The organism is Pararhizobium antarcticum, from assembly GCF_001885585.1.
GTDB classification, from domain to species: domain Bacteria; phylum Pseudomonadota; class Alphaproteobacteria; order Rhizobiales; family Rhizobiaceae; genus Pararhizobium; species Pararhizobium antarcticum.
This window is the reverse complement of record NZ_LSRP01000074.1, coordinates 168654-225160: the sequence shown is the minus strand read 5'-3', so window position 1 is coordinate 225160 and position 56507 is coordinate 168654. Positions and strand designations below refer to the sequence as shown.

Annotated in this window: 58 protein-coding genes (1 of these 58 only partly in view); 23 read left to right on the top strand and 35 right to left on the bottom strand. The window is 61.8% G+C overall.

Features of this window, described 5'->3' with window-relative positions; all coding sequences use genetic code 11:
• Positions 1-4 precede the first annotated feature (4 nt).
• Entirely contained in the window at positions 5-901 is an 897-nt protein-coding gene (locus AX760_RS08470) for a LysR substrate-binding domain-containing protein (protein ID WP_071832366.1), read from the top strand.
• Between the two features lie 69 nt (positions 902-970).
• On the opposite strand, the gene AX760_RS08465 is transcribed toward AX760_RS08470, so the two are convergent.
• Complete coding sequence (locus AX760_RS08465; protein ID WP_071832367.1) at positions 971-1879, bottom strand: DUF1499 domain-containing protein; 909 nt, start codon at positions 1877-1879, stop codon at positions 971-973.
• A 249-nt stretch (positions 1880-2128) separates the two neighbouring features.
• On the opposite strand from AX760_RS08465, the gene AX760_RS08460 reads away from it, so the two are divergent.
• Positions 2129-2554: a hypothetical protein gene (locus tag AX760_RS08460; protein WP_071832451.1), complete on the top strand. Its 426-nt coding sequence runs from the start codon at positions 2129-2131 to the stop codon at positions 2552-2554.
• Between the two features lie 83 nt (positions 2555-2637).
• Here the strand turns inward: AX760_RS08460 and AX760_RS08455 are convergent, their stop codons facing one another.
• The 7 genes from AX760_RS08455 to AX760_RS08425 form a co-directional block, all read right to left on the bottom strand.
• Positions 2638-2832, bottom strand: coding sequence for a type II toxin-antitoxin system HicA family toxin (locus AX760_RS08455; protein ID WP_071832368.1), 195 nt, complete (start codon positions 2830-2832; stop codon positions 2638-2640).
• Between the two features lie 6 nt (positions 2833-2838).
• On the bottom strand, positions 2839-3081 hold the full coding sequence (locus AX760_RS08450) for a DUF1902 domain-containing protein (protein WP_071832369.1): 243 nt from the start codon (positions 3079-3081) through the stop codon (positions 2839-2841).
• A gap of 71 nt (positions 3082-3152) precedes the next feature.
• Positions 3153-5819: a pyruvate, phosphate dikinase gene (ppdK, locus tag AX760_RS08445; protein WP_071832370.1), complete on the bottom strand. Its 2667-nt coding sequence runs from the start codon at positions 5817-5819 to the stop codon at positions 3153-3155.
• A gap of 212 nt (positions 5820-6031) precedes the next feature.
• Positions 6032-7660 (bottom strand): diguanylate cyclase domain-containing protein, encoded by a 1629-nt coding sequence (locus AX760_RS08440; RefSeq protein ID WP_087149187.1) that lies wholly within the window; start codon positions 7658-7660, stop codon positions 6032-6034.
• 223 nt (positions 7661-7883) lie between these two features.
• Positions 7884-11345, bottom strand: a complete 3462-nt coding sequence (gene smc, locus AX760_RS08435; protein WP_071832372.1) for a chromosome segregation protein SMC — start codon at positions 11343-11345, stop codon at positions 7884-7886.
• Positions 11346-11534: 189 nt separating this feature from the next.
• Positions 11535-12401 carry a DsbA family protein gene (locus AX760_RS08430; protein ID WP_083531123.1) on the bottom strand — a complete coding sequence of 289 codons (867 nt, stop codon included), beginning with the start codon at positions 12399-12401 and terminating at the stop codon, positions 11535-11537.
• Positions 12402-12527: 126 nt separating this feature from the next.
• A complete protein-coding gene (locus AX760_RS08425) occupies positions 12528-13034 on the bottom strand; it encodes a DUF721 domain-containing protein (protein WP_071832373.1) in 507 nt (168 codons plus the stop codon).
• Between the two features lie 126 nt (positions 13035-13160).
• Here AX760_RS08425 and mutY point away from each other — a divergent pair, with 126 nt between their 5' ends.
• The 4 genes from mutY (at position 13161) to AX760_RS08405 (ending at position 16426) form a co-directional block, all read left to right on the top strand.
• Positions 13161-14294 carry an A/G-specific adenine glycosylase gene (gene mutY, locus AX760_RS08420; protein ID WP_087149195.1) on the top strand — a complete coding sequence of 378 codons (1134 nt, stop codon included), beginning with the start codon at positions 13161-13163 and terminating at the stop codon, positions 14292-14294.
• Positions 14291-14908 (top strand): HAD family hydrolase, encoded by a 618-nt coding sequence (locus AX760_RS08415; protein ID WP_071832375.1) that lies wholly within the window; start codon positions 14291-14293, stop codon positions 14906-14908. Before mutY ends, AX760_RS08415 begins: the two co-directional genes overlap by 4 nt.
• A gap of 21 nt (positions 14909-14929) precedes the next feature.
• Complete coding sequence (locus AX760_RS08410) at positions 14930-15295, top strand: nuclear transport factor 2 family protein (RefSeq protein ID WP_071832453.1); 366 nt, start codon at positions 14930-14932, stop codon at positions 15293-15295.
• 99 nt (positions 15296-15394) lie between these two features.
• On the top strand, positions 15395-16426 hold the full coding sequence (locus AX760_RS08405) for a calcium-binding protein (protein ID WP_071832376.1): 1032 nt from the start codon (positions 15395-15397) through the stop codon (positions 16424-16426).
• Between the two features lie 537 nt (positions 16427-16963).
• Here the strand turns inward: AX760_RS08405 and AX760_RS08400 are convergent.
• Positions 16964-17152 carry a hypothetical protein gene (locus AX760_RS08400; RefSeq protein WP_071832377.1) on the bottom strand — a complete coding sequence of 63 codons (189 nt, stop codon included), beginning with the start codon at positions 17150-17152 and terminating at the stop codon, positions 16964-16966.
• A 238-nt stretch (positions 17153-17390) separates the two neighbouring features.
• Positions 17391-18521, bottom strand: coding sequence for a site-specific DNA-methyltransferase (locus AX760_RS08395; RefSeq protein WP_071832378.1), 1131 nt, complete (start codon positions 18519-18521; stop codon positions 17391-17393).
• A gap of 234 nt (positions 18522-18755) precedes the next feature.
• Between AX760_RS08395 and AX760_RS08390 the strand changes: the two genes are divergently transcribed.
• Positions 18756-20420 carry a vWA domain-containing protein gene (locus AX760_RS08390; RefSeq protein WP_071832379.1) on the top strand — a complete coding sequence of 555 codons (1665 nt, stop codon included), beginning with the start codon at positions 18756-18758 and terminating at the stop codon, positions 20418-20420.
• Between the two features lie 84 nt (positions 20421-20504).
• On the opposite strand, the gene AX760_RS08385 is transcribed toward AX760_RS08390, so the two are convergent.
• Both AX760_RS08385 and AX760_RS08380 read right to left on the bottom strand, forming a co-directional pair.
• Positions 20505-20870, bottom strand: coding sequence for an antibiotic biosynthesis monooxygenase family protein (locus tag AX760_RS08385; protein WP_071832380.1), 366 nt, complete (start codon positions 20868-20870; stop codon positions 20505-20507).
• Positions 20867-21196: an NIPSNAP family protein gene (locus AX760_RS08380; RefSeq protein WP_071832454.1), complete on the bottom strand. Its 330-nt coding sequence runs from the start codon at positions 21194-21196 to the stop codon at positions 20867-20869. Before AX760_RS08380 ends, AX760_RS08385 begins: the two co-directional genes overlap by 4 nt.
• 72 nt (positions 21197-21268) lie before the next feature.
• On the opposite strand from AX760_RS08380, the gene AX760_RS08375 reads away from it, so the two are divergent.
• Positions 21269-21955 carry an ArsR/SmtB family transcription factor gene (locus AX760_RS08375; RefSeq protein WP_071832381.1) on the top strand — a complete coding sequence of 229 codons (687 nt, stop codon included), beginning with the start codon at positions 21269-21271 and terminating at the stop codon, positions 21953-21955.
• On the opposite strand, the gene AX760_RS08370 is transcribed toward AX760_RS08375, so the two are convergent.
• Both AX760_RS08370 and AX760_RS27135 read right to left on the bottom strand, forming a co-directional pair.
• Positions 21929-22372, bottom strand: coding sequence for a DUF1284 domain-containing protein (locus tag AX760_RS08370; RefSeq protein WP_071832455.1), 444 nt, complete (start codon positions 22370-22372; stop codon positions 21929-21931). The two genes, AX760_RS08375 and AX760_RS08370, sit on opposite strands and share 27 nt — an antisense overlap.
• Positions 22369-22533, bottom strand: a complete 165-nt coding sequence (locus AX760_RS27135) for a hypothetical protein (RefSeq protein WP_175552033.1) — start codon at positions 22531-22533, stop codon at positions 22369-22371. The genes AX760_RS08370 and AX760_RS27135 overlap by 4 nt, the downstream gene beginning before the upstream one ends.
• 45 nt (positions 22534-22578) lie before the next feature.
• Here AX760_RS27135 and AX760_RS08365 point away from each other — a divergent pair, with 45 nt between their 5' ends.
• Positions 22579-23274, top strand: coding sequence for an HAD family hydrolase (locus tag AX760_RS08365; protein WP_071832382.1), 696 nt, complete (start codon positions 22579-22581; stop codon positions 23272-23274).
• Positions 23275-23379: 105 nt separating this feature from the next.
• Here AX760_RS08365 and AX760_RS08360 read toward each other — a convergent pair whose 3' ends face one another.
• Both AX760_RS08360 and AX760_RS08355 read right to left on the bottom strand, forming a co-directional pair.
• Positions 23380-23841, bottom strand: a complete 462-nt coding sequence (locus AX760_RS08360; protein ID WP_071832383.1) for a DUF4304 domain-containing protein — start codon at positions 23839-23841, stop codon at positions 23380-23382.
• Between the two features lie 50 nt (positions 23842-23891).
• Complete coding sequence (locus tag AX760_RS08355; protein ID WP_071832384.1) at positions 23892-24434, bottom strand: hypothetical protein; 543 nt, start codon at positions 24432-24434, stop codon at positions 23892-23894.
• 356 nt (positions 24435-24790) lie between these two features.
• Between AX760_RS08355 and thrC the strand changes: the two genes are divergently transcribed.
• From thrC to AX760_RS08335, 4 genes are all read left to right on the top strand, one after another.
• Positions 24791-26197, top strand: coding sequence for a threonine synthase (thrC, locus tag AX760_RS08350; RefSeq protein WP_071832385.1), 1407 nt, complete (start codon positions 24791-24793; stop codon positions 26195-26197).
• 16 nt (positions 26198-26213) lie between these two features.
• Complete coding sequence (locus tag AX760_RS08345; RefSeq protein ID WP_087149188.1) at positions 26214-27515, top strand: M16 family metallopeptidase; 1302 nt, start codon at positions 26214-26216, stop codon at positions 27513-27515.
• Positions 27516-27636: 121 nt separating this feature from the next.
• Positions 27637-28248: a GNAT family N-acetyltransferase gene (locus AX760_RS08340; protein WP_071832386.1), complete on the top strand. Its 612-nt coding sequence runs from the start codon at positions 27637-27639 to the stop codon at positions 28246-28248.
• Complete coding sequence (locus AX760_RS08335; protein WP_071832387.1) at positions 28248-31160, top strand: sensor domain-containing phosphodiesterase; 2913 nt, start codon at positions 28248-28250, stop codon at positions 31158-31160. The genes AX760_RS08340 and AX760_RS08335 overlap by 1 nt, the downstream gene beginning before the upstream one ends.
• 233 nt (positions 31161-31393) lie before the next feature.
• On the opposite strand, the gene AX760_RS08330 is transcribed toward AX760_RS08335, so the two are convergent.
• The 4 genes from AX760_RS08330 to AX760_RS08315 form a co-directional block, all read right to left on the bottom strand.
• Positions 31394-31993 (bottom strand): DUF922 domain-containing Zn-dependent protease, encoded by a 600-nt coding sequence (locus AX760_RS08330; protein WP_071832388.1) that lies wholly within the window; start codon positions 31991-31993, stop codon positions 31394-31396.
• Positions 31994-32077: 84 nt separating this feature from the next.
• A complete protein-coding gene (locus tag AX760_RS08325; protein WP_071832389.1) occupies positions 32078-33145 on the bottom strand; it encodes a zinc-binding metallopeptidase family protein in 1068 nt (355 codons plus the stop codon).
• Positions 33146-33373: 228 nt separating this feature from the next.
• The gene (locus AX760_RS08320; protein ID WP_071832390.1) at positions 33374-33565 is read right to left on the bottom strand and encodes a CsbD family protein; all 192 of its coding nucleotides are present in this window, start codon (positions 33563-33565) and stop codon (positions 33374-33376) included.
• Positions 33566-33694: 129 nt separating this feature from the next.
• Positions 33695-34294 carry a YqgE/AlgH family protein gene (locus AX760_RS08315; protein WP_071832457.1) on the bottom strand — a complete coding sequence of 200 codons (600 nt, stop codon included), beginning with the start codon at positions 34292-34294 and terminating at the stop codon, positions 33695-33697.
• 177 nt (positions 34295-34471) lie between these two features.
• On the opposite strand from AX760_RS08315, the gene AX760_RS08310 reads away from it, so the two are divergent.
• The 4 genes from AX760_RS08310 (at position 34472) to AX760_RS27410 (ending at position 37412) form a co-directional block, all read left to right on the top strand.
• On the top strand, positions 34472-35323 hold the full coding sequence (locus tag AX760_RS08310) for a protein-disulfide reductase DsbD domain-containing protein (protein WP_071832458.1): 852 nt from the start codon (positions 34472-34474) through the stop codon (positions 35321-35323).
• A 113-nt stretch (positions 35324-35436) separates the two neighbouring features.
• Entirely contained in the window at positions 35437-35922 is a 486-nt protein-coding gene (locus tag AX760_RS08305; protein ID WP_071832391.1) for a peroxiredoxin, read from the top strand.
• A gap of 75 nt (positions 35923-35997) precedes the next feature.
• The gene (locus AX760_RS08300) at positions 35998-37059 is read left to right on the top strand and encodes a hypothetical protein (protein WP_071832392.1); all 1062 of its coding nucleotides are present in this window, start codon (positions 35998-36000) and stop codon (positions 37057-37059) included.
• Between the two features lie 101 nt (positions 37060-37160).
• Positions 37161-37412: a hypothetical protein gene (locus AX760_RS27410; protein WP_071832393.1), complete on the top strand. Its 252-nt coding sequence runs from the start codon at positions 37161-37163 to the stop codon at positions 37410-37412.
• Positions 37413-37632: 220 nt separating this feature from the next.
• Here the strand turns inward: AX760_RS27410 and AX760_RS08290 are convergent, their stop codons facing one another.
• A complete protein-coding gene (locus AX760_RS08290; protein WP_071832394.1) occupies positions 37633-38601 on the bottom strand; it encodes an endonuclease/exonuclease/phosphatase family protein in 969 nt (322 codons plus the stop codon).
• Positions 38602-38865: 264 nt separating this feature from the next.
• On the opposite strand from AX760_RS08290, the gene AX760_RS08285 reads away from it, so the two are divergent.
• Positions 38866-39108 (top strand): hypothetical protein, encoded by a 243-nt coding sequence (locus AX760_RS08285; protein ID WP_071832395.1) that lies wholly within the window; start codon positions 38866-38868, stop codon positions 39106-39108.
• A 147-nt stretch (positions 39109-39255) separates the two neighbouring features.
• Here the strand turns inward: AX760_RS08285 and AX760_RS08280 are convergent, their stop codons facing one another.
• From AX760_RS08280 to coxB, 14 genes are all read right to left on the bottom strand, one after another.
• Positions 39256-40143, bottom strand: a complete 888-nt coding sequence (locus tag AX760_RS08280) for a DUF4238 domain-containing protein (RefSeq protein ID WP_071832396.1) — start codon at positions 40141-40143, stop codon at positions 39256-39258.
• A gap of 197 nt (positions 40144-40340) precedes the next feature.
• Positions 40341-40784, bottom strand: coding sequence for a ribonuclease HI (gene rnhA, locus AX760_RS08275; RefSeq protein WP_071832397.1), 444 nt, complete (start codon positions 40782-40784; stop codon positions 40341-40343).
• Positions 40781-41761, bottom strand: a complete 981-nt coding sequence (locus tag AX760_RS08270) for a homoserine kinase (RefSeq protein ID WP_071832398.1) — start codon at positions 41759-41761, stop codon at positions 40781-40783. Before AX760_RS08270 ends, rnhA begins: the two co-directional genes overlap by 4 nt.
• Positions 41762-41985: 224 nt before the next feature.
• A complete protein-coding gene (ispH, locus tag AX760_RS08265; protein WP_071832399.1) occupies positions 41986-42996 on the bottom strand; it encodes a 4-hydroxy-3-methylbut-2-enyl diphosphate reductase in 1011 nt (336 codons plus the stop codon).
• Positions 42997-42999: 3 nt separating this feature from the next.
• Positions 43000-43365 carry a DUF1304 domain-containing protein gene (locus AX760_RS08260; RefSeq protein ID WP_071832400.1) on the bottom strand — a complete coding sequence of 122 codons (366 nt, stop codon included), beginning with the start codon at positions 43363-43365 and terminating at the stop codon, positions 43000-43002.
• Between the two features lie 85 nt (positions 43366-43450).
• Entirely contained in the window at positions 43451-44227 is a 777-nt protein-coding gene (locus AX760_RS08255; protein ID WP_071832401.1) for an SURF1 family protein, read from the bottom strand.
• A complete protein-coding gene (locus AX760_RS08250) occupies positions 44196-44579 on the bottom strand; it encodes a DUF983 domain-containing protein (RefSeq protein ID WP_071832402.1) in 384 nt (127 codons plus the stop codon). Before AX760_RS08250 ends, AX760_RS08255 begins: the two co-directional genes overlap by 32 nt.
• Positions 44576-45082 carry a L,D-transpeptidase family protein gene (locus AX760_RS08245; protein WP_071832403.1) on the bottom strand — a complete coding sequence of 169 codons (507 nt, stop codon included), beginning with the start codon at positions 45080-45082 and terminating at the stop codon, positions 44576-44578. Before AX760_RS08245 ends, AX760_RS08250 begins: the two co-directional genes overlap by 4 nt.
• A gap of 104 nt (positions 45083-45186) precedes the next feature.
• Positions 45187-46065 carry a cytochrome c oxidase subunit 3 gene (locus AX760_RS08240; RefSeq protein WP_071832459.1) on the bottom strand — a complete coding sequence of 293 codons (879 nt, stop codon included), beginning with the start codon at positions 46063-46065 and terminating at the stop codon, positions 45187-45189.
• A gap of 66 nt (positions 46066-46131) precedes the next feature.
• Entirely contained in the window at positions 46132-46734 is a 603-nt protein-coding gene (locus AX760_RS08235; protein WP_071832404.1) for a cytochrome c oxidase assembly protein, read from the bottom strand.
• Positions 46735-46751: 17 nt separating this feature from the next.
• Positions 46752-46892, bottom strand: a complete 141-nt coding sequence (locus AX760_RS26450; protein ID WP_087149189.1) for a hypothetical protein — start codon at positions 46890-46892, stop codon at positions 46752-46754.
• Positions 46892-47848 carry a heme o synthase gene (locus tag AX760_RS08230; RefSeq protein ID WP_071832460.1) on the bottom strand — a complete coding sequence of 319 codons (957 nt, stop codon included), beginning with the start codon at positions 47846-47848 and terminating at the stop codon, positions 46892-46894. The genes AX760_RS26450 and AX760_RS08230 overlap by 1 nt, the downstream gene beginning before the upstream one ends.
• 173 nt (positions 47849-48021) lie before the next feature.
• Positions 48022-49719: a cytochrome c oxidase subunit I gene (gene ctaD / locus AX760_RS08225; protein WP_071832405.1), complete on the bottom strand. Its 1698-nt coding sequence runs from the start codon at positions 49717-49719 to the stop codon at positions 48022-48024.
• A 33-nt stretch (positions 49720-49752) separates the two neighbouring features.
• Positions 49753-50637 carry a cytochrome c oxidase subunit II gene (coxB, locus tag AX760_RS08220; RefSeq protein WP_087149190.1) on the bottom strand — a complete coding sequence of 295 codons (885 nt, stop codon included), beginning with the start codon at positions 50635-50637 and terminating at the stop codon, positions 49753-49755.
• Between the two features lie 528 nt (positions 50638-51165).
• On the opposite strand from coxB, the gene AX760_RS08215 reads away from it, so the two are divergent.
• The 5 genes from AX760_RS08215 to AX760_RS08195 form a co-directional block, all read left to right on the top strand.
• The gene (locus tag AX760_RS08215) at positions 51166-51711 is read left to right on the top strand and encodes an invasion associated locus B family protein (RefSeq protein WP_071832406.1); all 546 of its coding nucleotides are present in this window, start codon (positions 51166-51168) and stop codon (positions 51709-51711) included.
• A gap of 508 nt (positions 51712-52219) precedes the next feature.
• Positions 52220-53125: a hypothetical protein gene (locus tag AX760_RS08210; protein ID WP_071832407.1), complete on the top strand. Its 906-nt coding sequence runs from the start codon at positions 52220-52222 to the stop codon at positions 53123-53125.
• A gap of 263 nt (positions 53126-53388) precedes the next feature.
• Entirely contained in the window at positions 53389-54804 is a 1416-nt protein-coding gene (tldD, locus tag AX760_RS08205; protein ID WP_071832408.1) for a metalloprotease TldD, read from the top strand.
• 394 nt (positions 54805-55198) lie between these two features.
• Complete coding sequence (locus tag AX760_RS08200; RefSeq protein ID WP_071832447.1) at positions 55199-56107, top strand: hypothetical protein; 909 nt, start codon at positions 55199-55201, stop codon at positions 56105-56107.
• Positions 56108-56255: 148 nt separating this feature from the next.
• Positions 56256-56507: the start of a polysaccharide deacetylase family protein gene (locus AX760_RS08195; protein ID WP_071832410.1), read on the top strand. 780 nt of this gene lie beyond the right edge of the window; only the first 252 of its 1032 coding nucleotides appear in the window; it begins with the start codon at positions 56256-56258; the stop codon falls past the right edge of the window.

The following is a 56507-nucleotide window of genomic DNA, read 5'->3' as shown; positions in this document are numbered from 1 at the left end:
ATCCATGAAACGCGGACGTTTGCCTTTGACGGCGCTGCGCAGCTTCGAGTCCGCCGGTCGCCTGTTGAGCTTCACCCTGGCCGCAGAAGAACTGTTCGTGTCGCAAGCGGCAATCAGCCGACAGGTGCGCGACCTCGAAAGGCTGCTCGGAAAACCGCTCTTCAACCGCCACGCCCGCCGCGTCACCCTCACAGCCCATGGTATTGACCTGCTGGAGACGCTGACGCAGGCCTTCGACCGGATCGACACCCGTCTGGACGAAATCCGTGGCAGGGAGATTGAACCCCTGCTGACCGTCAACGCCGAACCCGGCTTTGCCGCCTGTTGGCTCGTTCCGCATCTGGCCGAGTTCAGAAAGCTGCACGCGGGTATCGACGTCTCTGTCGAATCCGACGCCCGGTTGATCGAGTTCCGGACGCAGGACGCGGAATTGGCAATACGCTACAGCCTCAACGCCACATCCTGGCCGCGCACCCAGGCGAAATGCCTCCTTGCGACCAAGATCGCGCCGGTTCTGGCGCCCATGCTCGAAACGGCAGCGGCGATTACCTCGCCGCGCGATCTTGTATCGCAAACGCTGTTGCATGAAGACGATCGTGATTGCTGGGAACGCTGGTTTGGAGCAGCAGGCCTGGCGGTCGAGGCCGGCATGGGACGCGGGCCAATATTCGCAGATGGTGGCCTTGTCCTGCAGGCGGCGCTGCGGGGACATGGCGTCATGCTTGCCGATCCGCTCCTTGCGCATGAAGAAATCCAAGCGGGACGCTTGAAACAGGCGCCCGGTCCGGCGATCGACAATGGCGCCTATTGGCTCGTTGCCCGCGATTTTGACCAGCTTTCAGCCGCCGCACGTGCCTTTGTCGTCTGGATCCAGGCGCGTCTCGCGCAACCGCATGCGTAACTTGGCGGGTCTCAAAAGGCAGACGCACGGGGGCGAGAGACTGTCTGCGTCCTGACGAGCGATTGCGCCCTATCCTCCGGCAATGCCCAGAAGTTCGGCGTCCAGGCTTTTCAGAAAACTGTCGGCGTAGGCGGCACCCTGGCCGAGATCATGGGGGCCGTAGCGGGAGGCGACGCGCAGGTCGACAAGCGTGGTTTCCGCCTCTTCCCGCAGCCGGATCAGCACATCGAAGCGCAGGCCGATGATCAGCGTGCGCCACTCACCCTGCAGCAGAACATCGCTTTGACGCCGGCCCGGCGGCCTGTCGCCCGGCACGATCATATCCGGTCGCGACAGGGGAATGGGGACGCTGTCCGGTTCGCTGTCGACGGGTCCGGTTTCCGGCTTGACGACCATGTCCTCGAGGTCCGCTCTGGTGTTTTCGACCCCTTCTTCGGCGGCGATCGCCACACCGGTCTTATCGATGACATTGCGCACGCCCTGATAGACGCGGTCGAGCGCGCCGTCATAGCGCCGCCCCGTGAGGCCCGGATAGGCGGCCCGCTGCGCGGCGCGATCTTCGACTGTCACCTCTGCTGCACGCCGCAGCCAGCCCTGCGCGGCATCCGGCGGGATGATCCAGGAGGGGGGCGCCTGCGTGTCGGTGGTGACGTCATAGATGGCGGGACGGGAAAAATAGGCGGCGAGTTCGACGCCGGCAAAACCGAGCGGCCCGGCCGCATAGACCAGCGCCATGAAGGCGGCGATGCCGCCGACGGCCGCAACCTGCCAGAGCCGGACGAAACCGATAATGGCAAGCGCGACGGCCAAGAGCGCCAGACCGGCGGATACCGCGCACAGCGCCAGAAAATGCGGCGTCGTCAACGGACCGAAGCGGTGGGCGAGCAGGGCCACGGCCAAAAAGCCGAAGGAGAAACGGGCAAGGTGCCTTGCCCAGACGGCCGTCTGCGAGATCGGGCGCTCGTACTTGATCATCATGAACCGGAATCAGTCCCTTCTCACGCGCTGGCTGTCTTGTGTTTAAAGCGGAAAACAGAGCGAGGGAACAGGCAAACGCATGCGACGCCCGATCCTCGGACGCTGCGCGACGCCGCAAATTCGCCATTCTCGTTCAGCAAGTGTGACAAACGGGGGTTATCACCCATGCTGTCGGCCAACCGGCGCATGTCTTGTCAGGATCGCGGAGCGCATGTCGGAGACGACGTGCAGCGCGCAAGGAGTTCGATCATGCTGTCATTCGACGCGACCACCCCCTCTGGCACCCCTTCAGCCACTCAGGCAGGCACTCAGGCAGGCACCGCGCAGCCCGCCATCACGACGGCCGAACCCGGCCTGCCGATGGAACTCATCGAACTCGAACTGTCGCTGGACGGCTTCACGGCCGGCGCTGCGGGCTTTTCGGCGCATATGCGCGCTGCCGTTGCGGGCATTGGCGGGGCATTCCTGTTCGAACTGCCGGCATCCGGCCTGATCGCCAATTGCGACCGGATCGCCGTGTTGCGCCTGCGCGAGGGCGGCGGCAGCGCGATGACGACGATCTTTGCCTGCCTCGAACGCGATGGCGCAACCATCCGCATCGAACGGCCCAGTGAGGCCACGGCCGGCCTTGCAAATTTCGCCGATGCCTTCGTGGATGTGCTGGAACGGATCTGACGGGCTGGGATGGTCGTGGGTCGGTACCCGGTTTATCTGACCTGCCATCCAACATTCATAGGTCGCTGAAACGGCTCGAACATTTAAAATGCTTTCGGGAGACCGGCCTGTTTGAGTGTTTCATTGGCGGTGTGCCGCGACTTCATGCCGTGATCGACAGTGAAGTGACGCTTTGCGATCGGGCTGAACCAGATCTCGTGATCGCCTTTTCCGGATCTGACATAGTAGCAGCCCGCCTTCGTCAACAACTCCTTGAGTTCCCTCAGATAGCTTGCCATCGATGATCAGAAATGCGGATTGGGGACACGGGCGAGATGTTCCGACATGATGTGAACCGGAATCTCCTTCAGGTCGGATGAAATCTCGTTCAGTTCGAGCAGATCGGCGATGGCAGCCAAGATCTTCGGCTCAAGTTGCTCCATCGTAGCCGCTTCAAGCGCCAATCCGCCGATATCCGAACTTGATGCGACCCAGACATTGGCCTCGTCATCCCAGGCGGCGCGAACTGTTATGGATCCGTGTTTCATAGGACCTTCCCAATGATTGTCGAAAAAACGTAAAATATGGCGTTGTTCGAGTCAATTTTCAGTATCACCCCTCATCCCCCACCATTGATCGCCGCCTGTGCGGCCGCCAGCCGTGCGATCGGGACGCGGAAGGGCGAGCAGGAGACATAGTCGAGCCCGGTCTGCTCGCAAAAGCGGATCGAGGCGGGATCGCCGCCATGTTCGCCGCAGATCCCGAGCTTCAGGCCGTTCTTGGTGCGACGGCCGCGTTCTGCAGCAATCTGGATCAACTCTCCGACACCATCGAAATCGAGCGAGACGAAGGGGTCCTGCTCGACGATGCCCTTCTGGATATAGGTATTGAGGAACTGCGCCGCGTCATCGCGCGAGATGCCGAAAGTCGTCTGTGTCAGGTCATTGGTGCCGAAGGAGAAAAAATCGGCGCTTTCGGCAATCACATGGGCGCGAAGGGCTGCGCGCGGCAGTTCGATCATCGTGCCTACCAGATATTCGATCTCGATGCCGGCTTCGCCGATCACCTCTTTCGCAACGGCGTCGATGCAGGCCTTGACGTAATCCAGTTCGGATTTCAGCCCGACCAGCGGCACCATGATCTCGGGCACGACCGGCGCACCGGTTTCGCGCGCCGCCTCGACGGCCGCTTCGAAGATGGCGCGGGCCTGCATCTCGCAGATTTCCGGGTAGGAAATCGCCAGCCGGCAGCCGCGATGGCCCAGCATCGGATTGAACTCGTGCAGCGCATCGACACGCTGGCGCAAGTCCGCCGGGTTCATGCCGAGAACGCCGGCGACATCGGCAATCTCCTCGTCGGTCTTCGGCAGGAATTCATGCAGCGGCGGATCGAGCAGCCGGATGGTCACGGGAAGCCCGTGCATGATCGAGAACAACTCGGCGAAATCGGACCGCTGCATCGGCAGGAGCTTGTCGAGCGCAATGCGGCGACCGGCTTCGTCCGCGGCCAGGATCATTTCGCGCATGACGTTGATGCGCTCGCCCTCGAAGAACATGTGCTCGGTGCGGCAAAGCCCGATGCCTTCGGCGCCGAAGGAACGGGCAGCGCGCGCGTCGGCCGGGGTTTCGGCATTGGTGCGCACCGTCATGCGCCGGCTCTTGTCGGCCCATTCCATGATCCTGCCGAAATCGCCGGACAGTTCCGGCTGCAGCATCGGGATCTCGCCCTTCAGCACCTGGCCGGAGGAGCCATCGATGGTGATCACGTCGCCCTTCTTCAGGGTCATGCCGGCGGCGATCAGCAGTTCGTTGCGCAGGTCGACGCGGATATTGCCGGCACCGGAAACGCAGGGGATGCCCATGCCGCGGGCCACGACCGCCGCATGGCTGGTCATGCCACCACGCGAGGTCAAAATGCCTTCGGCCGCATGCATGCCGTGAATGTCCTCCGGGCTGGTCTCGACCCGCACCAGGATGACCTTGCGGCCTTCCTTCTCGGCCAGGACGGCCTCCTCCGAGGTGAAGACGATCTCGCCGGTGGCAGCGCCCGGCGACGCCGGCAGGCCGGAGCCGATGATGTCGCGCCGGGCCCGCGGGTCGATCGTTGGATGCAGCAACTGGTCGAGCGAGGCCGGATCGATGCGGGTGACGGCCTGGTGGCGGGTGATCAGCCCGGCTTCGGCCATGTCGACGGCGATCTTCAGCGCCGCCTTTGCGGTGCGCTTGCCGGACCGCGTCTGCAGCATCCAGAGCGTACCGCGCTCGATGGTGAATTCGAGATCCTGCATGTCCTTGTAGTGCCGCTCCAGCGTCTCGCAGATCGTGCAGAACTGCTCGAAGGCCTCCGGCATCAGCTTTTCCAGCGACGGCTTGTCGGAGCCGGAGGCAAGCCTCGATGCCTCGGTGATGTTCTGCGGCGTGCGGATGCCGGCCACGACATCTTCGCCTTGCGCGTTGACGAGGAATTCGCCGTAGAGTTCGTTTTCACCGGTCGAGGGATTGCGGGTGAAGGCGACGCCGGTGGCCGATGAATTGCCGAGATTGCCGAAGACCATGGCCTGGACGTTGACCGCAGTGCCCCATTCGGCCGGAATATTGTGCAGGTGGCGATAGGTGATGGCACGGGCATTCATCCAGCTGGCAAAAACGGCGCCGATCGCCCCCCAGAGCTGGACTTCCGGATCCTGCGGAAAGCTCTCGCCGAGTTCCTCTTCGATGGCGCGCTTGTAGAGCGAAATGACGTGCTGCCATTCGACGGCGGAGAGTTCGGTATCCTGCCCGTGCCCCAGACGGCCCTTCTCGTCCTCGAGGATTTCCTCGAAAATCTCATGGTCCAGCCCCATGACGACATCGCCATACATCTGGATGAAGCGGCGATAGCTGTCCCAGGCAAAACGTGCGTCGCCGGCATCATGGCCGAGCGCCTGCACGGAGTGGTCGTTGAGACCGAGATTGAGCACTGTGTCCATCATGCCGGGCATCGAGGCGCGCGCGCCGGAGCGGACAGAGAGCAGAAGCGGACGCTGGTTGTCGCCGAAAACGCGGCCGGTGATTTCCTCGATGCGGGTGATGCCAGCGCGGACCTGCGCCTTCAGGTCGTCGGGGATGCTGCGGCCATGGCTGTAATAACCGGCGCAGGCTTCCGTGATGATTGTCAGGCCGGGCGGCACCGGCAGGCCGAGATTGCACATCTCCGCAAGGTTCGCGCCCTTGCCTCCCAGAAGATCGCGATCAACCGCTGCACCCTCGGCTTTTCCGCCGCCGAAGGTATAAACCCACTTGGTCATGCCTCGTCTCCACCCCTTCAGTTCATCGTCGACGCTACAGTATACCGTGCCGGTTGAAAATGCACCGGGTTTATGCTGCATCGCACCAGAATGAGCTGTTATTGCTGCGCTGCGCAATAAATCCCGGTGTCGGCGTGCGCAACAGGTCTGGCCCGCTCTCGCCGGGGGGGGATGGTGAGATGCGGTCTGCAAACGGGCGGTAAAATGTTCCCTCAGACTTGGGAACGGCTGTGGCGCCAGGTGTTCTTGCCTTCGGCCTTGGCCTGATACAGAGCCGTATCGGCTGCGCTCATCAGCCCGTCAGGGTCAGAGCCGTTCGCCGGCGAGACGGCAATGCCGATGCTGGCACTGATATCGATCCTGTCATCGGCGATGCTGAAGGGCTGGCTGAGCGCCTGGATGCAGCGCTTCGCCACCGCCTCCGCATTGGCTGCAGACGCATGCTGGAGGATGGCGAATTCGTCTCCGCCCAAGCGGGCCACCAGATCCCCCTCACCTAGAACACCGGTCAGCCGCTCTGCAACCTGCTTCAGCACGCTGTCGCCGGTGGCATGGCCAAATGTATCGTTGACGGGCTTGAAACCATCGAGATCAAGGTAGTGCACCGCCACCTCCTCGCCGCTCAGCATGGCCGCAACGAGCGCAGCTTCCAGCGCCTGGCGAAACCGCATGCGGTTGGGAAGTCCGGTCAGCGCATCGTGATGGGCCAGATGCGTCGCATGGGCTTCCGCCTGAACCCGATCGCTGACATCGGCGATCGTCAGCAGCAGGTGCCGATTGGCGCCCTCGTTGAGGAAGCGGACATAGATGAGCACGTGGCGCTCCTCGCCAGCGGCCGTGCGATGTCGCCAGACTGTGCGCGATTCACTGTCGCCATCGATATCGACAATCGCCTTGCCAAAACGCGCGCCCTCGTCGGCGACATGCAGGTCGGTCACGGCTTTGCCCAGAAGTTCGTCACGACTGAAGCCATAAAGCGCGATGGCCGCCTGGTTGAGGTCAATGATATCCAGCGTGTCCAGGGCGCAGAGCATCATCGGCATGGGATTGGCATCGAAAAGCTGGCGCATGGAGTCTTCGCGACGCTTCAGGTCGGTGATATCGATGCGCATACCGATCGCGCCGCCATCAGGGGTGCGGCGGTCGTCATGGCGCAGCCAGCGCCCATCGCGCAACATCTGCTCCTCTTGCGACACCGGCAATGCATGCTTGGCCATGCGTTGCTCGAGCCAATGATCGCCATCCTCAACCTTTTCCGGCATTTCACCACTGTCGAGACTGATGCGCAGAATGTCCCGGAAGGATATTCCAGGGCGCAGATGCGCGGCGATTTCCGGATAGAGATCGGCATACCTGGCATTCCAGAGCACGTATTTGTCTTCGGCGTCGAAGACGCAGACCGCCAGCGGCAGCATGTCGATGATGAAGCCGAGGCGCCGATGGGCGGCTTCGGCTTCGGCCAGAACCTGCTCTCTCTGGCGCTCGAGTTCCAGTCGCATATGGTCGAGCGCCTGTTCGTCGATCAGGTCTCGGATCACGACACCGGTCAGGCTTGCCCCCTCACGGTCCCAGCGCACAATGGACAGTTCGACCGGGATGGCGCTGCCGTCGTGGCGCAACAGCACCGTCTCGCGCCGGTACGATTGGGCCTGCGTCGCAGACAGGGCATGCCATTGCGGCAGCAGTCGCGACACCGGCGTGCGCGTCAGCGGCCCCGGACCGGCAATGGCCAGCACGGCCTCATTGGCAAAAAGGATGACACCACCGGCATTGACGCACAGCGACGCGGACGGAACCGCTCCGAGAAACACCTGTGCATCTGCGCTTGTGAAATCCGTCAATTCGCATCTCCGGCACCGCACGCCCACGACGTGATCGGCGCAGACTGCAACAAGAACAACAAGATTGCGTTACCGGTGTGGCGCGCACCGTATGCCGCTGACCGCCGGCCAGGGGGCGTGTCCAGCGCGTGGGAGGACCCTGCGCCATCGACCGGCCGCGACGCCGCCGCCAGAAATTATAGAGGCATGTAAATCAGGGGTGCCAGATAGCGACCGTCAAGCCTCAAACCGCCTCTCGCAGCCGCTCTGCGGTCTGCAGGTCGACAGAGACCAGCTGGCTGACACCCTGTTCGCCCATGGTGACGCCGAACAGGCGGTTCATGCGGGCCATGGTGATCGGGTTATGGGTGATGATCACGAAACGGGTTTCGGTCGAAGCCGCCATCTCGTCCATCAGGTTGCAATAGCGCTCGACATTGTGGTCGTCGAGCGGTGCATCGACTTCGTCGAGCACGCAGATCGGCGCCGGATTGGTGAGGAAGACCGCAAAGATCAGCGCCATCGCCGTCAACGCCTGTTCGCCCCCGGACAGAAGCGTCATCGTCTGCGGCTTCTTGCCGGGCGGGCGGGCGAGGATTTCGAGGCCGGCATCGAGCGGGTCCTCGCTTTCGATCAGCTGCAGTTCGGCCGTGCCACCGCCGAACAGATGGGTGAACAGCCGCTGGAACTGGACATTGACGATGTCGAAGGCGGCCAGCAGCCGTTCGCGACCCTCGCGGTTGAGGCTCTGGATCGCGGCGCGCAGCTTGCGGATGGCGTCGATCACGTCCTCGCGCTCCTTGATCAGCGCCGCAAGCTTGTCCGACAGTTCCTTCTGCTCCTCCTCGGCGCGCAGGTTGACGGCGCCCAGCCGCTCGCGCTCGATCTTCAACCGCTCAAGCTCGCGTTCGATGGCGCGTATGTCAGGAAGGTCCTGATCGACGGCAAGGCCGGTCAGCCGCATCACCTCGTGCGGGGCGCAGTTCAGCGTCTGGCGGATCGCCGCCTCGATCTCGACGCGTTTTTCGCGCGCTGACACAAGACGTTCTTCAGCGCGACCACGCTTTTCACGGACCTCTGCCAGTTGCGACAGGGCCGTTGCGGCGTTCCTGTCAGCATCGCGCTGGCGATTTTCCGCCTCGGCCAGCCGGTCGGCGGCGGCACGGCGGGCAGTTTCCATCAGGGTCAGCTCCGTCATCAGAGCGCGGCGCTTTTCGTCGAATTCGTCCGGCGCATCCATCAGCGCCTCCACCTCGTCGCGCGCCTCGGCTTCGCGGTCGCGCAGCGTGGCGATGTGCTCGCCGGCGCTTTCGGCGCGGGTATTCCAGGTCTGGCGCTCTGCGGCAATTGCCGTCAGCCGGCGTTGCCGCGCCTCGTTTTCGCGGGCAAGGCCGTCATGGGCGGCGCGCGCTTCGGCGACGGCGGCGCGGTCCTGCGCCACCTCCAGCAGGACATGCCGGAGGCGCGTTTCGAGATCGGCGAGATCGGGCGCGTCATCGAGCGCTTCGCGGGCGCCCTCCATCTGCTCGGCAAGCTCTTCAAGCTGCAGTTCGAGCTGGCTGCGGGTTTCGGCCAGCACCGCGCGGCGGCGCACCAGATCACCGGAGGCGCGCTCTGCGGCCGCCAGCGCATCGCGGGCGTCCGTGACCTTGCGTACCATCATCCGCTGCGCGTCGCGCGCCTGGCGCAGACGCTCATCCTCGACCCGGATACCGGCTGCAGCCTTGGCAAGGGCGGTCTCGCACTGTTCCAGCTGGCGTTGCGCATCCTCGGCCTGCAGATCGAGCTCGGCCAGCCGGTTTCTCTGCGCAAGACGAAGCGCCGCCGCACTCGGGGCATCCGCACCGGTGACATGGCCGTCCCAGCGCCAGATGGCGCCGTCGCGCGTTACCAGGCGCTGGCCGGCCTGCAGCTGCGGCATCAAGGCCTCGGCTTCGGCATTGTCGGCAACGATGCCGACCTGATTGAGGGCACGCGCGAGTTCAGCCGGCGCGCGGACATGAGCGGCAAGCGCCGTTGTGCCGGCCGGCAGGGCAGCGTCCTTTGTCGGGCCCGGCATGCGCCAATAGGCGGGCGCTGTTGGATCGAGCGGCGAATCGAGATCGTCGCCCAGCGCCGCCCCCAGCGCCGTCTCAAAACCGCGATCGACCTTGATGTCGTCGACCACCGGTGGCGAGACGCCGGCCACCGTGGCTGCGTCCAGCATGCGCCGGATGGTGCGGGCTTCGGTTTCTATCCCGTTCAGCTCAGCCCGGGCGGCCTCAACCGGCGGGCGGGCGGACGCTTCCATCCGGCGTGCCGCAGCAAGCGCCTCCTCGACCAAAACGATAGCGGTATCCGCATCCTCCTGCGCAGCCTCGGCAGCCTCGACCTGTTCGCGCTTTTCCTCCGGATCCGGCAGCACGGCGATCTGGCGATCGAGGTTTTCGAGGTCGCGGCTCTGGTCTCCCAGCTGGCGGGCAAGACGCCCCTGCCGTTCGAGGAGATCGCGGATGGTCTTTTCCAGCTGGTTGCGACCGGCCTGCGCCTCGGCGCGTTCTGCCGTCAAAAGGCTCGACTGGCGCTCGCTTTCGACGAGTTTCTCGCTGACGTCGCCGAGCCGCTCCTGCGCTTCGACAGCCCGGTCGTCTGCCTCGGCCAGGGTCTCCAGAAGCGCTGCCTCCTCCTCTTCGAGGCGGGCGAGAATCCCGGCATTGTCGGCGATCATGCGTTCTTCGCGCAGGATGTCCTCGCCCAGCTGCGACAGGCGGCGCTGCAGCTCGTCGCGACGGCGCAGCGTGCGCCCGGCATCCTCTTCCAGCTGTGCCTTGGCGATCTGCATGCGCTGCAGGGCGGCGGCGACCCTTGCCTCCTCTTCGCGCAATTCCGGCAGCTTGAGGCTGGCAATGGCCTGCGCCTTCGCCGCTTCCATCTGATCCTGCGCTTTTTCGGCGACCAGCGAGGTGATCTGGTTCAGCTGGCTGTCGGCCTCGCCTTCGGCCTCTTTGGCCTGGACCCAGCGGATGTGCAGCAGCATTGCCTCGTGGCGGCGGATATCGGCCGAGAGCATCTTGAAACGGTTGGCCTGGCGGGCCTGGCGCTTCAGGCTCTCGATCTGACTCTCGAGCTGCGAGGTAACGTCGTCCAGCCGTTCGAGATTGGTCTCGGCGCCCTTCAAACGCAACTCGGCCTCGTGACGACGCGAATGCAGCCCGGATATTCCGGCGGCCTCTTCCAGCAATTGCCGCCTGGCTTGCGGTTTGGCCGCGATCAGCTCGCCGATCCGCCCCTGCCCGACCATGGAAGGCGAACGGGCGCCGGTCGAGGCATCGGCAAACAAGAGCTGCACATCCTTGGCGCGGGCTTCCTTGCCGTTGATGCGGTAGACCGAGCCGTTTTCCCGCTCGATCCGCCGCGTCACCTGGATCTCGTCGCTATCGTTGAAGGCGGCCGGTGCGGTGCGATCGCTGTTGTCGAGATAGAGCCCGACTTCGGCTGTGTTGCGCGCCGGACGGTTTCCGGATCCGGAAAAGATCACATCGTCCATGCCGGACGCGCGCATGTTCTTGTAGGAATTCTCGCCCATCACCCAGCGCAGCGCTTCGACGAGGTTCGACTTTCCGCAGCCGTTCGGCCCGACGACGCCTGTCAGTCCGCGCTCGATGACGAATTCGGTGGGCTCAACGAAGGACTTGAAGCCGAGCAGGCGAAGGCGGTTGAATTTCATGTTGGCCGGTCCCTCTTCTCTCCAACCGGGAGGAAGTGGTCCGCTGGGTCGGATGAGGAGGTGGTTCCGCGCACCTTGCTCGCCCTCATCGCCGCGCTCCGCCCCGTCCGCCTCCCCGTCGGGGTGAAGACGGAAAAACAAACGGGCGCACAGAGGCGCCCGTCGATTGTCCGGAAGGGACGCGAAGGATCAGAGCATTGTGTCGATAAGGGCCGACATGGTGTCAACCGACATGTCTCCAGAATATTTCTTGCCATTGACGAAGAAGGTCGGGGTCGAGGCGACACCGTAATCCTTGGCGCCCTTCTGCATCGTGGCATTCACATCATCCAGAAGCTTCTGGTTCGTCAAGCAGGTCTCGAAGCTCTCCTGTGTAAAACCGGCGAGTTTGGACATCTGCAGCAGCGCTTCGCGGCCGTTCGGCGCCGCGGCCCACTGTTCCTGCTGCTTCATCATCATCGAGACCATCGGGAAATACTGGCCTTCCGGGGCGCAGCGCGCCAGCATGAAGGCGGCGGCGGCACGCGGATCGAAGGGGAATTCGCGGACGACGAAGCGAACCTTGCCGCTATCGACATATTTCGTCTTGATCGCATCGAAGGTGTTGTTGTGGAAGGCCGCGCAATGCGGGCAGGTCATCGACATGTATTCGACGATCGTTACGGGCGCATTGGCCTCGCCGATGGCCATTTCCGGCAGCGGTCCCGGCGCCATCAGCTTTTCGACATCGACATCGCCTTCGGAGACCGGAAGCTCGACCTTGGCTGCCGGTGCGGCGGCCTGCGCCATCTGCGTCTCGCCGGTCTGTGCCGTTGCCGGTGTTGTCGTTGTTGTTGCGGCGGACGACACGGTCGACGACGTGGTGATGCCGTCAACCGGCTTCATCTCGGTCTTGGTCGCGGTGTCGATTGTCTGCGTGGCAGGCGTCGTGGAGGCTGCGTCCTTGTTGTCGTCGCTACAGGCGGCCAGCGTCACGGCGAGCGCGGCCAGCGCAACACCGCCCAGAAGGCGCTTGCCCGAAAAATTCTTGAAGAGGTTTGATGGGGAAGAGGACATGGTATCACCTGGGTCAAGGGCTGAAATGAGTATTGCTTTGCAGTTTCGATAACTTGCCTTACCGGCTGTCACAAGCGTTAGTCGGGTCAAACAGGTCAAACAATTGTGACCGCTTGATGATCGCGGTCATTTTTTGCGCCTCGACATCACCGCCGTGCCAAGCCGCGTCAGGGCCGCTTTCAACGCCTCGCTCTCGATATCGCCGATCATGGCATCGAGGCGACGGGCCGGTTCCCCGGTCAGGGGCCTTGGCTTGCGGTTGGCCTTGGGCGGGGCGGAGACAGGCTTCTGCACGATGCGGATCTGGTTGATCGCCGCAAAACCGAAAAAGCCGTTGATCCGCTGGATCAGTTCGCCCTGCGCATGGGTCAGGAAAAGCGCCCGCGCGCCCTCGCAGGCGATCGTCAGGACGCCCGGCAGGTAGCCGCCGTCCTGCCCGCTTTCGGACGCCCGCCGCTGCCAGGCGATCTTTTCGGGGCGGGTGCAGTCGGCAAATTCCTCGCCGGCGATTTCATCCCACGCGCCGAGCAACAAAGTGTTGATGCCGGCACGCTTGGCGAGAACCGGATCGATCAGGCGGTTGGCGACTTCGCTGATCTGGACGACGCCCCTGCGCGTATAGGGTTGCTTCAAGTGAAAGACTTCCGGTTCCGGTTTCGGCGCTGACGGCCGGCTCCGCGCCCCAAAGACTGGTTTTTGCCTTGAAGGGAAGCGAACACTTCGCCAAGTATAGGATAAAAACCAACCCTCCGGCAAATGATGACCATGACTTCGACAGCGGCGGATGCCGCCGCCCTGCTGATTGCCTGGTACGATCGCCATCATCGCGATCTGCCGTGGCGAATATCGCCCGCCATGGCGGCGCGTGGCGTTCGGCCCGACCCCTATCATATATGGCTGTCTGAAGTGATGCTGCAGCAGACCACCGTGCAGGCGGTGAAGGCCTATTTCGAGAAGTTCCGCGGGCTCTGGCCGACGGTCGGCGCGCTGGCCACAGCCGACACCGAAGAGGTGATGAAGGCCTGGGCCGGGCTTGGCTACTACGCCCGGGCGCGCAACCTGAAAAAATGCGCGGAAGCCGTTGCCCGCGATCATCAAGGGGTGTTTCCCGATACGGAAGACGGCTTGAAGGCGCTGCCCGGCATCGGCGACTATACGGCGGCGGCTGTCGCTGCCATCGCATTCAACCGCCAGAGCGCCGTACTCGACGGCAATGTCGAGCGGGTGATCTCGCGGTTGAATGCGATCGAAACGCCCCTGCCCGGCGCCAAGCCGCAGATGCGGGCGCTGGTTGCCGCCATGACGCCGAAGGATCGGCCCGGCGATTTCGCCCAGGGCATGATGGATCTTGGCGCGACGATCTGCACGCCGAAACGGCCGGCCTGTTCGCTCTGTCCGCTGAACGGCCAATGCCTCGCGCTGAACACCGCCGATCCCGAAACCTTCCCGCGCAAGGCCGCAAAAAAGGACAAGCCCTTGCGTCTCGGGGCGGCCTTCGTGGCCGTGGATACGGACGGCGCCGTGTACCTGCGCAAGCGCGCCGAAACCGGGCTTCTCGGCGGCATGACGGAGGTGCCGGGCACAGTGTGGACGTCACGGATCGACGGCGACACGTCGATCGAGGCAAGTCCGTTTGCTGCGGATTGGCAACCCTGCGGGGCAATCACCCATGTGTTCACGCATTTTGAGTTGCGCCTGTCCGTCTATAGCGCGATTATCGCGCGTGCGTCGCCCATTCGCAATACGGGCGAAAACGGCTGGTGGGAGCCCGCTGAAACCCTGGCCGGACAGGCGCTGCCGACGGTCATGAAAAAGGCAATCGCACAGGCGATCCCGCAGGCTTTCGGGCTGCCGGAAGCGCCAAAAAAACAGATGAGGAAGACCAGGGCATGAACAGCAGCAACATTCGGCATATCGTCTTCGACATCGGCAGGGTGCTGATTCATTACGATCCCAACCTGCCCTTCACCCGGCTGATTCCTGATGATGCGGAGCGCGACTGGTTTTTCGCGAATGTATGCACCCATGACTGGAACATCGAGCAGGACCGCGGCCGCAGCTGGAACGATGCGGAGGCGCTTCTGATTGCCGAGCACCCGGAACGCGAAGAGCAGATCCGCGGCTTCCGGAAATACTGGCACGAAATGGTGCCACATGCCTATGTCGAGAGCGTCTCGATCATGGAGGGCCTGATCGCCAAGGGCCGCGACGTGACCATGCTGACCAATTTCGCCGCCGACACGTTTCGCCACGCAAAGACGCTGTTTCCGTTTCTGACCCTGCCGCGCGGCGTTACGGTTTCCGGCGAAGTCGGCCTGATCAAGCCAGACCCGCAGATCTACAAGCTCCACACACAGACCTTCGATCTCGAGCCCGGTGCGACGCTGTTCATCGACGACAGCATGGCCAATGTCGAGGGCGCCCGCGCCGCCGGATGGCAGGCGGTGCATTTCACCGATGCGCAGACCCTGCAGGCGGACCTTGCCCGCCATGGCATCGCGAACTGAACCATGCCGGAGACTGACTTGATACAATACGACCCTGGGGAGCGGCTGATCCGCTTTCACGCAGCCATCAACGCACTCGACTTCGAGACGATCGACGCCTTCTTTGCGGATGAGGCCAGCTATTCCTCCGGAAAGATCGGCGCGATCGAGGGAAAGACGGCCATCATGGCCGGTTTCCGGCGCTATTTCGAGGAATATCCCGACCAGGTGGCCCGCAACAGCCTTGTGGAAACGGTTTCGCCCAATGTGGCCCGCTCGGTCTGGCACCTGAAGGCGACCAGCGCCACCACCGGCGAACCACTGGTGCGCGACGGCGAGGAAACCGTCACCTTCGATGCCGAAGGCCGGATCCTGAAGGTCGATGTTACCGACTATGAAAGCGCCTGAAACATATCACGAAAACGCCGCAATTGGTTCAGCCATCATTCACCTTGATGTAGGCATTCTCGGCCTGACAGTTCAACACCACATCGAAAGGCCGCGTCCATGGCAATCCTCCGGGGCACCAACTACAGCGACAAGATCTACCAGGACGGTTATACGGCCGTGGACATCTACGCTTATGCCGGCAACGACAAGATTTACCTGAACAATATCGGCGTCAACGGCGGCAACAACTATGTCAGCGCCGGCTCTGGCAACGACACGGTCTACAATTATTTCGAAGGTGGCAACGAGATCCGGCTCGGCACCGGCAACGACCTCTATTTCGCGGCGATCAAGGCCGGCGATTCCAGCGACTATGACGAAGTCTTCGGTGGCGACGGATCGGACGTTTTCGATGTCGACAGCTTTGCCAGCGACTATTTCGGCGAGGCCGGCAACGACACCTTCTATTCCGTCGGCTACAAGAACTACTTCAATGGCGGCTCCGGCATCGACACGATCAGCTACGAAAACCGCGATGATTCCTCGCTTGAGGGTCGCGGCGTAACGATCGATCTGGGCGGCAAGTTTGCCAGCACCGGCAGCGGCCGGTCGGAAGTCCTGGTCAGCATCGAGAACGCCATCGGCACGGATTCGGCCAGCGACAAGATCACCGGTTCGAGCACAAACAACGTGCTGAAGGGCCTGGGCGGCAATGACGACCTCTACGGTCTCGGCGGCAACGACCTGCTCGACGGCGGCAGGGGTGCGGACGACCTGTTCGGCGGCTCGGGCAATGACGTTCTGCGGGGCGGCACCGGCTTTGACTACCTGACCGGTGGCAGCGGCGCCGACACATTCGATTTCAACAGCTACAAGGAATCGGTGCCCGGCAGCAGCCGCGACGTGATCACCGACTTCAGCCGCGCCGCCTTCGATCTCATCGACATCTCCGGCGTCGATGCCGACTGGACCGCGAGCGGCAACCAGCGCTTCGACTATATCGGCAATCGTGGCTTCAGCGGCGAAGCAGGTGAACTCAACTTCCGCAACGGCATCGTCTCCGGTGACATGGATGGCGACGGATTTGCCGACTTCCAGATCAAGGTCAACAACGTCTCCAGCCTGCGCGCCGACGATTTCATTCTCTAAGATCTCGCGAACAGCGGAACCAACCCGAAGCCCGGCGCCCCTAGCGTCGGGCTTTTGTCGATTGTGGCCCGTTGAGTGTCCGCCAGCCGAGGTGGCAGTGCCGCACGGCGCTTGAAACCGGCGCCGAAACGTAGACGCCCGGGGCTTTTGCAAACCCCGGGCGCTCATGTCCCTGTCCGGACTGAAGGTACGAAAACGGACAAGGATTATTTCCTGGCCGAGAGACGGTCTGCAGCAGCGCTTGCGTGGTTGATCACGGCTGCCCGACCTGTACTGATCTTAGGATGAGGATGGTTAAGAGGGTCTAAAAGACCACAGCGCCCATGGCGATTTCAGCGGTGGCGCAGAGCAAAATTTTTGAGCGACTATCGCCTGGCGGTTTCACCTAAAATGGCAAGCGGCGCGCATCGACACCGCCCCGCGATGATGCCCCCGCGCAGCCGGAAAGTGCCGTGCAGCGCCATCGACGCGCACAGCGATGCTTTCGGGATCCTGACCGTTGCGTCTGATCCCCGCCGCAACGGGCAGACCTGTCGATTATTTCGGCATCGTCGCGGATGCCTCGATCAGCGAAGCGGCAATCGCCCGCGCCAGCAGCATGCCGTTTTCCCGGATCGCCTTGTGGTCGAAACTGCGGGCGGATTTGGCGAGGTCCATGCCCTCGCGGCCGAGAATTTCCTGTGCCCGGTAGATCGCCCAGGTGTTGATGTCGTCGCGCTGGTTCATGGCGCCGTCCCCTTTTGCTAAATCATTTAGCGGTTGTGCTTCAGCTCCGGACGAAACTTCGGCTTACTCGGGACCATCGCGCGAATCGAAAGAGCAGGCCTCAACATCGCGCATCTGCGGCAATTATAAAGTCTAATTTATCAACCACGAATAGTTGTTGTTTTTTGCTGGAAGTATGACGAAACCACCCGCGCGGCGATCGCGCGGGTGGTTTCAGAGCAGGAAACAGATCGTGCTGTCAGTTGAGCTTGGCCATGCCACTGCGGATGACGGCGCGCAGATCGTCGATCGGGCGCAGCATCTTGCCGTCGTCATAGTGCCAGAATGTCCAGCCGTTGCAGGCATCGAGGCCCTGCACCTTGGCGCCGAGACGATGGATCGAGCCGGCCTCGCCACCGCTTGCGACCGTGCCGTCGGCACGGACGATGGCGCTGTATCGGCGCTTTGCATCGGTCAGAACCGCACCGGGCTTGATCATGCCGCTTTCGACCAGCGTGTTGAAGGCAACGCGCGGTTCGGCCCTCTTGCCGCTCAGAACCGAGAGCGTCGCCTTGCCAAGCGGCTCGACGGCGGCAATGCGCTCGTGGGCGGCATCGATATAGACCTGCTCGCGCTCGATCCCGACGAAATTGCGACCGAGACGCTTGGCGACGGCGCCGGTCGTGCCGGAGCCGAAGAACGGATCGAGGATGACGTCGCCCGGCTTGCTGGAGGCCATCATGATGCGGGCGAGAAGTGCTTCCGGCTTTTGCGTCGGATGCACCTTCTTGCCGTCGTCGCCCTTCAGGCGCTCGCCGCCCGAGCAGATCGGGAACAGCCAGTCGGAGCGCATCTGGACGTCGTCGTTCGACGCTTTCAGCGCATCATAGTTGAAGGTGTAACCCTTGCCCTTGGCGCTCGGCGAGGCCCAGATCAGTGTTTCGTGGGCGTTCTGGAAGCGGCGGCCCTTGAAATTCGGCATCGGGTTGGTCTTGCGCCAGATGATGTCGTTGAGGATCCAGAAATTCAGGTCCTGCAGCGTCGCGCCGACGCGGAAGATGTTGTGGTAGGAGCCGATGACCCAGAGCGTGCCCGTCGGCTTCAGCACCCGGCGCACGGCCAGGAGCCAGGCGCGGGTGAAGGCATCATAGGCCTCGAAGGAGACGAACTGGTCCCACTCGTCATCGACCGCATCGACCAGCGACTGGTCGGGACGGGTCAGCGCGCCGCCGAGCTGCAGGTTGTAGGGCGGGTCGGCAAAGACGACATCGACGGAATTATCGGGAAGGGCTTCGAGGGCTGCGACGCAATCGCCCTTGATGATGGTGTTGAGCCAGCCGGAAGGACGGGCGGCACGAGAGATTTCGACCGTTGAGAGAACTGATGACATGGGCAACTCGCAATCACGCTTACTCGGAACTGATTTCAGCGCTTATGGTTACCGAACTTGGTTACCAAACCCTGAAAGCACCGCCGAAAAATCGAAATATTCTCGTGTCTGCGTGGTTTGCGGCGAATAGAACGGACTTTTGCGCCGTTAACCCGACTGTGTTTGCCGTAGCAATTGCGGCGCCCCCCGGCGTGTGCAAAATTGTCGTCGCTGCGGTTTGATCGGGAGACTCTCATGCGACTATCAAGCATTGTTGCCCTTTGCCTTGCCATCCTTGTTCCAACCACCCTCCAGGCTGCGGAGCGCACCATCGTCGTGCTCGACGCCTCCGGCTCGATGTGGGGCCAGATCGACGGGCGCTCGAAGATCGAGATTGCCCGCGAGACACTGGGGACAGTGCTGCAATCCGTGCCGAAGGAAACCGAGCTCGGACTGATGGTCTACGGCCATCGCGACAAGGGCTCCTGCTCGGATATCGAGCTTGTCGTGCCGGCTGCAGCCGGCAGCGAAAAAGAGATCGCCGATTTCGTCAACACGATCACGCCGCGGGGCAAGACGCCGCTGACGCAGGCCGTGCGCGAGGCGGCGGAGGCGCTGAAATATACCGAGGAGAAGGCCACCGTGGTGCTGGTGACCGACGGGCTGGAGACCTGCGAGGCCGATCCCTGCGCGCTGGCACGGGAGCTCGAGAGCAAGGGCGTCGACTTTACCACGCATGTCGTCGGTTTCGGGCTGACGGCAGAGGAAGGCAAGCAGGTTGCCTGCCTGGCCGAAGGCACTGGCGGCCAGTATTTCCAGGCGTCGGATGCCGGCCAGCTGGTTGCAGCGCTTGCGGCAACCGTTGCTGCGCCGCCGGTCGTCAAGCCGCAGACAGAGATGGTCGAGACCGTCGAGCCGGTCCAGCTCGAGTATAACGCCCTTTTCGACAGCACGCTGTCGGAAGGCGGGCCGTCGCTCGGCGACATCAACGACGTGCAGTGGAAGATCTTCAAGGCCGGTGCCAGCGGCGAGCCGGAAGGTGACTATATCGCACTCGAATACAAGGGCGCCTATTCGGCAAGCTATCCGGCGGGACAATACGTCGCCGAGGCAATCCTGAACGGTTCGATCGAACGCCGGGCGCCTTTCGAGATCAAGGATGGCGAGGCTGCCAAGCCGCTCGTCAACTTCGATGCAGGCTATGTCATCATCACGCCCAAGCGCACCCCGCAGGACACGGCCGCCGATGACAATGCCGCCGTCCTGATCGGTTTCGGCGACTATTCCACGACCTTTTACGGAACGGCAAAATTCTATGCGTCGGCCGGCAGCGTCAGCCTGAAAGGAACCATCGGTCCGGCGACAACAGAGGATGCCGTCACCGTCAAGGCTGGCGAAACCGTCGAACACGACCTGGTCATCGGATCCGGCGTCATCGACAACAAGGCGATCTATTCCGACGGCGGACTGGCGGTGGAATCCTCCTCGGTCTTCTTCGAAATCGTCTCCGCAACCAAGAACATCAACGGCGAGCGCCAGCGTTTTGGCAGCACCTATGGCACGGGCACGAAGCTGGACACGCCGACCGGCGACTTCATCCTGGTCGCCAAGCTCGGCGAGGTGCAGGGCGAGACGCCGTTCTCGATCAAGGCCGGCGAACGTAAGGACGTGACCGTCAACCTGAATGGCGGCGTGCTGGCGATCACCGCGCCCGGCGCCGACAAGATCGAGATCCTTTCCGCGAAGAAGGACATCCAGGGCAACCAGGCCGTCATCGTCACCGTCTATGCCGTCGACTACACCGAGACCCTGCCGCCGGGCGATTATATCGTGCGCGCCAGCTACAAGAGCGATCTCGCGCCCAAGGAAATGCCGGCAGCCGTCAAGGCGGCGGAACGCACGGAAGTGGCGGTGCAGTAGGGGTTCTCATCTGCGGGAGACAAACGTCGTCTCCCGCAGATGACCCGGGCCTGCTCCGCAATGACGCTCGATGCCGAACCCTTGTCACTGCGCGTCTGCGTCCCTTGCATCATGGAATTGCCGGCTGTCCTGCGGGGCTTCGTCGCGCTCCGTCAGGCCATAGTCGCGGATGACGCCGGCAATGCGCAGGCGGTAATCGGCAAAGGTGCCGTCGCGGCCGGCAAGCTGTGCGGCCCGATGTTCGGGACCGTTGCGCCATGTGGCGATTGCCGCCTCGTCGCGCCAGAACGACAGGGACAGGATCTTGCCCGGCAATTTCAGGCTTTCGAAACGCTCGATCGACAGGAAGCCGTCGATCCGCTCGAGGTGCGCGTGCAACTGGGCCGCCAGCTGCAGATAGGTGTTGCGCCGGCCATAGACCGGCGTGACTTCGAAGATCACGGCGATCATCGCGACCCTCCCTTTGCCTGCGGCGCCGAGACGTTTTTCAGGAAAATCCGGTCTTCCTTGAGGATGAACCGCTTCTCCCGTGCAAAGCGGAAGTTTTCCGCGCCGAGCGGATCGGCCTTCAGCCGCGCCCGGTAGACCTCGTAGGCTGCCAGGTTTTCGATGTTGTAGAGGCCGTAAGCCGTGGTCGACGAGCCCTCGTGCGGGGCAAAATAGCCGATCAGATCGGCACCGTTGCGCGGAATGGCCTCGCCCCAGTTGCGGGCATAGGTGGCGAAGTCCTCCTGCGCGAACGGGTCGATTTCATAGCGGATGAAGCAGGTGATCATCGGGGTCTCCTTGGTTTCGATGATTGCTTTTGCCATCTTGAATGCGCTCCATGCTTCGGTTAGCATCGAAGTATGAAAGAAGGACCTGACATTGCCCAGATCGGGGCCCTGATCGGCGACCCCGCCCGCGCTAACATGCTGACCGCCCTGATGAGCGGCAAGGCATTGACGGCGACCGAACTTGCGGGGACGGCGGGCGTGACGCTGCAGACCGCAAGCTCGCATCTCTCGAAACTCGAGGCCGGCGGGCTGATCGGCCAGCGCAAGCAGGGTCGGCACCGCTATTTCGCGCTGTCGGATGACGATGTCGGGCTCCTGCTGGAAAGCCTGATGGGCTTTGCCGCAAGCCGCGGCTTTACCCGCCACCGGACAGGGCCGAAGGATCCGGCGCTGCGCAAGGCGCGGGTCTGCTACAATCACCTGGCCGGCGATTACGGCGTGCGCATGCTCGACAGCTTCGTGGCCGAGGAAGTGATCGCGGGGACCGGCGACGACCTCATGCTGACTGCTGCCGCCCATCAGCGGATGGCTGCGCTCGGCATCGACCTTGCCGCCCTCGCCAGACAGCGCCGGCCGGTCTGCCGCACCTGCCTCGACTGGAGCGAACGGCGCTCGCATCTTGCCGGTTCGCTCGGCGAGGCGCTGTTGTCGATGTTCCTCGAAAAGGGCTGGGCCCGGCGGCTTCCCGACAGCCGTGCCGTGCATTTCACGGCCGGCGGCGAGACGGCGTTTTCAGCCCTGTTCGGTCCGCCCGCCTGACGTCACCAGAACCTCCGGAAAACCCTGTTGCGCGATATCGCTGCAGAGCGGCGACCATTCGCAGCCCGCGCAGCCGGTGCGGATCTCGCCGGTCTGAAACGCCTGTCGCATGCGCTCGAGAAAATCGGCATCGGGAAGGATCACGCTGCCGTCGACAACCGGCCGGTTCAACAGCAGCGAAACCGCCCTCGCCGCCTTTTCATCGCGCTCCGTCACGCTGTCGCGCAGACAGTGAGTGTCGGCGAGACCGGCGAGCGGCGCGCAGATATCGTCCGGTCCGCTGACCAGGTGCATCGGTTCCCCGGCCGAAAGCCGCGCGGCGATGCGTCGGTAGTTTTGCGTGAACTCCGGCGTATACCCCTTGCCGATGAAGGTCAGCATGCAGAGAAGATGATGGGCGCGCAGGCGAACGGTCACGATCGGATAATCCTCTTGAGGCTGTTCGCCGGAGACCAAGCAAAGGCAAAGCCGCTCTCCTTTTGCCGGGTGCCGGCGCGGAAGTCGAGCGCCCATCGCTCCGCAGCGCATGGCAGCCACCCGGTGTTGGCGGTTGAGGTTTCAGCCGTCATCGTGTACATCGCGGCCATCCTCGAACAACAATCGTCCCAAAGGAATCCACAGGCATGACCAGCATCGACCTCATTCTCTTCGACTGCGACGGCGTTCTGGTCGATTCCGAAATCATCGCCGCCGAAGTTCAGGCGGACCTGCTGACGGAATCCGGTTATCCGATCAGCAGCGAGGAGATGGGTGAACGCTTTGCCGGCCTGACATGGCACCACACGCTGCTGGCGATCGAAAAGGAAGCGGACATTCCGCTTTCGGCCGCGCTGCTGACCAAGGTCGACACCATTCTCGACCAGCGTCTGGCAAACGACCTGAAGATCGTCGAGGGCGTGCAGCCGATGCTGGCGCAGATCAAGCTGCCGCACGGCATCTGCTCCAACTCCACCTCGGAACGGCTGTCGATGATGCTCGGCAAGGTCGGCATCAAGACGCATTTCGGCGCGCATATCTATTCCGCCCGCGATCTCGGGCCTGACCGCGTCAAGCCGAAGCCGGACATCTTCCTGCATGGCGCCAAGCAGTTCGGCGTCGATCCCTCGCGCGTTCTGGTGATCGAGGATTCAGTCCACGGCATCCATGCCGCCCGCGCGGCCGGCATGCGCGTCGTCGGCTTTACCGGCGGCGCCCACAGCTATCCGTCCCATGCCGACAAACTGACCGAAGCCGGCGCCGAGACGGTGATTTCGCGGATGAGCGCGTTTCCCGGCGTCATCGCCGCACTTTCGCAATGGTCGGAAGAACTGACGGCCTGAAGGTCGTTGTGCGCGTGAAGGACGTTCACTGGCCGTTCGATCGGTGAACGTCGACACGCCGCAGTCCGCAACGCGAAAGGATCCGGGGTAGCGCAGGCGCGCTCCCTACAGATATCCCAGACGGCGCAGAAGCACCCTGACGATCTGCCAGACGCGAACGGTCGTGCGCGTCGCCAGCGACGGAAATCTTGTTTCGGAAAGGCAGGGCAGAGCATAGGCCTCTATGTCTGCAAGGGTTTCAGCGATCGCCGCGTCGAGGTTTTCCGGATCATCCGGACGATAATCGTACCAATGGTCCTGCCGTTCGGGGCGCAGCATGCCGATGCGCATTCGCCAACGGCAGGCGCTGGCCTCGACCCAGGCGTCAGGCGCACCAAGGTCCGGGGTCACGCCGATATTGACGGTGTAGCGCGCCCGAAGCGCGGTATTGTTGCGCGACCGCTGCAGGGAGATCACCTGGATTTCACAGCCGCGGCGCCGGTTAAAGCTCTGCCCGCGCCGCGCAAACCCGTCGGCTTTCAGCTTGGCGGCGATCTGCCTGCCGACGGCCTGTTCGAAAGCGCCCATGGCTGCGGCTCCGCATCCCGACCCGGACCGTCCGGTCCTTCAGTCTCCGGTTACTTCTTCTTTGACGGCGGGCCTTCGTCGAAGCCGATATAGAGCTTGGCGAAATCGCCCGAGCCGCCCGGCAGCACCGCACTCTTGCTAAACACGAATTGCGCCGTGCCCTCTGCGGGAATATCGACCGGAAACTGCGTCAGTTCCGAATAGAGCGTTTTTTCGCCATCGCTGGCAGCGACGCGGATCGGCAGGTTGACCGTGCCCGAGCCGCCCGCCGGCCCGGAAATCACCCGGCCCTGCACGGCGATGTTGACGGTCAGCGTCGTCTCGCTCTGCACGCACTGTCGCGTCGTATCGGCAAGCGAGGCCTGGTAGATGATCTGCGTCGGATCATCCTTGGCGCCCTTCGCATAGGTGCGATAGGTGGAAGTGCCCTCGCGCAGGAAGATCTGCGGGCAGGTGCCCTGGATCACCGCGGGCGTCGGTGCCACCGCGTTGGCGCCGGCATCGATGGCGCCGCCCGTATCCGTTTTGTTGCAGCCCGCGACGAGCGCAAGAAGTGAAATTCCGAGAAGACGGCTGGAAACTTTACCAAACACGTGACGTGACCCTCTGCTTTCGCCCTTGACTGCACCTGGCCTACCCTCAGCCGCAAACTGCGACTTTTTTCCGCCCGATGCGCCGGTGCCTTTTGTCTTTCAAGACCCTTGGCGATGGTCTATAGCAGCGGCGCATTGAAAAATCGATTGGAGTCTGTGCGGCGGCGACCAAAATTTCAGCATTGTCCGATGCACACGGCGGCAGGCCCCTGCCGGAGCCCGTGCCACGGCGACAGGCAGGGAATTTTTCGGCTTTGCCAAGGACTGACGCAAAAAGAACCATGTTCGCAAACAGGCTGGACTAGGGTCTGGCCGACATCAGGGTCGCGAAGGCGGCAACGAACGCATGACGAAGGATGCTTAACGTGAAGTATGTCTCGACGCGGGGCCAGGCCCCCTCTATCGGCTTCTGCGATGCGCTTCTGGCCGGTCTCGGCCGCGATGGCGGGCTTTATGTGCCGGAGACATGGCCGACGCTCTCGAAGAAAGACATCCGTGGCCTGCGCGGAAAATCCTACCAGGACATCGCGTTCACGGTGCTTTCGCCCTTTGTCGGCGACGAGATCCCGGCATCGACGTTTCGGGCGATGATCGACGAGGCTTATGCCACCTTCCGCCATCCGGCCATCGCACCCTTGGTGCAGAGCGGCCCGAACGCCTTCATCATGGAGTTGTTCCACGGCTCGACGCTCGCCTTCAAGGACGTCGCCATGCAGCTTCTGGCGCGCCTCATGGACCATGTGCTGGCCGAGCGCGGCGAACGGGCAACCATCGTCGGCGCCACGTCTGGCGACACGGGCGGCGCCGCGATCGACGCCTTTGCCGGGCGCGACCGCACCGACATCTTCATCTTCTTTCCGCATGGCAAGGTCTCGCCGGTGCAGCAGCACCAGATGACCACGTCGACGGCAAGCAATGTGCATGCCGTGGCGTTGAACGGCAATTTCGACGACTGCCAGAACCTCGTCAAGGCCATGTTCAACGACGTGCCGTTCCGCGACAGCGTGGCGCTTTCCGGCGTCAACTCGATCAACTGGGCGCGGATCATGGCCCAGATCGTCTATTATTTCACGACGGCCCTGGCGCTGGGTGCGCCCGACCGCAAGGTCTCGTTTACAGTGCCCACCGGCAATTTCGGCGATATTTTCGCCGGTTACGTCGCCAAGAAAATGGGCCTGCCGATCGACCGGCTGGTGGTCGCCACCAATGAGAACGACATTCTGGCGCGTGCGTTGAAGACCGGGCGCTATGAAATGCGCGGCGTCAAGGCAACGACCTCGCCATCGATGGACATCCAGATCTCGTCGAATTTCGAGCGCTTGCTGTTCGAGGCCAATGGCCGCGATGCCTCCAAGGTGCGCGCTGCCATGGAGAGCCTGAAGCAGTCGGGCGCATTCGAACTGGGCGAAACCGCGCTGAAGGCGATCCGCCGCGAGTTCCGGGCCGGCCGTGCTTCCGAGAAGGACGTCGCGGCGACGATCCGCAGGACGCTCGACGAGACCGGCTATCTGCTCGACCCGCACACGGCAATTGGCGTGTTTGTTGCCGCGAAACACGAAAAGCCGACATCACCCATGGTGACGCTGGCCACGGCCCACCCGGCAAAATTCCCGGCTGCGGTAAAATCAGCCAGTGGTATTGACCCGGCGCTTCCAACGTGGCTTGCTGATCTTATGGATAGGGAGGAGCGGTTCGACATTCTGGAACCCGAGCTTGAAGCCGTTGAAACCTTTATCAACGCACATGCGCGCATCCGGAAATAAGACCGCAGAAAGACGGATGATGAAAGTTGAATGCACCCGGCTCGCGTCGGGGTTGACGGTGGTTACCGAAACGATGCCGCATCTCGAGAGTGTCGCTCTCGGCGTGTGGATCAAGTCCGGTTCCCGCAACGAAACGGCGAACGAGCACGGCATCGCCCACCTTCTGGAGCATATGGCATTCAAGGGCACGGCACGCCGCAGTGCCCGCGACATTGCCGAGCAGATCGAGAATGTCGGCGGCGAGGTCAATGCCGCGACATCGACGGAAACGACGTCGTACTACGCGCGGATCCTTGAAGGCGACGTGCCGCTTGCCGTCGACATCCTGGCCGACATCCTGACGGAATCCTCCTTCGACGAGGAAGAACTGCAGCGCGAGAAACACGTCATCCTGCAGGAAATCGGCGCCGCAAACGACACGCCTGACGACGTTGTGTTCGACCGCTTTGCCGAAACCGCCTTTGCCGACCAGACGATCGGCCGACCGACCCTCGGCACGCCGGAGACGGTGCTTTCCTTCACGCCAGACCAGATTCGCGGCTATCTCGGGCGCAACTACACCACCGACCGCATGTTCGTCGTCGGCGCCGGCGCACTCGATCATGACAGCTTCGTGCGACAGGTCGAAGACAGATTTTCCAGCCTGCCGCAGACACCGGCGGCAGCGCCGGTCTCCGAGACCGCCCATTACACGGGCGGCGACGTTCGCGAGGGGCGCGACCTGATGGACGCGCAGGTCCTGCTCGGCTTCGAGGGCAAGGCCTATCACGCCCGCGACTTCTACTGCTCGCAGATCCTTGCCAATATTCTCGGTGGCGGCATGTCGTCCCGGCTGTTCCAGGAAGTGCGCGAGCATCGCGGCCTCTGCTATTCCGTCTATGCGTTCCACTGGGGTTTTTCCGACACCGGGATTTTTGGCGTTCATGCCGCGACCGGCGGCGAGAACCTGCCGGAACTGATGCCTGTGATCATCGACGAACTGCGCAAATCGTCTGAAAAGATCGAGCAGCAGGAAATCGACCGGGCCCGCGCCCAGATCCGCGCCCAGTTGCTGATGGGTCAGGAAAGCCCGGCGGCACGGGCCGGACAGATCGCCCGGCAGATGATGCTCTACGGTCGCCCCATCCCCAACGAGGAACTGATGGAGCGCCTGTCCGGCATTACCGTCGAACGCCTGACCGATCTGGCCGGACGCCTGTTCTTCGACACGGTGCCGACGCTTTCGGCCATCGGCCCGGTCGATAAACTGGCCCCGATGGGCGATATTCTGTCGTCGCTTTCCAGCAAGGTCATCCAGCCGCGCGCAGCCAATGGCTGAGCCGGCGCCTGCTTTGATCGCGCCGGCCTGACAAAAGCCGGCGCGCATCGAAGATCCCGGCTCGCGGGCAAGCGCTGGCCGTCATCCGCCTATCCCTAAATTCAGCGGTTCGGAGGCTTTCATGGCAAGGTCGGTGTTTCGGTTCCTGTCTCGGCAGCCGGACCCCGTTGAAATTGCCAATGCCACCCATATGCTGCGCCTGCCCCGCCTGGCGGACTATCGGCAATGGCTTGCCTTGCGCAGCGAAAGCCGCACCTTCCTCGAACCCTGGGAGCCGACCTGGCAGAGCGGCGACATGAGCGAAAGCGCGTTTCGCGCCCGCGTCATCCGCAACGAGCAGGAATTTGCCTCGGGCCAGGCCGTGCCGCTGTTTTTGTTTTCGCGCGCCGATGCGGCGCTTCTGGGCGGCATCACCATCGGCTATGTCCGCCGCGGCGCTGCCCAATGCTGCATGATCGGCTACTGGATGGGCGAGCGTTATGCCGGAAAGGGACACATGGCGCAGGGTGTGCAGCTGGTCGTACCCTATATCTTTTCAAGCCTTCAGTTGCACCGTATCGAAGCAGCCTGTATTCCCGAGAACCAAAGAAGCATAAGGCTCCTTGAAAAGGCCGGTTTTCAGCGGGAAGGCTACCTGCGGGAATACCTTAAAATCAACGGGCAATGGCGCGATCACCTGATGTTCTCCCTGCTTTCGGGAGACGTGGCGCCAAACAGGAATTTGAGTATCTGATGTCTTTCACCCGCGGGTCGTTTCACTCGTCAGCCACAGGGCTCATCGTCCTGTTGCTTGTCTTGACGGCTGCCTTCTGGTCCCTTGGCGCCGGTCGTGTTCTGGCCACAGAGCCGGTCAGGATTTCACGCGAGGACACCGCCCTCGACCTGACCGCGACCACCGAGATCTATACCGGCCGCGGCGAGGCCTTCCAGGTCTCGACGGCGCCGGGCACGGACGGCATCGTGCGGCGCATCGAGGTCCGCTCCAGCGCCGAAAACCACCAGGGCGACTGGGCTGTGTTTGCGCTTGCCAATGTTTCGGAAGAGCAGCTCGAGCGCGTCATCGTCGCTCCGCATTTCCGTCTGGTGAATTCCAAGCTGTTCTGGCCGGACCTTGGCTCGCAGCGCATCCTGTCGATCACGCCGTCCGAAGGGTTCGCGCTCGACCGCCAGCCGAGCGAGGAGGCCGACGTCTTCCGCATCACGCTCAACCCCGGCTCCGTCATCACCTTCGTTGCCGAGCTGGCGACGCCCGAACTGCCGCAGATCTATCTCTGGGAGCCGGACGCCTACAAGGACACGGTCAATGCGTTCACGCTCTATCGTGGCATCGTGCTTGGAATTGCCGGCCTGCTTGCCGTGTTCCTGACCATCCTCTTCGTCGTCAAGGGCACCTCGATGCTGCCGGCGACGGCAGCGCTTGCCTGGGCCGTGCTTGCCTATATCTGCGTCGATTTCGGCTTTCTGTCGAAGCTGATCGCGATCACCGCCGGCGACGAGCGCATATGGCGCGCGGGAACCGAGGTGTTTCTGGCGGCCGGCCTCGTCATCTTCCTGTTCACCTATCTCAACCTCAACCGCTGGCACCAGCATTTGTCCTATGCGACGCTCGCCTGGATTCTTGGGCTCGGGCTCCTGTTCGGCGTGGCGATCTACGATCCGGCGATCGCCGCCGGCATTGCGCGCCTGTCCTTTGCGCTGACCGGCACGGCCGGCATCGTGCTCATCGCCTATCTCGGCTTCAACCGCTATGACCGCGCCATCCTGCTCGTGCCTGCCTGGCTGCTCATTCTCGTCTGGCTGTTCGGCGCCTGGCTGACGGTCACCGGCCAACTCGCCAACGACATCGTCCAGCCGGCGCTGGGTGGCGGCCTCGTGTTGATCGTGCTTCTGATCGGCTTCACGGTGATGCAGCACGCGTTTTCCGGCGGCGCCTATAGCCAGGGCCTGTTTTCCGATCTCGAGCGCCAGTCGCTGGCGCTGACCGGCTCCGGCGATACCGTCTGGGACTGGGACGTGGCGCGCGACCGGGTGGTGACCATTCCCGACATCTCGGCCCAGCTTGGCCTGTCGCCGGGCACCATGCACGGCGCTGCGCGCAACTGGTTGCCGCGCCTGCATCCGGATGACCGCGACCGGTTTCGCGCAACGCTTGACGTCTTGCTCGAACATCGCCGCGGGCGGCTCAACCATGAATTCCGGGTTCGCGCCGAAGACGGGCATTATCACTGGCTGGCCATTCGCGCCCGCCCGGTGCTTGGCTCGAACGGCGAAATCATCCGCTGCGTCGGAACGATCGTCGACATCACCGAACAGAAGAATTCCATCGACCGGCTGCTGCACGATGCGCTGCACGACAATCTGACCGGCCTGCCGAACCGGCAGATCTTCCTCGACAGGCTGCAATCCATCCTGTCGCTGGCCCCGGGCTCCAACTCCGTGCGCCCGACCGTCATCGCCATCGATATCGACCGCTACAGGCAGGTGAACGAAAAATTCGGCATCGCTGCCGGCGACAACATCCTGATCGCGCTGACGCGTCGCCTGCGCCGGCTGATGAAGCCGCAGGATACGCTCGCGCGCCTTGGGGGCGACCATTTCGGGCTGGTGCTGATGTCAGAGCGGGATCCCGCCAAGGTCGCCGACTTTGCCGATGCCGTATCCAAGGCGATCATGGTGCCGCTGAATTTCGGCAAGAACGAAATCAACCTGACGGCCTCGATCGGCCTCGTCTCCTGGGTCGACCAGCAGGAGAATGCCATCGGCCTGCTCGGCGATGCCGAGCTTGCCATGTTCCGCGCCAAGAAGGCCGGCGGCAACCGCGTCGAGCCCTTCCGCCCGGCCTTCCGCGCCTCGGGCACCGATCGCCTGCAACTGGAAAGCGATCTGCGCCGGGCGATCGAGCGCAAGGAACTGTCGCTCGTCTATCAGCCGATCGTGCGGCTGAACGATGCCGAGATCGCCGGTTTCGAAGCGCTGATGCGCTGGGACCATCCAAAGCGCGGCAATATCTCGCCGACCGAGTTTATCCCGATCGCCGAAAGCTCCGAACTGATCAACCAGTTGGGCATGTTCGCCTTTGAAAAGGCCACCAGCGACCTGACGGAATGGCAGATCCAGACCGGCGCGCTGCCGATCTTCGTTTCGGTCAACCTGTCGAGTGCGCAACTGCTCAACAACGAACTCTACGACGACATCCGCGCGGTGCTGACCAAGAGCCGCTGCGACCCGCAGAAGATCCGGATCGAGATCACCGAATCCGTGGTCATGGAGAACCCGGAACAGGCCCGCCTGGTCCTGGAAAAGCTCAAGGCAGCCGGGCTGAAGCTGGCGCTTGACGATTTCGGCACCGGATACTCGTCGCTCGCCTACCTGACGCGCTTCCCCTTCGATACGATCAAGATCGACAAGGCACTGGTCAAGGACCCCAGCGACAAACGCTCGATCCTGTTGCGCTCGGTCATCACCATGGCCCGCGACCTCGACATGGAGGTGGTGGCGGAAGGCATCGAATCGGAAGAGGACGCCATCCAGCTTGCCCAGATGGGCTGCGATTTCGGCCAGAGCTTCCTCTTCGGCCCACCGATCGGCACCGAATCGATCCAGCGCCTGCTGAAGGAACGGTTTCCGTTGATGAAAAGGGCGTGAGGGTAGGCAGTAGGCAGTAGGCAGTAGGCAGTAGGCAGTAGGCAGTAGGCAGTAGGCAGTAGGCAGTAGGCAGTAGGCAGTAGGCAGTAGGCAGTAGGCAGTAGGCAGTAGGCAGTAGGCAGTAGGCAGTAGGAAATGCTTTTTTTCGAAACCTCTGTCTATCTATAATTCCAGATTGTATTTCCTATTTCCTAATTCCTAATTCCTAATTCCTAATTCCTAATTCCTAATTCCTACTGCCCATTGACCAGTTGCAGCACCAAGCGGTTGACATTGCCGCCCTCGCTGAGTTCGATCTGGTCGAAATCGCGGCTCTTTTGGCGCTGGGCCATGGACAGGGCGCCAAGACGTTTTGTCATCTCGGTCCGGATGGCCTGGCATTTCGGATCGCCGGGAACGGTCAGCCCCACCGTTGCCGCCTCGATCTCGCGCACCATGTCCTCGATGATATCGCCATGCACGCGCTCATGGGCGCGCACGCCTTCGATGAAGGTCTCCCAGTTGGCTTTGACGGTTTTCGGAAGTTTGCCTGCCACTTGCGGCAGGTGATAGGTGACGATCAGCTTCGGGCGTGCCGAGACCAGCACGCAGGCATCGCCCTGGCGCTCGTATTTCCGTGTCCAGGTGAGCTTGAAATTGGTGTAGGCGATGACGCGGGCAAGGCCACCGATCTCAGGGCCGTTCTCGCCGATCGACTGGTAGAGTTCGGCGCCCGAGTTGCCGCGCACGGCATAGGTCTTGACGACCTCGGTGCGCTGCCATTCGGCCTGCGCCGGATGAGCCAGGAACGCCAGGCAGGCGAAAGCCGGCCATAGGAGTTTTGCTGATGTCACGCCTCACCCTTCAAACGACGACTGCCACCGGACAGCTTTAACCAGTCCGGTGGCAGTGTTCAATCCGTGCGTTTCAAGCGCCGGTCAATTGCCGCCGGCGCGGCGGATCAACCGGTTGATGAAGCCGAGTTTTTGCACCACCGGCGGCGAGAGGATGAAGGGATAACTGTCGGGCTGGCCCATGCTGCGCTGGATGCTGTTGATGGCAACGCTGAGCGGGATCCAGGCATCGGCCAGAATCTGCGTATCCCAGACCCGGTACGGATCGAAATCGACCCCCGCCGCCATCGATGTGTGGCGCCACGGCGCCGTCGACAGACCAAAGGCACGCGCCGTTTCAAGCACGTCGACGATATGGAAATAATGGGCCCAGCATTCGGCAAAATCCTCGGACGGATGGCAGCTGGCATAGGTGGAAATGAACCGGCTCTGCCAGTCGGCCGGCGGGCCCTGCTCGTAATTGCGCTTCAGCGCCGCCTCGTAGTCTTCCCGCTCGTCGCCAAAGAAGGATCGTGCCTCGAACAGGGTCGCTTCGTCGCGGCAGAGCTGGTCGAAATAGAAATGGCCGATCTCATGGCGGAAGTGGCCCAGCAAGGTCCGGTATGGCTCGCCCATGGAAACGCGCACGCTTTCGCGCGTCGCATCGTTCGCTTCAGCGGCACGCAGACTGATGAGCCCGTCCTCATGTCCGGTCATCGCCGGAACGATCACGCCGTCCGGCTTGACTTCATCGGCGAGGAAATCGAACACCAGGCCGCCCTGCGGATCGACGTCGCGACCGGGGCGCGGCAGGTTCCAGCGGATCAGCGAATAGAACAGGTATCGCTGCGCCCGTCCGATATTCTGCCAGCGCGACAAACCCTCAGGATTGTCCGTCACCGGTACGATCCGGTTATAGCGGCAGGCCTGGCAATGGATGTTTTCATCGTCTTCGGTGATCAGCCAGTTGCAGATGTCCTGCGCCGCATTGGCGCAGAACCTCAGCTTGCCGAGCGTCCAGGACGAGGTTTGCCAGTGCATGTCACCCGCCGGCGTCAGTGCATGGACGGCCGCCGTCGCAGGCAGGAAACCCAGTTGGGACCCACAGCTGATGCACACCCGGTTGTCGAAATGGACGGACTGGCCGCAATTTTCGCATTGATAGAGTTTCATGAAAGGCCGCCGTTGGTGAAAATCGAAGGGGGGATCAAGCTATGGTCACAGCGAAACCGTGTTGTGTTCATAACAGATTGCGCTGTGTTGATAACGGAGAAATGCCCGCCGGTGCGAAGCACACAGCGGGCATCGGCGCGAACCTCTACTCCGTTGAACCCGTCGGAGCCGAAGTGCTGCGCACTGCGTGGCCCCAAGGAAAGTCAATTCCTCGGGACAATCGCAAAATTAGATGCTGTCGACGGCACCCTTGACGGTGTCCTTGGCCTTGCCTGTCGCGGACTGAACCTTGCCCTTGACTTCCTGGCCCTTGCCTTCGGCGCGCAGCTTGTCATTGCCGGTCATTTCGCCTGCAGTCTGCTTGACCTTGCCAGTAGCCTGGTTTGCGGCGCCCGAAATCTTGTCCGATGTGCTACCCATGTTCAAACTCCTTGAGAGGTTTGGACCCGATCTGATATCGTCGCGTCCTTGCCACCTGAAAACGGCCGCAGGCGGAAAAGGTTCCGGAGAGAAACAGGAATTTGCCGATCGTCGGATCCGGAGAAACGCTCAGGCGTGCCCGGCATCCATCGACAGCATGGCCGGGCTGACCCCCATCAGCGACAATGCGCGATCATATTTGTCGCCGAGCCCGCGATCGAAGATCAGGTCCTCGGAGGCCGGGCAGTTCAGCCAGCCATTGCTGGCAATCTCGTTTTCCAGCTGGCCTGCGCTCCAGCCGGCATAACCCAGCATCATCATCGCCTTGCTCGGGCCATCGCCGCGCGAAATCGCCCGGATGATATCCAGCGTGGCCGTCAGGCAGATATCGTCGCTGACCGGAATGCTCGATTCGGAGAGGTAGTCATCCGAATGCAGCACGAAGCCACGCCCGGTCTCGACCGGGCCGCCGGTCTGGATCTGGAAATCGCGGGTTGGCGAGGGAAGCCGGATCGCCTGCTCCTTGTCGATGATGCGCAGATGCAGGAGCACGTCGGGAAAGGTGAGCGGCTGCGCACGGTTGAGCACGAAGCCCATCGCGCCATCGCTGGAATGGGCGCAGACATAGATCACGGTGCGGGAAAAATTGCTGTCGAACATGCCCGGCATGGCGATCAGGAACTGACCGTCAAGCAATCCGCGCTCACGTTTCTTCTGGAACGTCGCCATGGTCACCATGGGCATAGCCTACCAATTCACGGCCAAATGAAAAGCGCCCCGGTCGATCTTTTCGGATTTTTTCGCACGTGCGTTGCCATCGCCGATCACGCGCCATCAAGCGGATATGATCAACACCAGGATGCGGCACTCTGGCGGGCCGGCACCAAACAGGCTAGATCTCGCTTCATGACCGACCGTCGCAACGATCCTTTTTTCCACGCCGCTGCTTTTGTTTTGCTTGCGGCCACGGCCAGCTGGTTTTCGCCTCTCTCGATGGCGCAGGCCGCCAGCAGTGACTGGGCCCAGTCGGAAGGCGGCGATGTCCGGATCATCGCCGCGCCGCCCACTGCCGACGGCACGATCCCGGCGATCCTCGAGATCCGGCTGAAACCCGGCTGGAAGACCTACTGGCTGGAGCCCGGGGCAAGCGGCATCCCGCCGCAGGTGACGATCGATCCGACCAGCGGCATCAGCTTTTCCGGCCTGCGCTTTCCGGCACCGAAAACCTTCGATGACGGGGTCGTGCGTTATGTCGGCTACGATCGGTCCGTCGCCCTGCCGATGCAGTTGCGCCAGACGGTTGCCGGCAGCGTCGTCGACCTCAAGGCGTCGGTGTTTCTCGGCATCTGCATGGACATCTGCATTCCGGTCCAGGCCGAATTGTCGCTGGCGCTGCCCAGCGGCACGGTGGCCAATCCGCTGGAGCAGGCGCGCATCGACGATGCGACGGCGGCCTTGCCGGAGCCACCGACTGCGGACCTGAAGGTGACGGCGACAACGATCGACCCGGCGACGCATTCGCTCCGGATCGCGTTCGTCGTGCCCGATGACGACAGGGCGGCGCCCGAAATCTTCCTGGCCGGCCCGAGCGGATTTTCCTTCGGCAAGCCGAGCATCAACGCTGCTGCGGATGGCGGCTTTGTCGCCGACATACCCTACCGCGCGCCGGCAAAGGGCGGCGAGCTGAAGGGCAGGACCGCGCTTTTCGTGCTGCGCTCGGGTCGCCGAAGCATGGAAACGTCGCTTGCCTTTGAGTGAGGCGAATCTATATTCCAGACCGACGTCCACAGGACGGAATTTCCGAAGGGAAGACCGCGCCCGTTCCGCCGTTTCGCAAACCCCTTTCACGATCCCCTTTCAGGAGAGCCATCATGACCATTGCTGTCGGAGACAAACTGCCGTCCGCCACCTTCAAGGAAAAGACCGCCGACGGCCCGGTGGAACTCACCACCGAACAGCTGTTTGCCGGCAAGAAGGTCGTTCTCTTTGCCGTGCCCGGCGCGTTTACGCCGACCTGCTCGCTGAACCACCTGCCCGGCTATCTGGAAAATCGCGACGCCATCCTGTCGCGCGGCGTCGATGACATCGCCGTCGTCTCCGTCAACGACCTGCACGTGATGGGCGCCTGGGCGACCGCGTCCGGCGGCATGGGCAAGATCCACTTCCTCTCCGACTGGGACGCGGATTTCACCAAGAAGCTCGGCCTCGACATTGATCTGTCAGCCGGCACGCTCGGCCTGCGCTCGAAGCGCTATTCGATGCTGGTCGACGACGGCGTCGTCAAGTCTCTGAACATCGAGGACAGCCCCGGCCAGGCCACCGTTTCGGCTGCAGCCGCGATGCTCGACCAGCTCTGAGCTGCTTTTAACGACATCCTGTGACGACCTTGCCCGCAAATCATTTTGCGGGCATTTTCCTGTCGGAGGAACCTCGTGGACGATCGCAATCATGTCTGGAGAAGTCGGGGCACGGGCAAGATTGCGCCGGCGCTGATCGATGCCATAAGCGCTCTCGCACGCATCGCCCATCGACAGCAACTGGACGGGGAGCGGTTGCGCGCCGTGCTTGTGCGCGTGGACGCAGAGCCAGCCGGCCATGCGACGGGACTCGCCCGCGTCATCGGCAGAGCTCTCAACACGGTGCGATGGTCGCCGATACCCAAGCCAACCGGTCTCGTCGAGCAACTGAAAACCGCATGGCGGGCGCGTGAGCCAACACTGCCAACGCCGGAAGATCTTGCCTGGTTTTCCCTGTGCGATCCCGATGGATTTGTGCGAGAACGGGCGCTGGAAGGCATCAACATGCCGCCGCCAAGCGCCATCCGACTGGCCCTGCTGATGATCCGGCTGAACGACTGGGTGCCGCAGGTGCGGGCCGCGGCACAACGTTGCCTGGATCGCGTCGGAGCGGGGATCGCGCCAGAGGTATTCGTGGATACGCTCCCCTATTGCCTGCAGGCCCTGCCGCTCGCGAGCCGCATGGGCGATGGCGGCGCGGCCTTGATCGCGCTCGTCAGCCGCCCGGATATCCACGACCTGATTGCCGACCGACTGATGAACGGTGAAGGCGGGGCAATCGTCCGGATCTTCCGCGACCTGATGTCGACGGATCTGTTTGATGCGCAATTGCCGGCACTTGCCGCCAGTGCCCGCAACACGGCCATCCGTGCCCGGGCATTGCGCATCCTTCTGGCTGGCGCCGTCGAGGACATACCGGTCCTTCGCGAGTTCTGGATCAGCAGAACGCTCGGGATCAAGCGCCCGGTGGCGGGCACAGCAACAAGGCCGATCGACCAAGCCGCGGCGGCCGAGGCATTGATCTCGCGCGCGGCGCGCGACCGTACCGTTGCCGTGCGCAAGGCTGCTGCACAGGGTCTGGTGCGCCACCGCAACGATGTCGATGATCTCGATGCGCTGGTCGCTCTTTTCGACACGGAAAAGAATCCAGCCATTCTCGATCGCATCGCCTTCGTGAAGAAATCCCGACCGGCCTGAGCCCTGTTCCCCGCGAAACAGCGCCGTCCTCCGTCGCATGGCATTCTCGGGTCACTGGATGAGACAACCTCATCCGCAACCCGGATCAAAGGATTGACTCCATGCGCAAGTTCATCATCTCCGCCATCGTCGCAGCAGTCGCCGCCGTCTCTTTCGCCGCTCCTTCGCAGGCCGGCGGTTATGGCCACAAGAGCTATGGCTATTCCAAAAGCTACGGCCACAAGAGCTATGGCCACAAGCCGAGCTACGGCCATAAGCAGTACGGCTACAAGAGCCATTACAAGCCCTACGGCCACAAGAAGCACTACAAGGCCAAGGTCATCATCAACTACGGTTATGGCTACGGCTACTGAGCCGCATCATCACGACGAACTGACCTCCCTGAAACCCGGTCGTCCCTGCGACCGGGTTTTTTCGTGTGTCTTGCGGATATCTCTCAGGCTTTCACGGCGACCGTCAACGAGAGAGGCGCACGGCCAGCTCCCCCAAACGCAAGAGCATGCAACGTTCAACAGGGGCGGTCAGGGGAATGCTGCGCGCCACCTCGTCGACGCCTCGTCGGCGTCTCGGTGCCTAGAAGCGCACCTTCGCCATGGTCGCGCGATGATCGGACGGCCAGGGCGTGACGACGATATCGGCTTGCGGCGCTTTTTCGCCGACGATACCGGCGCTAAGCACTTCAAGCGCGGCGGCGCGGCCGAACGTGAAGTCGATCCGGTCGTGGTGGTCGTCGGTCGCGTCCGCAGCCGAGGTCGGCGTCCAGGTGAAGCCCGGCTTGGCGACCTCATCCGGAAAGGCCTTGCGGAACAGGTCGGTGAAACCGGCGGCTTCGATCCGGCGTGTGGTCGGATAGGCGACCTTGAGCGGCTGGTGGCCGGCCTTCACCGCAGCCTGCGTCCAGTCGCGGTGGGAGGGCTCGTTGAAATCGCCGAACAGGAACACCGCCTCCGCGCCGTCGGCCTCCTTCAGGTCCGACATCAACAGATCGAGCGCCGGGCCGCGTGCGGCTTGCGCGGCGGCAACGGCCTCGGCCTCGGTCTTGAGGTAAGGTGCGGTGCCATATTCGATGTTCAGCAACTGGTAGGGCTGGTAGGGAAAGTCCGTGAGGTGGATGTTGTAGGCCATGACCTTGCGGCCCTTGACGTCGATCGTCACGCCCAGATCGTTTGCGGTTGCCTTGCCGATCGGAAAACGGCTGATCACCGCATTGGCCCAGAGCGCCGGGCTTTCCCGGGTCTGGTCGTAATGGAAATAGCCAAGCGCCGCAGCAATCTTCGCAGCCACGCTCTCGCCTGCCGCCTTGCAGTCTTCCGCGGTGCAGGGATCGGGTTCGAGGCGGGTTTCCTGGATGCCGATGATATCGGCGCCGGCCGCCTTGATCGCGGCCACGGTTTCATCGACCGGCTTGCTTTCATTGCCGCCGCCACCCCAGACATTGTAGCTCATGACGGTGAGTTCGACGGGCTCGGCCAAGGCCGGCTGCGCGACAAGTAGAAGCAGCAGGGCGGAACGACGCAACAGGCGGGAAAGAGCAGTCCTCATGGCAGAGTGTCTCCGTTTGACCATTGAAGACATTGCTAAACTTCACGCATGACCAGCGCAAGACAGAGGTACGAGGTCGAGCCTTTCCGAACGCTCGCCCGCGTTTGCCATCGATCACCCGAAGCTGGCCATGTGACGGCCAGGAGCCTTTTCGGACAACGGAAGCCTGTTCCCCGCGAAACAGCGCCGTCCTCCGTCGCATGGCATTCTCGGGTCACTGGATGAGACAACCTCATCCGCAACCCGGATCAAAGGATTGACCCCATGCGCAAGTTCATCATCTCCGCCCTCGTCGCCGCTGTCGCTGCGGTTTCCTTCGCCGCCCCGTCGCAGGCCGGTGGCTATGGCTACCAGAGCCACGGCTATTCCAAGAGCTACGGCCACAAGTCCTACGGCTACAAGAAGAGCTACGGTCACAAGCAGTACGGCTACAAAAGCCACAGCTACAAGCCTTACGGCTACAAGAAACACTACAAGGCCAAGGTTGTCATCAACTACGGCTACTGAACCGCCCCCAAAACGAAATGACCTCCCGAAGCCCGGTCGTCCCTGCGACCGGGTTTTTGCATCAAGCCCCCGTCATCTGCCGCAACGGACGCTTACCGACAGCGTGCGAGTTGCGGAATTAGGACCCACCACCCCAACATCTCGTTTTTAAGGCTTCGGTTTTCGACCATTTTCTTCGGTGGGAACGAGTTGTATGTACTCTCGCTGAGACATCCGCCGACGGACATCGGCAATATAGGTCGCGTCGATAGCATATACATTCTTCCGAGCTTGACCTACCACAGCGTCATTAGTCAGCCGAATAATCTTTCCCACGGGCTGGGAGCAGAAAGCTTCGGCAAAATCCTTCTGCATAAAGCCGACGAACAAGTGCCGCGGACCGATGGGCAGCCCGAAATGCCCATCCGGTCTCATCAATCCGTTGGTCATAGCCAGCGGGCGATCAGAGGTGATAAGTGGCCGGATTTTTGTACCCGTTCCCATGACACGCCAGATCGCACCCATGAGAAGGCGGAGCAGCTTTTCCCGCTGCATCATGTCCGTAGCAAGCATCACGGCAATTCGTTCCGGTACTTTTTTGTTTCCATCAAGATACTCTTGAAGTGTTTCTGGCCAGCCGGACTGCCGTGCTTCGGCATACCTTGCTAGCAAATCCGCATCCGGGTTGAACCAAAATTCCGAAATGCGGCGCTTGAATTCAGCGATCTGCTCTGGTGTTCTCATCATCAGGGAAAGCAGAAAACGAGCCCAAGCAACACGTAGCTCATCCTGCGGTATGACACCTTCGAGGAGAAGGTCACGAGCGTTTGCCGCAGATGCGTCCACCACTCCCATAAATACTTTTTCGACGTTGTGTTTTGTCTCTTCGGTAGCGTCAGGGATGACATATAGGTCTTCCTCGTAGCCCGTTGACTTGGTCCCCCTCCGCCGCGACCGGATTTGATTCGTTGGTGGGACACGCCCAAACTCTTCCAGCTTATGGTCGGAACCCAGCCAAGGTCGAAGGTAGAACTGTGGGATGAAGTGATGTTTCAACTCTCAACCGGCCCAACGTGAACAGGGGGCATATTTCCTATCCCCCTATTCACGTTTCCTATTGCCCCCACAAATCCAAAAGAGAAACTTACCTGATTGTGCCTTTTCTATCCAGTCAGAGACTAGGATATCGCGCTTTAACCAGATATTCCCGTCGCTAAGCGAATATTCCGAACCTCAGCCCAGCCATCCCCCCCTCACCGCCCCTTCTTGAACGGCTCCATGCCCTTGCGAGCCAGTTCGTCGGCACGTTCGTTTTCGGGGTGGCCGGCGTGGCCCTTGACCCAGTGCCAGGTGACCTTGTGGCGCTGGTTGGCAGCGTCGAGCGCCTGCCAGAGTTCGCCGTTCTTGACGGGTTTCCTGTCGGCGGTCTTCCAGCCGTTTTTCTTCCAGCCGAAGATCCACTTGCCGATGCCGTCCATGACATATTTGGAATCGGTGTAGAGATCGACCTCGCATTGGGCCTTCAGGCTATCGAGCGCAGTGATCGCGGCAAGCAGCTCCATGCGGTTGTTGGTGGTGTCGGCTTCGCCGCCGCAGAGGTCCTTTTCGACCTCGCCATACCGCAGCACGGCGCCCCAGCCGCCCGGCCCCGGGTTGCCGGAGCAGGCGCCATCGGTAAAAATATCGACATGTTTCATGGGGAGAGACTTTCACGCACGAGACCGTATTCGGCGGCTGAGGCGACCGAGCGGTGGAATTGCAGTTTCTTCAGATATTCGAGCGGGTCCTTCTTCACGACCAGCGCGCCGGCCGGCGTCATCAGCCAGTCATAGAGCCTTGTGAGGAAGAAACGCATGGCCGAGCCGCGCGCCAGAAGCGGCAGTGCCGCCACTTCGTCATCGCTGAGCTGCCGCACGCTTTCATAACCTGCCAGCAGCGCCATGCCCTTGGTGATGTTGAAGGCGCCGTCCTTTTCGAAGCACCAGGCGTTCAGGCAGATGGAAACGTCATAGGCGAAGAAATCATTGCAGGCGAAATAGAAATCGATCAGGCCGGAAAGATCGTCGCCGAGGAAGAACACATTGTCGGGAAACAGATCGGCATGGATGACGCCCGAGGGCAGCGTCTTCGGCCAGCGGGCCTCGAGATGATCGAGTTCTGCGCCGATCTCGTCGGCCAGACCTGGCTGCACCTCATCGGCGCGGGCCACCGAATTGTTCCAGATCGGTCGCCAGCCGGAGACCGACAGCGCATTGCGGCGGGTCAGATCAAAACCGTCGCCGGCAACATGCATGGCGGCCAGCGCCCTGCCGACTTCGCGGCAATGATTTGCATCGGGCTTGCGCAGCCAGACGCCGGTGAGGAACGAAATCACGGCCGCCGGCCGGCCCGACAATTCGCCGAGCAGCGCGCCATCGAGACGCGGGATCGGCAGCGGGCAGGACAGGCCGTTGCCGGCCAGATGGTGCATCAGCCCGAGGAAAAACGGCAGGTCGCTCTGGTCGACGCGCTTTTCGTACAGCGTCAGGATGTAGGCGCCCTTGGTGGTCTGCAGCAGGAAATTGGTATTCTCGACGCCCTCGGCAATGCCCTTGTAGGAGGTCAGTTCGCCAACGTCATACTGCGTCAGGAAGCCGCTGAGATCGTCTTCGGAGATGTCGGTGTAAACGGCCATGTGTCAGCAAAATCCTATGAACATAACGTCGGTCTATCAGGCGGTTTTGGCAAACACGCGATCCCGGCACAAGGGTGGCCTATCTCTTCTCCCCAGCGGGGAGAAGGTGGCGCGTCGCGCCGGATGAGGGGGAGCCTCGACGCTCGAATGCGCCGTCCCCCCTCATCGCCTCGCTTTGCTCGGCCCTTCTCCCCGCGGGGGAGAAGGGGAAGAGGCGCCCCTGCTTATTCTCCATTCACGAAGGCCATGTCCTGCGCTGTCAGCGGCACATGGCGAAGCTCGCGGTTGACGAGGAAATTCTCGGTTTCCTCGACGGTATCGGCGAGTTCGACACGCGCCTCATAGCGCAGACGGAACGCCTCGATGATCTCGTCGACGATGACTTCGGGCGCCGAGGCGCCGGCCGACAATCCCACGATAGCGATATCGCCAAAATCATCCCAGTCGATTTCCGCCGCGCGCTGCACCAGCACCGATTTTTTTGCCCCTGCCCGGAGCGCGACTTCGACCAGACGCTTGGAATTTGAAGAATTGGGCGCGCCGACGATGATGAAGTGGTCGCAGCCAGGGGCTGCCTGCTTCACGGCTTCCTGCCGGTTCGTCGTCGCATAGCAGATCGAATCAGCGGCCGGTGCTGTCAGGTTCGGGAAGCGTTCGTGCAGCCGCCTGATGACGCCGGCGGTATCATCGACCGACAGCGTCGTCTGCGTCACGAAGCCAAGATTGTCGGGATCCGGCGGCATATAGGCATCGGCATCCTCGATCGTCTCGATCAGCGAAACCGCGCCATCGGGCAATTGTCCCATGGTGCCAATCACTTCGGGGTGCCCGGCATGGCCGATCAGAACAACATGGCGACCGAGCTTCTGGTGGCGCATGGCCTGCTTGTGGACCTTGGAGACCAGCGGGCATGTCGCATCGAGATAGAAGAGATTGCGGCTCTGCGCATCCGCCGGAACCGATTTCGGTACGCCATGGGCGGAAAACACCACCGGCTGCTTGCGGTGCTCCGGCGGGATTTCGTCCAGTTCCTCGACGAAGATCGCACCCTTGGCCTCGAGCCCTTCGACGACGAAGCGATTGTGGACGATCTCGTGGCGGACATAGACGGGCGCCCCGAATTCCTTCAGCGCGAGCACGACGATCTGGATCGCCCGGTCGACGCCGGCACAAAAACCGCGCGGGCCGCAGAGCCTGAGCGTGATCGGGGTCTTTGCCGGAAGGGATGAAGCCATGAATCAGGACGCCAGGAACAGGAAAAGGAGGGCGGCGATGGCCGGTCCACCCTGCACCAGAAGAATGCGCGGCTTGACGGTCAACGCGCCATATATAGCCGCTATGACCACGCACACAAGAAAGAACAGCTTCAGCTGGACGGCAAATTCCGGCTGCGGGTGCGTGAGCGACCAGACCAGCCCGGCGGCGAGAAAGCCGTTATAGAGCCCCTGATTGGCGGCCAGCACCCGGGTCGTTTCCGCCTTTTCCGGCGTCATGCGAAACACCTTGCGCCCCTGCGGCTTTGTCCACAGGAACATCTCGAGTACCAGGAAGCCGAGATGGGCAAGCGCAGTCAAAGCGACGAGAAGATTTGCGATCAGTGCCATGGTATCCCCCGGAGCATCGGCGCCTGAAATCGCCGATCAAGACCAGCGCCGTGTGCGTTTATCTTGCATGAACCAGAGCCTCTGACTACTGGCCTTGCGTCTTCCGCCGGAAGACAAACACGCCGCTGATGACCACGAGCGCACCCGCCAGCCCGTACCAGGTGACGGCATATTGCAGATGGTTGTTGGGCAGTTCAAACTGGGTGACGCCACCGACCGGGAGCGTGCCGGGGATTTGCGTTGCGTCGGCATCGATGAAGAACGGCCGCACCTTGCCGGCCGGCAGGCCGTCGGTCTGCGCCATCACATCGAGATCCTTCCAGTAGAAGATGTTCTTCTTCAGATCGTTTTCGGGGACCACCCAGGAGGGTTTTTCGGCCAGACGGGCGCGGGCAAGGCCGTTGACCGTTTGCGCGCCGGTCAATTGCCCGGCTTTTCGCGTTTCCGGCTCCTTGGCATCAAACGGCACAAAACCGCGATTGATGAAGACGAAGCTGCCATCCGACAGTTCGAGCGGCGTGTAGATGTAATAGCCGGTGCGACCCTGATGGGTCGCGAAGAAATGCCGTTCGCGGTTGTTGAGATAACGCCCGCTGACAGTGACCGTCCGGTATTCGATATCGCCACCCTCGGCCACGAGGGCCTCGATCGCCGCCAGATCCACCGGGGGCTTTGACCGGCGCTCGGCGATCGCGGTCAGCAGGCCTTCTTTCCACGCAAGCCTTTGCATCTGCCAGGTGCCGAGCGAAATCAGGGCGGCAAGGGTTGCGAGCACGACGACGATGCCGCACAGCCTCGCCAGCCTGCCGCGGGTGGAAGCCTGCCGTTCCTCAGCCACGGTCGATTTCACCCGACCGCGCATTGTTGCGGAATTGCAGATTGATCAGCACGCCTTTCAGCATGCGCATGATCCCCAGCGTCAGAATGGTCGCCAGCGGAATCCACAGGATGAAATGCACCCACAGCGGCGGATTGACATTGACCTCCATCCACAGGGCCGAGCCGACAACCAGAAAACCGACGATCAGGATGACGAACACCACCGGTCCGTCGCCGCTGTCGGCAAAGCCGTAGTCAAGCGCGCAATTGCTGCAGGCCGGTTTCACCTTGATGAAGCCGTCGAACAGGTTTCCCTGGCCGCAGCGCGGGCAGCGCCCCTTGAGGCCGCTCGACACCGGGTCAACCGGCGGATAATGGGCGCTGTCTTCAGTCATGGTTTTATCTCGATTGCTGTTCCATCCGGGACCCTATCCCAGATTTCATCCATCTGCGTATTGGTAACCGCGATGCAGCCATTGGTCCAATCGAACGACTGCGTCAAATAGGCCAGCCAGCCAAAATAGTTGCGTTGCCCATGGATCATGATCATGCCGCCGGGATCGATGCCGGCCTTTTTGGCCGAGACGACATCCTGCGGTCCGGGATAGGAGATGTGAAGCGATCGATAATAGGCGCTCCTGTCGTTGCGCCAGTCCAGCACATAGAGACCTTCCGGCGTCTTCTCGTCGCCCTCCTGCCGCTTGTGGCCGACAGGATCCCCGCCGAGCACGACCGGATATTCGGCCAAAAGCCGATCCTTCTGCCAGAGCTGGAGAAGGCGGCGCTCCTTATACACCATGACCCGGTCTGCCAGCGTCTCACTCGCCATCGCCATATCGGGTAACAAGAGGCAGGGGCAAACCACCAGCACGCGGAGGAAGAAGCGACACAGGTTCATCGGCGATCATCCCGTGTTCAAACGAGAACGAGGTGGCTGCATGACTGCAACCACCTCGTTCTTCATTGTATCGGCAGGCAAGACGCTGCCCATTTCTGATGCGATTACATATGGGCGATCGGGGCGCCCCAGCTTCCCCAGATGTAGATGGAGAAGAACAGGAAGAGCCAGACGACGTCGACGAAATGCCAGTACCAGGCGGCAGCCTCGAAGCCGAAATGCTGCTTCGGAGTGAAATCACCCTTCAGCGCGCGGATCAGGCAGATCGCCAGGAAAATCGTGCCGACCAGGACGTGGAAGCCATGGAAGCCGGTCGCCAGGAAGAAGGTGGCGCCGTAGATCGAATCCTTGAAGGCGAACGGCGCATGCGCATATTCGTAGGCCTGCACGAAGGAAAAGAGAACGCCCAACACGACGGTCAGCGTCAGGCCGTTGATCAGCCCCTTGCGGTCGCCGTGCAGCAGCGCATGATGCGCCCAGGTGACGCAGGTGCCCGACAGCAGCAGGATGACCGTGTTGTAAAGCGGCAGGTGCCAGGGATCGAGAACCTCGATGCCCTTTGGCGGCCAGGTACCACCGGTAAAGGCGGCCCGTGCGGTCTGGATCGGCTCGGCGGCATACAGGCTTGCATCGAAGAAGGCCCAGAACCAGGCCACGAAGAACATCACTTCCGAAGCGATGAACATGATCATGCCGTAGCGCAGGTGCAGGGAAACGACGCGGGTATGGTGGCCCTCATGCGCTTCCTTGATCGTATCAGCCCACCAGCCATACATCGTGTAGAGCACCAGTGCGAGACCGATGTAGAAGAGCCACGGGCTCGCAAGCTCGAGGCCGAACATCTTGAACGAACCGCCGGAGACGTAGCGCATATAGGCGACACCGCCAAACGCCATGATGAACGCGCCGATCGAGGCAAGCAAAGGCCATGGGCTTGGGTCGATGATATGGTAGTCGTGGTTTTTCTGGTGCGCCTCGGCCATCTTGGTCAATCCCCGGATATGTCTGCTCTTGTCGTCATTTCCGGCATAGCCGAAAACAGTGATGATTCAAAGTCTCTTGTCTGTCTCGTCCGCCGTCGTCTTCAGCGAGACCAAAGGCTTGGATGGTTCGCGGGCGTAGAAGGTGTAGGACAGCGTCAGCGTCTGGATGTTTTTGGTCTCGACGGTGTTGACGATCTCGGGATCGACGAAGAACACCACCGGCATCTCCATCTGCTCGCCCGGCTGCAAGGTGGTTTCCGTAAAGCAGAAGCACTCTACCTTGTTGAAATAGGCTGCGGCGGCCATCGGCGTGACGTTGAACACCGCCTGCCCCGTGGTCGGCTTGCTCGACAGGTTCTTGGCCGTGAAATCGACCTGAACCGTCTCGCCGATCTTGATCTCGATCTCGCGCTTTACCGGCTTGAAGTCCCAAGGGAGATCGGAGCCGGTATTGGAATCGAAGGTCACCCTGATGGTTTTGTCGAGAATGATCTCCGACGCCTGCTCGACACGTTTTGTCGTGCCATTATAGCCGGTCACCCTGCAGAACATGTCGTAGAGCGGCACGGCAGCATAGGCCATGCCGGTCATGGCGACGACAAAGGTCAGACAGGCAGCGACGATCGCGCCATTCGACCTGTCCTTGCCGTGCTCTGTCGATTTTGCCACGTGTCCAGCCTCCGCTCTCAGTTGACCATGCCGCCGCTAAACTTCACCAGCGTCACGACGTAGAATCCGACGACAAGCGCGAACAGCACGACCCCAAGCGCAATGTTGCGGCCGCGACGCGATTTCTTCTGTGCTTCGTTGAGTGTGATCATATCCATCAGGCAGCGCCTCCGGTGGTGAGCCACAGCGTGGCAATCAGGTGGTCGATCATCAGGGCCGAGAAGATCGCAAACAGGTAGAGAATGGAAAAGGCAAACAGCTTCTTGGCCGGCGCCATCTTCTCGTCGCCATCAGGCATGCGCCAGACGCCAATCGAATACCAGATGAAGCCAAGACCGAGCAGTGCGGCAAAAGCGCCATAGACCACGCTCGAAAAGCCGAGCGTCGTGGGCACGACACCGATGATCGCGGTCAGAACCGCATAGATGACAATCTGGTTCTTGGTCGTCGCCTCGCCGCTGACATTCGGCAGCATCGGCACACCGACCGCGCCATAGTCGCGCATCTTGAACAAAGCCAGCGCCCAGAAATGCGCCGGCGTCCACAGGAAGGTGATGAGGAACAGCACGATGCTTTCGATGGCGACGCCGTTTGTCACGCAGGCCCAGCCGATCATTGGCGGAAAGGCACCGGCTGCACCGCCGATGACGATGTTCTGCGGCGTCGAACGCTTCAGCCACATCGTATAGACAACGGCATAGAAGAAGATGGTGAAGGCCAGCAACCCGGCCGAAAGCCAGTTGACGACGATGCCGAGGATACAGACGGAGAAGGCCGACAGCGTCAGACCGAAGGCCAGCGCCTCTTCGGCGCGGATCTTGCCGGCCGGGATTGGTCGCGACGCAGTGCGGGTCATCACCGCATCGATATCCGCATCATACCACATGTTCAGCGCGCCGGACGCACCCGCGCCGACGGCAATACAGAGGATCGCGATAAAACCGATGAAAGGATGGATATGGCCGGGCGCCATCACCATTCCGGCGAGCCCCGTGAAGACCACGAGCGACATGACACGCGGCTTCAACAGCGCAAAGAAATCGCGCGCCGAGGCCTCCGAGAGACGCACGGCAGCCTCCGGGCCATTTGCTTCGTGATGGTCAATGACCGACATGTTGCGTCCTTGCTTGTCTGGCCCGGCTTTCTGGTAGTCGAGAGCCTGGGCCTTCGTCGCCGGCCCTCTGATCGGGCCTTGAATTTTCAGGGCATTGCCATGGCACGCTGCAAAACCGTCTTCCGGTTTTGCAGAAGCCGCCGTTTCCGGCGGCTTCCAAAGCTGGCAGGCGCTTACTTGATGCGCGGCAGCTGTTCCCACTGGTGGAATGGCGGCGGCGATGGCAGCGTCCATTCCAGAGTGTTTGCACCTTCACCCCAGGGATTGTCACCTGCGACGCGCTTCTTGGAGAAGGCTTCGAAGACGCCATAGAGGAAGATCAGCACGGCCACGGCCGAGAGATAGGAGCCGTAGGACGACACTGCATTCCAGCCGGCATAGGCATCCGGATAGTCGATGTAGCGGCGCGGCATGCCGGCGAGGCCGAGGAAATGCTGCGGGAAGAACACCAGGTTGACGCCGACAAACATGACCCAGAAGTGCAGCTTGCCGATGAATTCCGAATACATGTAGCCGGTCATCTTCGGGAACCAGTAGTACCAGGCCGCGAAGATCGCGAAGACGGCACCGAGCGACAGAACGTAGTGGAAGTGGGCAACCACGTAATAGGTGTCGTGCAGCGAGCGGTCGAGGCCGGCATTGGCGAGCTGGACGCCCGTGACGCCGCCGACGGTGAACAGGAAGATGAAGCCGATCGCCCAGACCATCGGCGTCGCAAAGCGGATCGAACCGCCCCACATCGTCGCAATCCAGGAGAAGATCTTCACGCCTGTCGGAACCGCAATAACCATCGTCGCGAAGACGAAATAGCGCTGCGTGTCGAGCGACATGCCGACGGTGTACATGTGGTGCGCCCAGACGATGAAGCCGACGGCGCCGATCGCGACCATGGCATAGGCCATGCCGAGATAGCCGAAGATCGGCTTCTTCGAGAAGGTCGAGACGATGTGGCTGACGATACCGAAGCCGGGCAGGATCAGAATGTAGACTTCCGGGTGACCGAAGAACCAGAACAGGTGCTGGAACAGGATCGGATCGCCGCCGCCTTCAGGCGCAAAGAACGCCGTGCCGAAGTTGCGGTCGGTGAGAAGCATGGTGATGCCACCCGCCAGAACCGGCAGCGAGAGCAAGAGCAGGAAGGCGGTGATCAGCACCGACCAGGCAAACAGCGGCATCTTGTGCAGCGTCATGCCCGGAGCGCGCATGTTGAGGATCGTCGTGATGAAGTTGATCGCGCCGAGGATCGAGGAAGCGCCGGCGATATGCAGGCCGAGAATGACAAGATCCATCGCTGGTCCGGGCTGCCCGGACGTCGAGAACGGCGGATAGATCGTCCAGCCGCCCCCTGCCCCGAAGCCACCGGCCGGGCCTTCGACGAACATCGACAGAAGCACGAGCAGGAAGGCGGGGATGATCAGCCAGAAGGAAATGTTGTTCATGCGCGGGAAGGCCATGTCCGGAGCACCGATCATGATCGGAACCATCCAGTTGGCAAAACCGCCGATCAGCGCCGGCATGACCATGAAGAAGATCATGATCAGCGCATGCGCAGTCGTGAACACGTTGTACATGTGCTTGCCGCCATCAATGGCAGCATCGCCCTCGAAGCCGTAGACCATGGAGGCCAGACCGTGGAAGATCTGGATGCCCGGTTCCTGCAGCTCCATGCGCATGATCACCGACAGCGTACCGCCGATGATACCGGCAAAGATCGCGAAGATCAGGTAGAGCGTGCCGATGTCCTTGTGGTTGGTGGACAGGAACCAGCGCTGAAAGAACGTCAGCGGCTTGTGGGCGTGGTCGTCATGGCCGTACGCGTGGTCTTGCGCAGGATCATGAAGATGATCGGTATGAGCGGGTGTTCCGGCCATGATAGTGCTCCCCTTCGAATTCTGTAGGGCGAATTACTGTGCGGCGTTTTCAGCGACGTCGACGGACTTTGCCGCAGCGTCGATGGAAGCCATGAGCGCCTTGTTGGCGTCGCCGACATTGGTGGCGGCGGCAGCGAGCCAAGTCGCATACTTGTCTTCACTGACAACGCGGATGGCGATCGGCATATAGGCATGGTCCTTGCCGCAGAGCTCGGAACACTGGCCGTAATAGAGACCTTCGCGGTCAGCCTTGAACCATGTTTCGTTCAGGCGGCCGGGAACGGCGTCGATCTTCACACCGAAAGCCGGCATGGCGAAGGCGTGGATCACGTCGGCGGCGGTCACGAGAAGACGGACCGTCTTGCCGACAGGGACAACGACGTCGTTGTCGACAGCCAGCAGGCGCGGATAGGCTTCGACGTCGGACTTGCCGATGCTGGCGCGATCTTCGTCCTTGAGCAGCAGGCTGTCGAATGACAGCGGCGTTTCGCCGACTTCGTATTCATAGGACCAGTACCACTGGTTGCCCGTTGCCTTGACCGTCAGATCCGGGTTCTGCGGCGGCGTCAGCTGCGCCGTCAGAAGCTGGAAGGATGGAATGGCGAGGAAAAGCAGGATGATGACCGGACCAAGCGTCCAGGCGATCTCGATGCCGGTGTGGTGGCTTGTCTTGGAAGCGACCGGATTCTTGCTCTCCCGAAACTTGACGACAACAAGCACGAGCAGGAGGAGAACGAACAAGGTGATCGGTATGATGAACCAGAGGGTATACTGCTCGAACCATGTAATTTCTTCCATGATGCCGGTCGCGGCATTCTGGAAGGTCATCTGCCAGTCGACAGGCTTGTCGGCCCAGGCGTTCGAAGCAAAGAGCAGACAGGCCATCGTCGCCAGAACTGCATAAGCCTTGTTTTTCACAATCGTGTCTCCCACATGCGCTTGATCGGGATCAAACCAAAACGCAGAATCCCTGCAATACTGTCGCGCTTCAAACCACAGTTTGAAGGTCGCCGCAACATCTGTCCACGGCACTCCGTGCGGCATTTTTGCGCAAACTGCGTATTCCCCGGTCAGCTGCGTTATCGATCGCTGTTTTTGTAACACAAAAAGGCACCCAAGGGCCAATCGCATTCATGGTTTGTCCGCCGCTATTCTCCAACGATACCGCCCGCCATTCTCCTGGAATGATGCCGAAGCAGAGGCGCACATCGTGACGAAACCGTTTCGCCTGTAAATGCAAGGCCTGCGCAATCGAAGCCCTTATATATGGGCTTGATCCATCCGCGTGTCGGCGCGAAGTGGGAGCCGGCATGCACAAAACGGCAGCGAAGGCTTCTGTCGCGGCCCAATTTCGGCCATACCCGGCTGAAAGGAGACTCAGGGCTTTTCATTTCCGCCCGTGCGCTTCAAGAATAGCCGCACTGATTCTTACGTTTTGAGGTTTTCATGGGCCTGTCCCTCGTTTCCCGTCTGCCGGTCCTGGCCCTGTTGTTGATCGCAGCATTGAGCTTTTCGGCTGCAGCACTGCCGCAATCGGCCTTCGCCCAGCAGCAGCCCGGCACGCCGGGTACCGTCAAGTCGAACCATGGCGCGTGGTCGATCGTCTGCGACCAGCCAGCCGGTGCTGCCGCCGAACAATGCGCGCTGATGCAGAATGTCATCGCCGAGGATCGTCCGGAGGTGGGCTTGTCCGTCGTCGTACTCAAGACAGCCGACCGCAAGGCGAAGATCCTGCGTGTGCTTGCGCCGCTCGGTGTGCTCCTGCCCAACGGGCTCGGGCTGAATGTGGACGGGAAGGATATCGGCCGCGCCTATTTCGTCCGCTGCTTCTCCGATGGCTGCTATGCCGAAGTCGTGCTCGAAGAGGAACTTCTGAAAACCTTCCGCAGCGGCGCGACGGCAACCTTCATCGTCTTCCAGTCCCCGGAAGAAGGCATCGGCATTCCGGTCGACCTCAAAGGGTTCGGCGAGGGTTACGACGCGCTGCCGTAAACCTTTCGTTTTATCGGGGACTGCACACTCCATCCGCCGTTTGTTTGGCCCCGTCATGGCTGCATTCGCCGTCTTTGATGCGACCAACGCACACCGCCCGCCCAGAGGATGGCTCTCCTGGCGCTGGATTTCCGCGACCGGGAGCCGCAATCGCAAGTTGACGGTGACGTTACACTCCCAGGTGCCTATTTTCATGATAGGAAACCACCTAATTACAGGACCAGTCCAAATTTGGGCCATCGATGCTCTGGACATTTTGAAGAAATTAACCGACATATGACCGCGATTGACCGATTTGGCACATATTAGGTTCGTAAACAGATTGTTCTAAAATTAAGCACTGCGTGCAAATTCCTTTTGAAGTGTCACTTTGCGTAAATCCCAATAACCTCAGTGAAGAATTCAAATACAACTTATTGTAATTGTTCATTAAATAAAATCGGACTCGCCCGCAGCCCTACAGGGGCTTTGCGAAGGGCGCTGCCGTAAAACCAATATGGAGATCAAAATGGCACTGGTTGTTGAATTTGGTAATGGCGGCGCGTCGACATTGTCCTCGCTCGTCGATGCAACACAAGCTGCGCTGGCGGCGCAGGTCGGAGCATTGCAGGACGGTGATGTCAGCGAAGCGAGCGATACCATCGGTTCCTCGATCCTGACCCAGAGCGTTGCCGTTGGCGCCGTTGGCTCTGCCGGCTCCGGGACCGGCGGTACGGTTAAGATCGAGTTCGATCCGTCGGCCAATGCCTATGACTTCGACGTCACCTCCGCCTGGAACAGCGTCAAGAACGTCAAGGCCGTTTCGGATGACTCGGAAAACGTCACCTTCAGCAATTTCGTGCATGTCGATGTCATCCTCGGGGGCGTAGAAGCATCGACCGTGAATATCATGGATGCCAAGCGCGGCAATGTGGTGACCGGCCAGGGCAATGACACCGTTAATCTGACGACCCTGACAAATGATGCCGGCTGGAGCAACGCGTTCACCATCAACACCAACGGCGGCGACGACAATATCGTGATCGGCGCAGGCAACACCGGTGTCGCCGGTGCGGGGGTCACGAACGGTTCGCTGACCACCTTCACCATCAATTCCGGCACGGGCGTAGACACGATCGACCTCTCCGCCATCTCCGCAAAGGCATCCTTTGTGACCGGTGGCAAGGGTGCCGATCTCATGATGGCAAGCGGTGGCGTCGACACCTTCGTCTTCGCCGTTGGCGACACCGGCACCAAGCTTTCGACGGCCGACGTCATCACCGGTTTTGGTGTTAACGACAAGCTCGACCTCTATGGCGTCGCAGCCAACTGGACCGCGGTCGATCAGGGTGGTGGCGAATTCATCGTCACCAACCTCCTGGACAACGCCAAGATCATCGTCGAGGGCGATCTGTCCGGTTCGTGGTTCATCTGAATAGGTTGAGCGCCGAACTTGCTCTATCCTAAAGGGGGAGGCTGGAGATCCAGCCTCCCCCTTTTCGTTAACAGATGCGCATCCGCGTTTTCGCCCGGCCATTTTGCGTCTTGCCGACGTTTTCGCCCGACACCCCTGCGGCCAAGGGGTGCTCCGCATCCGGCTCGGCGTCGAACAGAACAAAAAGCCGCCTTGGTAATGCTTGCCCCCTCCCCGCCAAATCACTACATAGGCCGGAACCGCGAGCTGCAGGAGCCACTTTCATGAACACCGATCTGATCAAACTCTTCGACAGTGATGAAGACGCGGTGCGGCGGGTTCTGGCGGAAACGCTTCAGGGGGCCGATGACGGCGAACTGTTCATCGAGCATGGCCAGTCGGAATCGCTTGCCTTCGACAATGGCCGCCTGAAGGGCGGAAGCTTCAACACGGACCAGGGCTTTGGCCTGCGCGCGGTTGCCGGCGAAGCGGTCGGCTATGCCCATGCGGGCGAGCTGTCGCTGTCGGCGCTGAAGCGCGCATCCGATGCCGTCGGTGCCGTCACGCGCGGTTATTCCGGCTCCTATGCCGCAGCCCCCCAGGGCACCAACAAGCGCCTTTATGGCGATGAGAACCCGATCGGTGAGCCGAGTTTCGAGGCCAAGGTCGCGCTGCTTTCCGACATCGACGCCTATCTGCGCGCCAAGGACCCGAAAGTGCGGCAGGTCTCCGCCTCGATCGCCGCCAGTTGGCAGGTGGTCGATATCCTGCGCGCCGACGGCCACCGCATGCATGACGTGCGGCCGATGACGCGGCTCAATATTTCCGTTGTCGTCGGCGATGGCGACCGGCAGGAATCCGGCTCCTACGGCGTCGGCGGACGGCGCGGTTTTGGCGATTTCATTGCCGTCGACAACTGGCGCCACGGTTCCGACGAGGCGCTGCGCCAGGCGCTGGTCAACCTCGAGGCCATCGACGCTCCGGCCGGAACGATGGACGTCGTGCTCTCCTCCGGCTGGCCCGGCGTGATGCTGCACGAGGCGGTCGGCCATGGACTGGAAGGCGATTTCAACCGCAAGAAGACCTCGGCCTTTGCCGGCCTGCTCGGCAGCCAGGTGGCCGCCAAGGGCGTAACCGTCGTGGACGACGGGACGATCGAGCAGCGGCGCGGCTCCCTGACCATCGACGACGAGGGCACGCCGTCGGCCTATAACGTGCTGATCGACGACGGCAAGCTGGTTGGCTACATGCAGGACCGGCAGAACGCCCGACTGATGGGCATGACGCCGACCGGCAACGGCCGGCGCGAATCCTACGCGCATGTGCCGATGCCGCGCATGACCAACACCTACATGCTCTCCGGCGACAAGACGCCGGAGGAGATCATCGCTTCCGTGAAGAAGGGCATCTATGCCGTCTCCTTCGGCGGCGGACAGGTCGACATCACGTCGGGCAAGTTCGTCTTCGGCTGCACCGAGGCCTACCTGATCGAGGACGGCAAGATCGGCGCACCCGTCAAGGGCGCCATGCTGATCGGCAATGGCCCGGAGGCCATGCAGCGCATCTCGATGATCGGCAACGACATGAAGCTCGATACCGGCATGGGCAATTGCGGCAAGGGCGGCCAGTGGGTGCCCGTCGGCGTCGGCCAGCCGCACCTGCGCATGAACGACATGACCGTCGGCGGCACGCGGGCCTGAAGATTTCAGGCTGCCTGTGAGCTATGCAACGCTGCCGTCAAACCGGCGGCGCTGCGCTATCGCCTGCTCCTGACCCGAGGATCGAGACCTTACAGACCGATCTGGGCCCGCTTGAAGCCTTAAATGCCTGTCTGCCCCAGCAAGGCAGAACAGTGACGGCGTCGCACACTTCGCGACGATAGCCGTGACACTTTCTGCGTTCATTCCCACCCCGTTGGAACCAAATCTCTCCCTCCGAGTTATGCGTCCAAGCTGCCACACTTGTTCGAATTGGCAGCGTTTATCATAAAGGAGAGACATCATGGGACGTGGAATTCTGCTCTGGCTTATCGGGGTGCCGATCCCCATCATCATTCTTCTCGCTCTCTTTTTCCGATAGGGGAAGCGCATGACAATGCCAGTTTCCTCCGGGGCGGTTTCTTCGGGACATGGTTCGCCTCTGTCGTCACACGTTGAATCCTCACGGTCCGCCGTCAGCTGGGGCGCGATCATCGCCGGTGCGGTTGCGGCTGCGGCAATCACCCTGCTTCTGACGCTACTCGGCTCGGGCCTTGGCCTGACCATGGTATCGCCCTGGGCGTCCGAAGGCGTGTCGGCCACCACATTCGCAGTCTCGACGGCGATCTGGATCGTCATCGTACAGTGGCTCTCGTCTGGCATGGGCGGTTATATCACCGGCCGGCTGCGGACCCGCTGGACCGGAACGCAGACAGACGAGGTTTTCTTCCGCGATACGGCGCATGGCATCCTGGCATGGGCCCTGTCGACGCTGATCATTGCGGGCACGCTGACCTCTGCCGTGACGTCGACGATCAACAGCGGCGTTCAGGCTGCCTCGACCGTGACTTCCGGTGCGGCAGTGGCCACAGCGTCCGCGGCCGCCAATGTTGACAGCGGCCCGACAGCCTATTTCGTCGATTCGCTGCTGCGTCCGGCCGATCCGGGTGCAACGACGGCTGAAACCAATGCGCAGGATGCAGCACAGGTGTCGCGTATCCTGATCAATGGTGCCACCGCCGGTGAAATCCCGGCCGACGACCGTGCCTATCTCGGCCGTCTCGTTGCTGTCCGCACCGGGCTTTCCGAAGCCGATGCCAATGCCCGTGTCGACACGGTGCTGAAGAGCATCGAGGACGCCAAGGTTGCAGCACAGGAAGCAGCCGACACCGCCCGCAAGGCCGGTGCGACGTTTGCCCTGCTGACGGCGCTGTCTCTTCTGGTCGGTGCCTTCATCGCCGGCGTCAGTGCGGCCCTCGGCGGCCGTGAGCGCGACGTGATCGATGAAAGCTTCATCAAGGGCTAATTAGACCGCCCACACGATCAAAAACTTTGGAAAACGGCGGTTCGCGACAGCGGGCCGCCGTTTTCCGTTCAACAAGGTTTAACGCCCTGACGTCTAAAGTCGGCTGAGCAGCCTTGCCAACGGCGGGCAACAGCGTCGGGATTTCTAAATGGTTGCCAGGATCGTCAAGCGCGTCGTCATCACCAGCGGTCTGGTTGCTGCAGGGCTTCTTGGCGCAGCGGGCGTCATGCGGTCGGCGCGCGGTCGCGGCGCCATCTTCACGCTGCACCATGTCCGACCAAAACAGGCACGCCTGTTCGATCCGAATGCCCATCTCGAGATCACGCCGGATTTTCTCGAGGCCACCATCCTGCGCCTGAAGCGCGAGAACTACCGCTTCATCGCGCTGGATGCACTCCCC

Coding starts and splice junctions, on each gene's coding strand:
- rnhA (WP_071832397.1), bottom strand. CDS start 40,784: ATGAAACATGTCGATATTTTTACCGATGGCGCCTGCTCCGGCAACCCG.
- AX760_RS08400 (WP_071832377.1), bottom strand. CDS start 17,152: ATGAACCAGCGCGACGACATCAACACCTGGGCGATCTACCGGGCACAG.
- AX760_RS08210 (WP_071832407.1), top strand. CDS start 52,220: ATGGCACTGGTTGTTGAATTTGGTAATGGCGGCGCGTCGACATTGTCC.
- AX760_RS08455 (WP_071832368.1), bottom strand. CDS start 2,832: ATGGCAAGCTATCTGAGGGAACTCAAGGAGTTGTTGACGAAGGCGGGC.
- AX760_RS08315 (WP_071832457.1), bottom strand. CDS start 34,294: ATGGCGACGTTCCAGAAGAAACGTGAGCGCGGATTGCTTGACGGTCAG.
- ctaD (WP_071832405.1), bottom strand. CDS start 49,719: ATGGCCGGAACACCCGCTCATACCGATCATCTTCATGATCCTGCGCAA.
- AX760_RS08320 (WP_071832390.1), bottom strand. CDS start 33,565: ATGGGTAGCACATCGGACAAGATTTCGGGCGCCGCAAACCAGGCTACT.
- ispH (WP_071832399.1), bottom strand. CDS start 42,996: ATGGCTTCATCCCTTCCGGCAAAGACCCCGATCACGCTCAGGCTCTGC.
- AX760_RS08365 (WP_071832382.1), top strand. CDS start 22,579: ATGACCAGCATCGACCTCATTCTCTTCGACTGCGACGGCGTTCTGGTC.
- ppdK (WP_071832370.1), bottom strand. CDS start 5,819: ATGACCAAGTGGGTTTATACCTTCGGCGGCGGAAAAGCCGAGGGTGCA.
- AX760_RS08285 (WP_071832395.1), top strand. CDS start 38,866: ATGCGCAAGTTCATCATCTCCGCCCTCGTCGCCGCTGTCGCTGCGGTT.
- AX760_RS08405 (WP_071832376.1), top strand. CDS start 15,395: ATGGCAATCCTCCGGGGCACCAACTACAGCGACAAGATCTACCAGGAC.
- AX760_RS08470 (WP_071832366.1), top strand. CDS start 5: ATGAAACGCGGACGTTTGCCTTTGACGGCGCTGCGCAGCTTCGAGTCC.
- AX760_RS08465 (WP_071832367.1), bottom strand. CDS start 1,879: ATGATGATCAAGTACGAGCGCCCGATCTCGCAGACGGCCGTCTGGGCA.
- mutY (WP_087149195.1), top strand. CDS start 13,161: ATGACCATGACTTCGACAGCGGCGGATGCCGCCGCCCTGCTGATTGCC.
- AX760_RS27135 (WP_175552033.1), bottom strand. CDS start 22,533: ATGTACACGATGACGGCTGAAACCTCAACCGCCAACACCGGGTGGCTG.
- AX760_RS08375 (WP_071832381.1), top strand. CDS start 21,269: ATGAAAGAAGGACCTGACATTGCCCAGATCGGGGCCCTGATCGGCGAC.
- AX760_RS08245 (WP_071832403.1), bottom strand. CDS start 45,082: ATGAACCTGTGTCGCTTCTTCCTCCGCGTGCTGGTGGTTTGCCCCTGC.
- AX760_RS08260 (WP_071832400.1), bottom strand. CDS start 43,365: ATGGCACTGATCGCAAATCTTCTCGTCGCTTTGACTGCGCTTGCCCAT.
- AX760_RS08255 (WP_071832401.1), bottom strand. CDS start 44,227: ATGCGCGGTCGGGTGAAATCGACCGTGGCTGAGGAACGGCAGGCTTCC.
- AX760_RS08380 (WP_071832454.1), bottom strand. CDS start 21,196: ATGATCACCTGCTTCATCCGCTATGAAATCGACCCGTTCGCGCAGGAG.
- AX760_RS08395 (WP_071832378.1), bottom strand. CDS start 18,521: ATGTCATCAGTTCTCTCAACGGTCGAAATCTCTCGTGCCGCCCGTCCT.
- AX760_RS08430 (WP_083531123.1), bottom strand. CDS start 12,401: ATGTCCTCTTCCCCATCAAACCTCTTCAAGAATTTTTCGGGCAAGCGC.
- AX760_RS08270 (WP_071832398.1), bottom strand. CDS start 41,761: ATGGCCGTTTACACCGACATCTCCGAAGACGATCTCAGCGGCTTCCTG.
- AX760_RS08240 (WP_071832459.1), bottom strand. CDS start 46,065: ATGGCCGAGGCGCACCAGAAAAACCACGACTACCATATCATCGACCCA.
- AX760_RS08310 (WP_071832458.1), top strand. CDS start 34,472: ATGACCGACCGTCGCAACGATCCTTTTTTCCACGCCGCTGCTTTTGTT.
- AX760_RS08460 (WP_071832451.1), top strand. CDS start 2,129: ATGCTGTCATTCGACGCGACCACCCCCTCTGGCACCCCTTCAGCCACT.
- AX760_RS08230 (WP_071832460.1), bottom strand. CDS start 47,848: ATGTCGGTCATTGACCATCACGAAGCAAATGGCCCGGAGGCTGCCGTG.
- smc (WP_071832372.1), bottom strand. CDS start 11,345: ATGAAATTCAACCGCCTTCGCCTGCTCGGCTTCAAGTCCTTCGTTGAG.
- AX760_RS27410 (WP_071832393.1), top strand. CDS start 37,161: ATGCGCAAGTTCATCATCTCCGCCATCGTCGCAGCAGTCGCCGCCGTC.
- AX760_RS26450 (WP_087149189.1), bottom strand. CDS start 46,892: ATGGATATGATCACACTCAACGAAGCACAGAAGAAATCGCGTCGCGGC.
- AX760_RS08325 (WP_071832389.1), bottom strand. CDS start 33,145: ATGAAACTCTATCAATGCGAAAATTGCGGCCAGTCCGTCCATTTCGAC.
- AX760_RS08290 (WP_071832394.1), bottom strand. CDS start 38,601: ATGAGGACTGCTCTTTCCCGCCTGTTGCGTCGTTCCGCCCTGCTGCTT.
- AX760_RS08250 (WP_071832402.1), bottom strand. CDS start 44,579: ATGACTGAAGACAGCGCCCATTATCCGCCGGTTGACCCGGTGTCGAGC.
- AX760_RS08305 (WP_071832391.1), top strand. CDS start 35,437: ATGACCATTGCTGTCGGAGACAAACTGCCGTCCGCCACCTTCAAGGAA.
- AX760_RS08200 (WP_071832447.1), top strand. CDS start 55,199: ATGCCAGTTTCCTCCGGGGCGGTTTCTTCGGGACATGGTTCGCCTCTG.
- AX760_RS08335 (WP_071832387.1), top strand. CDS start 28,248: ATGTCTTTCACCCGCGGGTCGTTTCACTCGTCAGCCACAGGGCTCATC.
- AX760_RS08385 (WP_071832380.1), bottom strand. CDS start 20,870: ATGATCGCCGTGATCTTCGAAGTCACGCCGGTCTATGGCCGGCGCAAC.
- AX760_RS08415 (WP_071832375.1), top strand. CDS start 14,291: ATGAACAGCAGCAACATTCGGCATATCGTCTTCGACATCGGCAGGGTG.
- AX760_RS08340 (WP_071832386.1), top strand. CDS start 27,637: ATGGCAAGGTCGGTGTTTCGGTTCCTGTCTCGGCAGCCGGACCCCGTT.
- AX760_RS08345 (WP_087149188.1), top strand. CDS start 26,214: ATGATGAAAGTTGAATGCACCCGGCTCGCGTCGGGGTTGACGGTGGTT.
- AX760_RS08390 (WP_071832379.1), top strand. CDS start 18,756: ATGCGACTATCAAGCATTGTTGCCCTTTGCCTTGCCATCCTTGTTCCA.
- AX760_RS08450 (WP_071832369.1), bottom strand. CDS start 3,081: ATGAAACACGGATCCATAACAGTTCGCGCCGCCTGGGATGACGAGGCC.
- thrC (WP_071832385.1), top strand. CDS start 24,791: ATGCTTAACGTGAAGTATGTCTCGACGCGGGGCCAGGCCCCCTCTATC.
- AX760_RS08360 (WP_071832383.1), bottom strand. CDS start 23,841: ATGGGCGCTTTCGAACAGGCCGTCGGCAGGCAGATCGCCGCCAAGCTG.
- tldD (WP_071832408.1), top strand. CDS start 53,389: ATGAACACCGATCTGATCAAACTCTTCGACAGTGATGAAGACGCGGTG.
- AX760_RS08215 (WP_071832406.1), top strand. CDS start 51,166: ATGGGCCTGTCCCTCGTTTCCCGTCTGCCGGTCCTGGCCCTGTTGTTG.